Source organism: Henriciella sp. (assembly GCF_029937755.1).
In the GTDB taxonomy this organism is placed as follows: Bacteria; Pseudomonadota; Alphaproteobacteria; order Caulobacterales; family Hyphomonadaceae; genus Henriciella.
In genome coordinates, this window is the sequence record NZ_JAPYPG010000009.1 from 57,280 (window position 1) to 114,950 (window position 57,671).

Annotated in this window: 46 protein-coding genes (1 of these 46 running past the window's edge); 17 read left to right on the plus strand and 29 right to left on the minus strand. The window is 57.4% G+C overall.

Translation table 11 applies throughout. From position 1 onward, the window contains the following. The 13 genes from Q1K29_RS16145 to Q1K29_RS16205 all read right to left on the minus strand — a co-directional run. On the minus strand, positions 1-18 hold the beginning of the coding sequence (locus tag Q1K29_RS16145) for an SHOCT domain-containing protein (protein WP_084397002.1). It extends 189 nt beyond the left edge of the window; 18 of the gene's 207 nt are visible here — the first part of the coding sequence; it begins with the start codon at positions 16-18; its stop codon lies beyond the left edge, outside the window. Positions 19-45: 27 nt separating this feature from the next. Continuing rightward, a complete protein-coding gene (locus Q1K29_RS16150) occupies positions 46-450 on the minus strand; it encodes a copper resistance protein B (protein WP_084397004.1) in 405 nt (134 codons plus the stop codon). 92 nt (positions 451-542) lie between these two features. Next, positions 543-1,637 (minus strand): DUF2231 domain-containing protein, encoded by a 1,095-nt coding sequence (locus Q1K29_RS16155; protein ID WP_300396123.1) that lies wholly within the window; start codon positions 1,635-1,637, stop codon positions 543-545. A gap of 9 nt (positions 1,638-1,646) precedes the next feature. Continuing rightward, positions 1,647-2,450, minus strand: a complete 804-nt coding sequence (locus Q1K29_RS16160; protein ID WP_034813580.1) for a copper resistance protein B — start codon at positions 2,448-2,450, stop codon at positions 1,647-1,649. Continuing rightward, positions 2,447-4,288, minus strand: coding sequence for a copper resistance system multicopper oxidase (locus Q1K29_RS16165; RefSeq protein ID WP_034827486.1), 1,842 nt, complete (start codon positions 4,286-4,288; stop codon positions 2,447-2,449). The genes Q1K29_RS16160 and Q1K29_RS16165 overlap by 4 nt, the downstream gene beginning before the upstream one ends. Before the next feature lie 58 nt (positions 4,289-4,346). Next, positions 4,347-4,733 carry a hypothetical protein gene (locus tag Q1K29_RS16170; RefSeq protein ID WP_034813575.1) on the minus strand — a complete coding sequence of 129 codons (387 nt, stop codon included), beginning with the start codon at positions 4,731-4,733 and terminating at the stop codon, positions 4,347-4,349. 407 nt (positions 4,734-5,140) lie between these two features. Further along, positions 5,141-5,956, minus strand: a complete 816-nt coding sequence (locus Q1K29_RS16175; protein ID WP_366524225.1) for a crotonase/enoyl-CoA hydratase family protein — start codon at positions 5,954-5,956, stop codon at positions 5,141-5,143. A 105-nt stretch (positions 5,957-6,061) separates the two neighbouring features. Next, positions 6,062-7,093, minus strand: a complete 1,032-nt coding sequence (locus tag Q1K29_RS16180) for a deoxyhypusine synthase (RefSeq protein WP_300396128.1) — start codon at positions 7,091-7,093, stop codon at positions 6,062-6,064. Positions 7,094-7,207: 114 nt separating this feature from the next. Further along, positions 7,208-8,395 (minus strand): type III PLP-dependent enzyme, encoded by a 1,188-nt coding sequence (locus tag Q1K29_RS16185; protein ID WP_300396130.1) that lies wholly within the window; start codon positions 8,393-8,395, stop codon positions 7,208-7,210. 105 nt (positions 8,396-8,500) lie between these two features. Further along, entirely contained in the window at positions 8,501-8,635 is a 135-nt protein-coding gene (locus Q1K29_RS16190; protein WP_300396132.1) for a hypothetical protein, read from the minus strand. Between the two features lie 136 nt (positions 8,636-8,771). After that, positions 8,772-9,938 (minus strand): cystathionine beta-lyase, encoded by a 1,167-nt coding sequence (gene metC, locus Q1K29_RS16195; protein WP_300396134.1) that lies wholly within the window; start codon positions 9,936-9,938, stop codon positions 8,772-8,774. Then, entirely contained in the window at positions 9,935-10,780 is an 846-nt protein-coding gene (locus tag Q1K29_RS16200) for a sulfurtransferase (protein ID WP_300396136.1), read from the minus strand. The genes metC and Q1K29_RS16200 overlap by 4 nt, the downstream gene beginning before the upstream one ends. Next, positions 10,780-11,784, minus strand: a complete 1,005-nt coding sequence (locus tag Q1K29_RS16205; RefSeq protein ID WP_300396138.1) for a cysteine synthase A — start codon at positions 11,782-11,784, stop codon at positions 10,780-10,782. The genes Q1K29_RS16200 and Q1K29_RS16205 overlap by 1 nt, the downstream gene beginning before the upstream one ends. A 128-nt stretch (positions 11,785-11,912) precedes the next feature. On the opposite strand from Q1K29_RS16205, the gene Q1K29_RS16210 reads away from it, so the two are divergent. After that, positions 11,913-12,443: a cupin domain-containing protein gene (locus Q1K29_RS16210; protein WP_300396140.1), complete on the plus strand. Its 531-nt coding sequence runs from the start codon at positions 11,913-11,915 to the stop codon at positions 12,441-12,443. Beyond that, the gene (locus Q1K29_RS16215; protein WP_300396142.1) at positions 12,440-13,150 is read left to right on the plus strand and encodes a DUF6134 family protein; all 711 of its coding nucleotides are present in this window, start codon (positions 12,440-12,442) and stop codon (positions 13,148-13,150) included. The genes Q1K29_RS16210 and Q1K29_RS16215 overlap by 4 nt, the downstream gene beginning before the upstream one ends. Here Q1K29_RS16215 and Q1K29_RS16220 read toward each other — a convergent pair whose 3' ends face one another. Genes Q1K29_RS16220 through Q1K29_RS16235 form a run of 4 tightly spaced genes read right to left on the minus strand, consistent with a single transcriptional unit; the run spans position 13,151 to position 17,977 of the window. Next, positions 13,151-14,380 carry a cyclopropane-fatty-acyl-phospholipid synthase family protein gene (locus Q1K29_RS16220; RefSeq protein ID WP_300396144.1) on the minus strand — a complete coding sequence of 410 codons (1,230 nt, stop codon included), beginning with the start codon at positions 14,378-14,380 and terminating at the stop codon, positions 13,151-13,153. Positions 14,381-14,391: 11 nt separating this feature from the next. Beyond that, complete coding sequence (locus Q1K29_RS16225; RefSeq protein ID WP_300396146.1) at positions 14,392-15,180, minus strand: DUF1365 domain-containing protein; 789 nt, start codon at positions 15,178-15,180, stop codon at positions 14,392-14,394. Beyond that, entirely contained in the window at positions 15,177-16,505 is a 1,329-nt protein-coding gene (locus Q1K29_RS16230; RefSeq protein ID WP_300396148.1) for an FAD-dependent oxidoreductase, read from the minus strand. Before Q1K29_RS16230 ends, Q1K29_RS16225 begins: the two co-directional genes overlap by 4 nt. Beyond that, positions 16,502-17,977 (minus strand): deoxyribodipyrimidine photo-lyase, encoded by a 1,476-nt coding sequence (locus Q1K29_RS16235; protein ID WP_366524226.1) that lies wholly within the window; start codon positions 17,975-17,977, stop codon positions 16,502-16,504. Before Q1K29_RS16235 ends, Q1K29_RS16230 begins: the two co-directional genes overlap by 4 nt. 141 nt (positions 17,978-18,118) lie before the next feature. On the opposite strand from Q1K29_RS16235, the gene rfaE2 reads away from it, so the two are divergent. Further along, the gene (gene rfaE2, locus Q1K29_RS16240) at positions 18,119-19,570 is read left to right on the plus strand and encodes a D-glycero-beta-D-manno-heptose 1-phosphate adenylyltransferase (protein ID WP_300396150.1); all 1,452 of its coding nucleotides are present in this window, start codon (positions 18,119-18,121) and stop codon (positions 19,568-19,570) included. On the opposite strand, the gene Q1K29_RS16245 is transcribed toward rfaE2, so the two are convergent. From Q1K29_RS16245 to Q1K29_RS16255, 3 genes are read right to left on the minus strand one after another with little or no spacing between them, the layout of a single operon-like run. Continuing rightward, positions 19,567-20,463, minus strand: a complete 897-nt coding sequence (locus Q1K29_RS16245) for a hypothetical protein (protein ID WP_300396152.1) — start codon at positions 20,461-20,463, stop codon at positions 19,567-19,569. The genes rfaE2 and Q1K29_RS16245 overlap by 4 nt on opposite strands. 2 nt (positions 20,464-20,465) lie before the next feature. Then, positions 20,466-20,777 carry a DUF6285 domain-containing protein gene (locus tag Q1K29_RS16250; protein WP_300396154.1) on the minus strand — a complete coding sequence of 104 codons (312 nt, stop codon included), beginning with the start codon at positions 20,775-20,777 and terminating at the stop codon, positions 20,466-20,468. A 58-nt stretch (positions 20,778-20,835) separates the two neighbouring features. After that, complete coding sequence (locus Q1K29_RS16255) at positions 20,836-21,846, minus strand: phosphotransferase family protein (RefSeq protein WP_300396156.1); 1,011 nt, start codon at positions 21,844-21,846, stop codon at positions 20,836-20,838. A gap of 80 nt (positions 21,847-21,926) precedes the next feature. Here Q1K29_RS16255 and Q1K29_RS16260 point away from each other — a divergent pair, with 80 nt between their 5' ends. Further along, the gene (locus Q1K29_RS16260; RefSeq protein ID WP_300396157.1) at positions 21,927-22,667 is read left to right on the plus strand and encodes a DUF502 domain-containing protein; all 741 of its coding nucleotides are present in this window, start codon (positions 21,927-21,929) and stop codon (positions 22,665-22,667) included. Here the strand turns inward: Q1K29_RS16260 and recG are convergent. Continuing rightward, positions 22,617-24,683, minus strand: coding sequence for an ATP-dependent DNA helicase RecG (gene recG / locus Q1K29_RS16265; RefSeq protein ID WP_300396158.1), 2,067 nt, complete (start codon positions 24,681-24,683; stop codon positions 22,617-22,619). The two genes, Q1K29_RS16260 and recG, sit on opposite strands and share 51 nt — an antisense overlap. 98 nt (positions 24,684-24,781) lie before the next feature. On the opposite strand from recG, the gene Q1K29_RS16270 reads away from it, so the two are divergent. From Q1K29_RS16270 to Q1K29_RS16285, 4 genes are all read left to right on the plus strand, one after another. Beyond that, a complete protein-coding gene (locus tag Q1K29_RS16270) occupies positions 24,782-25,054 on the plus strand; it encodes a succinate dehydrogenase assembly factor 2 (RefSeq protein WP_300396160.1) in 273 nt (90 codons plus the stop codon). 62 nt (positions 25,055-25,116) lie between these two features. After that, positions 25,117-28,569 (plus strand): transcription-repair coupling factor, encoded by a 3,453-nt coding sequence (gene mfd / locus Q1K29_RS16275; RefSeq protein ID WP_300396162.1) that lies wholly within the window; start codon positions 25,117-25,119, stop codon positions 28,567-28,569. Between the two features lie 114 nt (positions 28,570-28,683). Continuing rightward, entirely contained in the window at positions 28,684-29,781 is a 1,098-nt protein-coding gene (locus Q1K29_RS16280) for a CaiB/BaiF CoA-transferase family protein (protein ID WP_300396164.1), read from the plus strand. A 346-nt stretch (positions 29,782-30,127) separates the two neighbouring features. Next, complete coding sequence (locus Q1K29_RS16285) at positions 30,128-30,499, plus strand: helix-turn-helix transcriptional regulator (RefSeq protein ID WP_300396166.1); 372 nt, start codon at positions 30,128-30,130, stop codon at positions 30,497-30,499. On the opposite strand, the gene Q1K29_RS16290 is transcribed toward Q1K29_RS16285, so the two are convergent. Further along, positions 30,496-31,467 (minus strand): LysR family transcriptional regulator, encoded by a 972-nt coding sequence (locus Q1K29_RS16290; RefSeq protein ID WP_300396168.1) that lies wholly within the window; start codon positions 31,465-31,467, stop codon positions 30,496-30,498. The genes Q1K29_RS16285 and Q1K29_RS16290 overlap by 4 nt on opposite strands. Positions 31,468-31,597: 130 nt before the next feature. On the opposite strand from Q1K29_RS16290, the gene Q1K29_RS16295 reads away from it, so the two are divergent. Then, positions 31,598-32,167, plus strand: a complete 570-nt coding sequence (locus tag Q1K29_RS16295) for a hypothetical protein (protein WP_300396170.1) — start codon at positions 31,598-31,600, stop codon at positions 32,165-32,167. Further along, positions 32,167-32,814, plus strand: a complete 648-nt coding sequence (locus Q1K29_RS16300) for an N-acetyltransferase (RefSeq protein WP_300396172.1) — start codon at positions 32,167-32,169, stop codon at positions 32,812-32,814. Before Q1K29_RS16295 ends, Q1K29_RS16300 begins: the two co-directional genes overlap by 1 nt. Positions 32,815-33,283: 469 nt before the next feature. On the opposite strand, the gene Q1K29_RS16305 is transcribed toward Q1K29_RS16300, so the two are convergent. Further along, positions 33,284-33,490, minus strand: coding sequence for a hypothetical protein (locus tag Q1K29_RS16305; RefSeq protein WP_300396174.1), 207 nt, complete (start codon positions 33,488-33,490; stop codon positions 33,284-33,286). A gap of 776 nt (positions 33,491-34,266) precedes the next feature. Between Q1K29_RS16305 and Q1K29_RS16310 the strand changes: the two genes are divergently transcribed. Together Q1K29_RS16310 and Q1K29_RS16315 are read left to right on the plus strand one after the other, a co-directional pair. After that, positions 34,267-35,703, plus strand: coding sequence for a type IV secretory system conjugative DNA transfer family protein (locus Q1K29_RS16310; RefSeq protein ID WP_300396175.1), 1,437 nt, complete (start codon positions 34,267-34,269; stop codon positions 35,701-35,703). Positions 35,704-35,707: 4 nt separating this feature from the next. Continuing rightward, positions 35,708-39,850: a hypothetical protein gene (locus Q1K29_RS16315; RefSeq protein ID WP_300396177.1), complete on the plus strand. Its 4,143-nt coding sequence runs from the start codon at positions 35,708-35,710 to the stop codon at positions 39,848-39,850. A gap of 190 nt (positions 39,851-40,040) precedes the next feature. Here Q1K29_RS16315 and Q1K29_RS16320 read toward each other — a convergent pair whose 3' ends face one another. The 3 genes from Q1K29_RS16320 to Q1K29_RS16330 are packed head-to-tail and all read right to left on the minus strand — an operon-like array spanning position 40,041 to position 47,852. Beyond that, on the minus strand, positions 40,041-41,339 hold the full coding sequence (locus tag Q1K29_RS16320) for a hypothetical protein (RefSeq protein WP_300396179.1): 1,299 nt from the start codon (positions 41,337-41,339) through the stop codon (positions 40,041-40,043). Then, positions 41,336-44,575, minus strand: a complete 3,240-nt coding sequence (locus Q1K29_RS16325) for an AAA family ATPase (protein ID WP_300396181.1) — start codon at positions 44,573-44,575, stop codon at positions 41,336-41,338. Before Q1K29_RS16325 ends, Q1K29_RS16320 begins: the two co-directional genes overlap by 4 nt. A gap of 7 nt (positions 44,576-44,582) precedes the next feature. Next, entirely contained in the window at positions 44,583-47,852 is a 3,270-nt protein-coding gene (locus Q1K29_RS16330; protein ID WP_300396183.1) for a TM0106 family RecB-like putative nuclease, read from the minus strand. A gap of 262 nt (positions 47,853-48,114) precedes the next feature. Here Q1K29_RS16330 and Q1K29_RS16335 point away from each other — a divergent pair, with 262 nt between their 5' ends. Genes Q1K29_RS16335 through Q1K29_RS16345 form a run of 3 tightly spaced genes read left to right on the plus strand, consistent with a single transcriptional unit; the run spans position 48,115 to position 54,880 of the window. After that, complete coding sequence (locus Q1K29_RS16335) at positions 48,115-50,508, plus strand: class I SAM-dependent DNA methyltransferase (protein WP_300396186.1); 2,394 nt, start codon at positions 48,115-48,117, stop codon at positions 50,506-50,508. Then, positions 50,505-51,800, plus strand: coding sequence for a restriction endonuclease subunit S (locus Q1K29_RS16340; RefSeq protein WP_300396188.1), 1,296 nt, complete (start codon positions 50,505-50,507; stop codon positions 51,798-51,800). The genes Q1K29_RS16335 and Q1K29_RS16340 overlap by 4 nt, the downstream gene beginning before the upstream one ends. Before the next feature lie 8 nt (positions 51,801-51,808). Further along, positions 51,809-54,880 carry a DEAD/DEAH box helicase family protein gene (locus Q1K29_RS16345; protein ID WP_300396189.1) on the plus strand — a complete coding sequence of 1,024 codons (3,072 nt, stop codon included), beginning with the start codon at positions 51,809-51,811 and terminating at the stop codon, positions 54,878-54,880. Positions 54,881-54,977: 97 nt separating this feature from the next. Here the strand turns inward: Q1K29_RS16345 and Q1K29_RS16350 are convergent, their stop codons facing one another. The 3 genes from Q1K29_RS16350 to Q1K29_RS16360 are packed head-to-tail and all read right to left on the minus strand — an operon-like array spanning position 54,978 to position 56,649. Continuing rightward, complete coding sequence (locus tag Q1K29_RS16350) at positions 54,978-55,433, minus strand: isoprenylcysteine carboxylmethyltransferase family protein (protein WP_300396191.1); 456 nt, start codon at positions 55,431-55,433, stop codon at positions 54,978-54,980. Beyond that, positions 55,430-56,074, minus strand: a complete 645-nt coding sequence (locus Q1K29_RS16355; protein ID WP_300396193.1) for a cation diffusion facilitator family transporter — start codon at positions 56,072-56,074, stop codon at positions 55,430-55,432. The genes Q1K29_RS16350 and Q1K29_RS16355 overlap by 4 nt, the downstream gene beginning before the upstream one ends. After that, positions 56,071-56,649 (minus strand): isoprenylcysteine carboxylmethyltransferase family protein, encoded by a 579-nt coding sequence (locus Q1K29_RS16360; protein WP_300396195.1) that lies wholly within the window; start codon positions 56,647-56,649, stop codon positions 56,071-56,073. Before Q1K29_RS16360 ends, Q1K29_RS16355 begins: the two co-directional genes overlap by 4 nt. 88 nt (positions 56,650-56,737) lie before the next feature. Here Q1K29_RS16360 and Q1K29_RS16365 point away from each other — a divergent pair, with 88 nt between their 5' ends. Beyond that, a complete protein-coding gene (locus Q1K29_RS16365; protein ID WP_300396197.1) occupies positions 56,738-57,196 on the plus strand; it encodes a helix-turn-helix domain-containing protein in 459 nt (152 codons plus the stop codon). A gap of 99 nt (positions 57,197-57,295) precedes the next feature. After that, positions 57,296-57,628: a DUF2946 family protein gene (locus Q1K29_RS16370; RefSeq protein ID WP_300396199.1), complete on the plus strand. Its 333-nt coding sequence runs from the start codon at positions 57,296-57,298 to the stop codon at positions 57,626-57,628. Positions 57,629-57,671: the final 43 nt, after the last annotated feature.

The following is a 57,671-nucleotide window of genomic DNA, read 5'->3' on the forward strand; positions in this document are numbered from 1 at the left end:
GAAAATCATATGCCCCATATCGGCCAATTTAGATCTCCATCATGTTTAGAACCAGGTTCGCACACCGACGAGCAATGCCGTTTGATCTTTTTCGCCTCCAGACGCCTCAATGAAGTCTGCGGTATCGCCAATAGCGCTTTGCCATTCGACGCCAATATATGGCGCGAATTCGCGAACAATTTCGTAGCGAAGGCGCAGGCCGGCATCAACGCTGGTTAAACCAGAACTGAGTTGCAGGTCAGGCATATCCTGAGCAGAAAGGCTCGCTTCTAAGCGGGGTTGAAGGATCAGACGCTGGGTTAGCAGCAACTCATATTCGGCCTCGACCCGTGCCGTGACGTCGCCTTCGGTGCTCACAAAAGCAGCAGCGTCAGCTTCAAACCAATGTCCAGCCCGCACTTTATGGGCCAGTTTGAAGTAGGGTTTCTGGGGGAAGGACAGGACAGTCATGACCTAATACCCATATGGGGTATACTCAATATCATCGCCGCTTGCCGATTGCATTTCAACTTGGCCAGCACGCGGCAGTTTGGATTTCCTCCTTATCGCGGCGCACGAGAGGACGAGTGCGTGTGAATGACCTGCCAGGTGCCGGCGACCTTGCGGAACAGCACCGTTTGTTTCCCGATACGCTCCAGGCGTTCGCCATTGGAGCTGAACGTTCCACTGATCGCTGTGTCCGCGACAGCCCATGCAAAGTCACTTCCCTCGAATTGCACGTCTATATTCGAGAAGTCGAGTTCGAGATCCGGAATGGTATCTTTTTCGGGCTCGACATGATTTTCGACAAGGTCGAGCAGGCCAGTATTCTCGCCGCCTGACTCAAAGTACCGGGCGCCTGACCAGTCGAGAAAGTTCTGTCGGAACAGTTCGCCATCGCCGGTCTCCCAACCGGTTTCGATCGCGGCCATGATATCCAGGATCGCCTGTTCATCAGTCGAGACCGGTTTGGTGTCGTGATGGCCGTCGGAGTTGTCGTGTCCGGCGGGGACCGTGCCTGACATTTCTCGATCAGCTGCACCGTCGGTATGGTCGTGATCATGTCCATCGCCGCTCGCCGATGATCCATCCATCGTGTCGGATGGAGGCGCTCCGTGAGCGTCTTGATGATCGTCTGTTGAATTTACGGTGCCTTGGTCGCCATGACCGGCTCCGCCGCCATGATCATGATCGTGGCCTGGCCCGCTGGCTTCAGGAAGGGTCTGCACGCCAAGTCCGTACTTGTAGACAATTGTGCCTCCCCACCACGCTGTAACCGGCAAAAGACCTGCCACCGCCAGGGCACTGATCGCAAATACCGGGCCGGGCGACGAGGCCCTTCTCAGCCAGCGCCAACCGGCGAGGGCCAGTAATGCGAGGCCCGTGGGAACAGCCCAGTTGCGATGGGTTGTCATCGCTTCATGGGACGGCGCATCGTGAGCAACGCTGTAATAGGCCTGAAACCCGGCCGCGATGGTGGCCAGAACCGCCAAGGCAGCCAATGCCAGCATCCAGTCGGCGGCCGGTCGAAGGCTGTCGCGCCAGCGGCCTGCAGGTACGAGGAGGCCAGCCACATATGCCAAGGCTGCAGATGTGCCGAGGGCATAGGTAAAATGCACCAGCACGGGGTGAATATTGGGTTCTATGAAACCGCCCATTTTGTTCTCCTAATACCAGGTCCGCAGGCCCACGAGAAAGACGATATCGTCGCCTTCACCGCCTGCGGCTTTGATCATGTCGCGTGTCTCACCGAAGGCGCTTTGCCATTCGACGCCGACATAAGGCGCAAACTCCCTCCTGATTTCATAACGAAGCCGCAAGCCGGCATCGAGTGTGCTAAGTCCCGCGCCCGTTTCCCTTTCCGGTATGTCCTGCGCGGAAAGATTTGCTTCGATCCGAGGCTGCAAGATCAACCGCTGGGTCAGGAGCAACTCATATTCAGCCTCGATGCGGGCCGTTACATCGCCTTTTTCACTGAGAAAGGCGGAAGCGTCGACTTCGAACCAGTAGGGCGCCAGACCATTCAGTGCGACGACCCCATGCGCGAGACTATCCGGTTCGATGTCGTAGCGAACGCCCGCCTGAACATTCCAGAAAGGCGCAACCGCGCGGGAATAGAGCGCCTGGATCTCGGCATCATCCACGCCCTCTCCATTCAGAGAGGCGCGGCCCTCGCTCTTGAACCAGAGCTTGTTGATATCGCCCCCATACCAAGCCTGTCCGTTCCAGTACAAACTGTCGCCCTCGTCAGACATCTGAGCCTCGAGCTGGTTGAAGAGGATGTAGAAGCTCTTCTGGTCTCCGCCTTCCGCAAGAACGTCCCGGCGAGCGTCCGCCATTGCATCCTCGCCGTAGATGGCGTCGGCCTGATCCCAGGGCGGGGTTTGATTTGTGTCTTCCGCGAACGCGCTGCCGGTCGCGTAGAGCGCGAAGCCGAGGAGGAGAGGGGCTGCCAAATTCGGTTTCATCATGATTTTCCCTCCCCATGGTTCATGCCGTGATGGTCCATGGGCATATTCATCTGACCTGCCGGCATTTTTTCAGCTGGTGTCGTATCGTCTGCTGGCGGAATGACGCTGACGACCTGCATCATGCCAGCGTGCATGTGGTAAAGCAGATGGCAGTGGAACGCCCAGTCACCGACATGTTCTGCGGTGATGTCGACGCTGACCCTGTCTGCAGGCTTGACCGTTACTGTGTGCTTTCGAGGCATGTGATGACCACCGCCATTCACGAGATCGAAAAACATGCCGTGCAAATGGATCGGGTGTGGCATCATTGTATCGTTTACGAGCGTCAGGCGAACACGTTCACCCTCGTAGAACTTGATTGACTCGGTTACCTCGGAGAATTTTACACCGTCGAACGACCACATGTAGCGTTCCATGTTCGACGTCAGATGAATGACAATTTCGCGGCCAGGCGGGCGATGGTCCTCATTCATGTCGAGCGCGCGAAGCTGGTTATAGGTGAGCGTGCGGTGGGGGACATCATCAAGCCCGAGACCGGGTTCGCCCAAGCGGCTCATCGTCATGCCTGATACTTTTGCGACACCGGGGCCGCGCTCTATATCTGCTTCAATCTTGACGGGCTGGACCGCCGGACCATGAGGATCGGGCATCATCGACATGGCACCCATGTCGTGGCCTTTCATGTCGTCCCCGGCCGTCGCGGTGTCCGGACCATGATCCATTCTCCCCATGCCTGACATGCCCGCCATGTCTCCATGGGCCATTCCCATGTCCCGCATGGTCAGCATCGGCACAGCTCGAAGCGCAGGCGCATCGACCCGCATACCGGCACGCGGGCCGAGCGTGGCGACGGCCTGGCCGGAGCGGTCGATCGATTCGGCAACAAAGGCGTAGGCGCGCGCTTCGGTCGGCGCGATGATGACATCATACGTCTCGGCCACGCCCATCTGGAACTCGTCGGTCTCAACCGGCTGGACATTCAGACCGTCGGCCTGGACCACCGTCATCGGCAAGCCCGGGAGGCGGACATTGAAGAGGGTCATGGCGGAGGCGTTGATAATGCGCAGGCGAACCCGCTCGCCCGGCTGGAAGACCATATTGAAATTATCGGCCGTCGAATGGCCATTGATCAGGTAGGTGTAGGTTTCGCCGGTCACGTCTGCGAGATCGCGCGGGCTCATTCGCATCTGCCCCCACATGCCGCCAAGTCCGGTTGGGTTCGACAGGGTCGGGCGGTTGAAATTCAGGCTCTCGGCATTCTTCTTGAGCTTGTCGAAGATCCGGTGCGGATGCGTGAAACTCCAGTCGCTGAGGACGAGCACATATTCCCGGTCATAAGCCACTGGGTCTGTACCTGCCGGATCTATGACGATCGGACCGTAATGGCCGAGTTGTTCCTGCAGACCAGAATGGGAGTGATACCAGTAAGTGCCATTTTGCGGCACCTTGAACTGATATTTGAACGTTTCGCCCGGTTTGATGCCCGGGAAGCTGACGCCCGGCACGCCGTCCATATGGAAGGGGACAAGCAGTCCGTGCCAATGGATCGAAGTGTCTTCGGCAAGCCGGTTGGTGACGTTCATTGTAACGTCATCGCCCTCGCGCAACCGCAAGAGCGGACCGGGAAGTGTGCCATTGATTCCGGTTGCCATACCGACTTTGCCGTTGAGCCTGACCGGGAACTGCCCGATTTCGAGGTCGAAGCGCGTGCCCGAAAGTGAGGGCACACCAAGGTTTCCGTTGCTGGAAGATTTTGCCCAAGCGGGCAGGAGGCTGCTTGCCCCCAAGGTTGCGCCGGTGCCGAGCACCGTCTGCAACATACGTCGTCTGTTCAACATAATCGTCTCCATGAGGTGAATTTATGCAATCGGGCTGCTAATGCAGCGACGCACGAAATCAGCTCAGGGAACGCACCTTCAATGTGACTGGCGTTTGTTGCAGCAGGTAACTTCGGACCTCAGGCCAGGGCGTGCGGACATTGACGACGCGCTTCCATGCGTGTTGCCATGAGGGTGTAGCAAGCCCGATGGGCGTCGTATCGCCTAATACGTGCTGGACCGGGTTCGCCGTCTTGTCGGCTTGGGCGACCGTTGCTGTCTGAAGCTTGCAGTGATCAGTCTCATCATCGCAGGGCGCCTCAGGCCCATCGGCGGGCGCCTGGTGAGAATGAGCGGTGAACTCGGTTGCCATGCTATTCGTCGCCGACATATCGACGGGACACGCGCAGAGCACCTGCGACAGGCTGAAAAATACCGTCACGAGAGTTGCGACAACAAAGTTCATGACTACCACTTATACCCCATAGGGGTTTAAATCAAGAAAGAACCTCTGAGCACTCAAGGTTTGTCGTAACGGAGCAGGATCAACCCAGACCCGCGGGTCAGTCCCGAGCGAAAAGTTGCATGGCTACGCTCCAGCGCGAATTTGAACGGCCAGCAAATCATGTTAGCGATGTGAATGTCGTTGATAGGCAGCGTCGAACTTTGACAACACGAAAGGGCTGCACCACAGTTTGCACTACAAATTGCAAACAATCTGCACAACAAGCGAAGTTTTGAGTGCCATAGTGCGTTGAATTAATTTAATTTCAAGCACGATTACTGGGCGCGTCACTCGCGCCAGATCAGCCAGACGAAAAAAGCCGGAGCTCCAGGGCTCCGGCTTTCGTGTGTCTGGCACTATGGTTTCGGTCAGCAATCCTCAAAGACCGCCGGCCGTTTCTGCAGCTCAGCCATGACCGCCTCGATCTGATTCTTCGATCCGATGATCTTGTCCTGCAGGACTGATTCCTGCACCAGCGCATCCTCGTCACTCATCTGATGGAGAGTGTTGAAGATGTGCTTGTCCGCCTTGATGGCGTCGGGGTTCTTCGACGCGATCAGCCTGGCCATTTCCATGGCGCGCTCATAGGGGGTATCGCTCAGCTCAGTTGCGAAACCATACCCTAGGGCATCTGTGCCCGAGAAAATTCGGCCGGTATATGTCAGCTCCCGGAGAATATCGTCGCGACAGAGATTTCGCATGATTGCCGTTCCGGCCATGTCGGGCACCAGGCCCCACTTGATCTCCATGATCGACATCTTTGTGTCGGGATGAACAATGCGAATATCCGGGCCAAGCGCCAACTGGAACCCGCCACCGAGAGACACACCGTGCACGGCGGCAATCACAGGTACGGGAAGGCTGCGCCATCCCCAGACAGCCTGCTGCGCCCTGTTGGCAATCCCGTGTGTGCGCTCAGCGAGAACGCGTTTGCCGCCGCTGGCCGGATCTCCGGCGCTACCCTCGGCCATCTTGCCGAAATTGCCCATGTCGAGGCCTGCACAGAAGGCCCTGCCTTCACCGGAAAGGACAACACAACGAACGGAACTATCTTCTGAGAGCGCATCACTTGTCTCGATGAGAGCGCTGAACATGGCCTCGTCCAGTGCATTCATCTTGTCTGATCGCATCAGTTTGACGTCGGCCACGCCCTCCGATTTCGTAACCTTGATCCGCTCCGACATCTCGATCTCCTCTGATTTCTGCAGCGTCGACACATTGTCGAATGCAAAACGCCGGGACAATAGATGTCCCGGCGTCATCAGAGAGCAATTATACTTCAGCGCTATCTAGAGAAAGAGCTTCGCAAATTCACGTGGCTTGCGCTTCTTCCATTCGCCCTTGTGCCAGGAGGCAGAGGCCAGCAGAGGAATGACCGTGCTCGCTTCTGCGAAGACCATCTGCTCGTACACGGTCTGGACTTTGCCCCAGCTTGCCGCCTCCTTGAGAGTGGAGGATGAGCAGGCGCCATCGCGCGTATCGGCGACGGTGATCTGAACAGCGTATTTGTGCATCTCGACTTCCTTGCCGAGGATCTCAGCGCAGACCACGGTGTCCTGAACAAAGTTCTTTGGAACGCCGCCGCCCACCATGAGCAGGCCGGTTGAGCCGGCTTCGATCTTGACGTCGGTCAGTTCACGGAAGTCGGCAACACTGTCGATCGACATGTAGTTGCCGGGATTTTCGACTTGATGCTTTACGAGGCCAAAGCCGGCTGAACAGTCAGAAAAGGCCGGGACGAAGATCGGGACATTGTGATCATAGCAGGTCTCGACAAGAGATCCCTTCTTCTTGGCATTGTCCTTGAGCCACCGGCCCATTTCCCAGATGAACTCGCGTGAGGAATAGGGGCGGCGCTCCAGCGCATTGGCAAGCTCATAGATCGTGTGATCGCAGGCCTGGAGCTCTTCTTCGTCAATAAAGGTGTCGTAGATGCGATCGATATAGAGATCGCGCAGGATATTATCGTCGACCTGCTCTGGCGCCTGATAGTGCTTGTAACCAAGGGCCTCGAAGAAATCCATGTCGACAATGGAAGCGCCCGTCGCAACAATGCAGTCGACAAGGCCATATTTCACAAGGTCACGGTAAACATCCATGCAACCGCCTGCCGAGGTCGAACCTGCAAGCGTGAGGATGATCGAGCAATCCTGATCTTCGATGGCCATGTTGAAGATTTCAGTCGCCCGTGCGGCATCCCGTGAAGAAAACGACATCTTACCCATCGCCTCGATGATCGGCCGGGCGTCAAAGGATGTAATATCGACGTGCTCGACAGGACTGCTGAGAAGTTCTGCCTTGCGGTTTGTTGGTTCTGCCATTGAGGGGGACTCCAAAGTTCTTCGTCCGCTTTCTAACGGGCGTCTATTGCAGGGTCCAGCCAAAGCGCCGCACTCAACGTGCGACGCGCCGCGCTGGGGAATTTCGAATAAGGTTCACGCCATTACGGCGACTGTGGTTTCCGAGTGAAAGCCGTTGAAGCGGGAAGCAAGCGCCTGACCATATGCGCCGAGGTGGCACACTTCGACCCAGTCACCTTCTTCAATGTCTGCAGGAAGATCAAACGGACCTTCCATGACATCGAGACTGTCACAAGTCGGGCCGAAGAACCGGAACGCCTCGCTCTGTCCGTTAGGGCGAGGGGCCGAACGGTGAAGCTTGACGGGAAACTTCCAGGCGCACTGGGCCGCATCGAAGAGCGAACCGTAACTGCCGTCATTCAGGTAGAGGTCCTGACCCTTGCGGAGCTCCACGCGCGCGAGCGTCGAGCCGCCCTGCGCGCACAGGGCACGGCCGGGCTCTCCAAGGATCTGGATGCCATCGAAACCGTGCTCACGAAGCGCTTCACGGATAGAGGCGAAATAGTTGCCCATCGGCTTTGGCGTCATGCCGGGATATGCAACGGGGAACCCGCCACCGCAGTCAATCGAATCGACCGCAACATCAGCTTCGTCGATGATTGAACGGCTCCAGGCCAGAGCACGGTTGTACTCGGCGGTATTGAGGCACTGTGATCCGACATGGAAGGTCATGCCCAGCATGGAAACATGGGCGCGTGCTGCCTTGAGTAGCTCGACAGCCTCTTCACGACCGGCCCCAAACTTGCCCGAGAGTGGCATGATCGCGTCGCCTTTTGGAAGCGCAAGACGGACATGAAGATTGAGGTCATCAGCATAGCCGGTCTCGGCGAGCAGCTTGTGGAGCTCTTCCATGCAGTCAAAGGAGAAATCGCGAACACCATAGGCGTAAGCGTGCCGGATTGCTGCCCGGGATTTAACCGGGTGCATGAAATACATCCTGGCGGAAGGCGCGATCATGTTCACGAGTTCGACCTCGCGCGTAGAGGCAACGTCGAAATGCCGAATGCCGGCGGTCCAGAGCGTCTTGAGCACCGCCGGATGCGGGTTCGCTTTTACGGCATAAAGAACCTTTCCCGGAAAACCGTGAAGGAACGTCCGCGCAGCAGCTGCGATCTTCTTCGGATAGAGGACGTAAATGGCGTCGTCGCCTTCATAGGCACTCAACACCTCGTTCACGCTCGCAAAAGCCGGAAGGCCGGTGCGATTTGAGGCATCTGGAAGAATGGCGGGACGCGCCAGAGACGCGTAATCAGACTTGAACATGGTCGGAAAAATTCGGCTTTGTAACTGGTGTTGAAACCAGTGAACTCATTGACTGCTCAATCACCAACGGATTGAACGCGGCATGGTTCGGCGGGCTTGGGCCCGCTACGGCCTTATGAGTTCCGCAATAGCGGCCAGGTAATCCCCGAACTTCCGGTCATAATAATTGTAGAGCCCCGTGTCGGACGCGACGTCCTTACGGTTCAGCGATCTCGCGAGAGCGAAGTGTTGCGGTGTCATCCAAGTATCCTCGGCATGCATGACTGACCTTTCGGCCAGTGATGAAGTGAAGACAGTTGGGCTCACCCGTACTGACGCCCTTTCGGGACCGTCGTAGCTCGCTTGCTTGTCGAGCGCGGAGATAGGAAAAAAAGCGCTATAGATCAAGAATTTTTTTGCGGTCGAGTGCATCGAACCCGCGGTGAAGGTCCTCGATCAGATCGTCAGCGTCTTCCAGCCCGACATGCACCCTCATCAGCCGGCCTGTCCTCGACTGGGTCCAGTCCTCTGGCAAGCGCGTAAGCTGCTCGTCACATGGGATGATCAGACTCTCGTAGCCGCCCCAGGAAAAGCCCAGCTTGAAGAGTTCCAGGCCGTCAATGAAAGCATCAATTTCAGCATCCGTCTCCGCCTCGACCAAGAAGGCAAAGAGCCCGGAACTGCCGCTGAAATCGCGGCTCCAGAGTGCATGATCGGGATGAGATGGGAGCGCGGGATGAATAACTTGACTGACAGTTTCCTGTTGATCCAGCCAGGTGGCGATCTGAAGCGCGCTAGTTTCATGCTGCTTCAGCCGGGTGATGAGGGTTCGCGTACCTCTCAGCGCAGCATAAGCTTCTTCCGGGCCGAGAGAGATTCCCCAATCATCCGTAAGCTCAGCCACCTCCTTGGCGATGGCCTTGTCTTTAACCGTGATAGCGCCGCCAAAAGCATCGGCATGGCCGACAACGTATTTGGTCAGCGCCTGAACCGACAGATCAACGCCCATGGATAGGGGTTGGCAGAAGACGCCTGCTGACCAGGTATTATCCATGATTGTCCTGATATCCCGCGCCTTTGCCATGGCGACAATGGCTGGCGTATCGCTGATCTCGAAGGTCAGCGAGCCCGGTGATTCCAGAAAGATGGCTGCAACATCATCGCTCAGGCGAGCTTCAAGCGCCTGTATCTTCCGCGGATCGAAGCGTTCGCAACCGACGCCCATTCGGGCAAGGCGGCGCTCACAGAATCGGCGAGAGGGGCCGTAGATGGAATCGGAGATCAATACCTTGTCGCCGGCCTTCACCACAGACGCGACGGCGACCGCGCATGCGCTCAGGCCTGATGGGGTAAGGTGCGCGTCACTTGCGCCTTCAAGCTCGCAAAGAGCGACCTCAAGTTCGCGCTGAACCGAAAGCCCCATCCGTCCATAGCCAGGCTTGCGGGAATAAAGCGCCTTGCGATCTGGCAGAATCACCGTGGAGGCACGTTCGATAGGGGGGTTAACCGTCCGCCGGCCAGGGGACCCGGCCTTATTATGGATGAGGCGGGTATTGCGTTTCATGCCACGGTTGTTTCGACCGGATTGCTTTCATCGCCCGCCCATTCCGTCCATGATCCGTCGAATACGGCTGCGTCCCAGTTTCCGAGCTGCGCGAGCGCCAGTGCGATCACGGCCGCTGAAACACCGGATCCACAACTCGCGATGACTGGTGCAGAGCGATATTTTTCAAAGAGGGCAGCGAGTTCGGCTTCATCAACTAGTTTGCCGTCTGCCCCCACAAGGCTGCTGGATGGGATATTGGTGCTGCAGGGAATATGACCTGAGCGAAGCCCTTCGCGTGGTTCACTTTCAGTGCCGCCAAATCGTCCTGGTGGACGGGCGTCGAGGATAGGAACGCTCTGACTTTGTGCGGCCTGATGGACCTGTCGTGCTGATTTCACGAGGTGGGATTGCACACGAGGCGTAAAGTGTCTTCCCCCAGTCACGACAGGCGGCAGGTCTTCTAGGTTGCCACCTTCTTCCTCCCAGGCACGGAGTCCTCCATTGAGGACATAGACATCCTTGTGACCCATGACCCGGAACATCCACCACACGCGCGCGGACGCAATGAAATCATTCGCGTCGTAAACGACGATCCGGTTTCCATCCCCGACGCCCAGTTTACGAACGCGGGAAGAGAACTTCACGGAATCCGGAAGCATGTGTGGCAGGTCGGTATCTGTCGCGCAGATATCGTCAATGTCGAAATAGACCGCACCGGGAATGTGGGCTCGTTCATAAGCCTCTCGGCCCGCACCGGGACCTGCGACCCATGACGGGAACCAGCTGGCATCAATGATGCGGATATCAGGGGCGTTGATGTTGGACTTCAGCCAGGCCGCGGAAACGAGTGGAGATGTCACTATTCACCCTCCATCCATGGCGGAACCGGCAGGTCTTTCGACCGCAGGAATTCCGGATTGTAAAGTTTTGACTGATAGCGATTTCCGTAGTCGCAAAGTATGGTCACGATCGTATGCCCCGGCCCGAGATCCTTCGCGAGCCGAACGGCGCCTGCCACATTGATGCCTGCAGATCCGCCGAGACATAGGCCTTCATGCTGTATGAGGTCGTACAGGATGTGGAGCGCCTCGGTATCGCTGCACCTGTAAGCGTAATCGACTTCAAGTTCTTCTATGTTCTTGGTGATCCGACCCTGGCCAATGCCTTCTGTGATCGACGTGCCTTCGGCTTTCAGCTCGCCGTTCTTATAGTATTCGAACAAGGCTGCTCCACCCGGGTCGGCGATGCCGATCTTCACGGCCTTGCTCTTCTCCTTGAGCGCCTTTGCGACACCGGCCAGTGTCCCACCCGAGCCAACCGCACATATAAAGGCATCCACCTTTCCACCCGTCTGCTCCCAGATTTCCGGACCAGTGGTCTCATAGTGCGCATCGCGATTAGCGACGTTATCGAACTGGTTTGCCCAGATGGCGCCATTTGGTTCTGTCTGGGCCAATTCTTCAGCCAGGCGTCCCGAGTAGCGTGCGTAATGGTTGGGATTGGAGTAGGGGACCGCGTCCACCTCGATCAGCTTTGCCCCCAGCAGTTTGACGGCGTTCTTCTTTTCGCTGCTTTGCGTACGCGGCATCACGATAACGACACGATAGCCGAGCGCTGTCCCTACCATGGCAAGCCCTATGCCCGTATTGCCCGCTGTTCCTTCGACGATGGTACCCCCCGGCTTCAGCAGACCGGATTCTTCCGCATCACGTACGATGCCCAGAGCCGCCCGGTCTTTGACCGATTGCCCCGGGTTCAGGAATTCAGCCTTGCCGAGAATGGTACAACCGGTCTCCTCAGAGACGCGCTTGAGCTTGATAAGCGGGGTGTTCCCGATTGCCTCGAGAACGGAATTCAACACCATGTTTCATACTCCAGTCCAATCCATCGTGTAGCCGTGTGCTCTTGCAGTGACAACACTCGTTTCGGTGATCCAGATGGGGGGAACCAACGTAAATCAAACATGTGCAAAGCTTGGAAACCTTTTAGTCAATGAGATCGCCTGACACATACTCCGCGTTCATGCTGGATTATGCGGCTGGTAACTTGCCGCCCGCCATGGCGCTCGCTGCGAACATTCACCGCCTCATGTCGAGCCAGGGTGATGAAGCTGCCCTGCTATGGGAGAGCGTGCGCGAGGTGCTCCTGGACGCGAAGGGAGAAAGTATCCAGCTTTGCAAGCCTGAAGAACCTGTCGCAGATGCCCTCGACATCATTCACACCGACTTTTCCGAGGTCCGATGGCGGCGAGGTCTTTCAGGAGTGAAGTACGCCCCAACCAGCGCGCGGGTCGGCCAGATGATGCGGCTCGAGCCTGGTCAGAACGTCTATTCTCATGGCCACTCGGCACTGGAAGCAACTGTGGTGTTGGAGGGCGCCCTTGAAGATGGGCATGGCATCTACAAGCAGGGTGAGATCCTGCTTGCCGATTCAGGCTTCAAGCACCGTCCGGCCGCACACGGGAACGCGGCATGTACCTGCTACGTTGCTAGATCAAGAACGCCATTCTGGAGACTGACTTGAAACATTTCGTCTCAGCCTTTCTTGCGACAAGCTTGCTTGCGCCTCCGGTTTTTGCAGACACCGAAAGCACAAGCCGGACAGGTACATCTCCCGTCAGCCAGTCCGCGCCTGAAGCCTGGATGCCTGATGACGGTGATGTGATCCGTTTCAATGTCTACCGGAAAGGTAACAAGGAATTCGGCACGCATATCGTGCGCTTCGACGTGGCCTCTGACGGCAGTTTCAAGGCCACCTCAGACGTCGATCTCAAAGCCGGGCTTGGGCCGATCACCCTGTTTCGCTACAGCCTTGATGCGACCGAGACCTGGGAAGGTGGAAACCTGGTTGCGCTCGAAGGATCGACGAATGATGATGGTGACAAGGAAAGCGTTTCAGCGACAGCAGACACCGGTAGCCTGAAAGTCGACGGGACAGGGTACACTGGCTCTGCCCCCATCAGTATCATTCCTTCAAGTCACTGGAATATCCAGCAGGTCTTCAGCTCGGAGATTCTGTCGACAGAAAACGGTGAATTGCTCGAGACTGATGTAACAAATCTTGGCCACGACACCATCGAGGTGAATGGCGAACCCGTGAATACGACCCACTATCGCCTCAAGTCAGATCTGACCGTCGATCTTTGGTATGATGAACAGAATCGTTGGGTCCAGCTGAGTTTCGATGCGCGCGGCCAGAGAATCGAATATCGACTGGCCGAACTTTACTGATCAGGCTTTCGATACCTGGAACTGACCGACATTGATGCGACCGTTGCGGAAGCCGGCTTCGCAATAACTGAGATAAAACCGCCAGAGACGCCGGAATCGCTCGTCAAAGTTGAGGGTCTGGATGTGCTCCCAGGCGCTTTCGAAACTGTCAGCCCAGATCTTCAGTGTGCGCGCATAATCCTGCCCGAAATAATGGACGCCATCGTAACGCAGACCTGCCTCAGCAAAGGATGACTTCAGCGCCGTCTCGCTGGGAAGCATTCCACCCGGAAAGATATAGCGCTGAATGAAGTCTGCGCGTTTGCGGTAGCGCTTGAAGAGATCATCATCGATCGTGATGATCTGAAGGGCTGCCTTTGCACTGTCCTTGAGGCACTCCCTGATCTTGTCGAAATAACTTGGCCAATAGGCCTCGCCGACAGCTTCGAACATCTCGATCGATGCGATCCCGTCATACTGACCCTTGTGATCGCGATAATCCTCAAGCCGGATTTCCACGCGGTCGGACAGCCCGCCCTTGTGCATCCGCTTGAGAGCGTAATCCCTCTGTGCTTCGGAAATCGTCAGGCAAGTGACTTTCGACCCCCGGACCTTCGCGGCATATTCCGCAAACCCGCCCCAGCCGCAGCCAATTTCCAGAACCTCGCTGTCGGGGCCTGCGCCGATCTCATCTGCGATATGACTGTACTTGGCGGTCTGGGCCTGCTCCAGCGACAGGTTGGGACGATCGAACAGGGCAGACGAATAGGTCATCGTCTCATCGAGCCAGGACTCATAGAACTCGTTTCCGAGATCATAGTGCGCCATGATGTTCCGGCGGGCGCCAGCCTTGCTGTTGCGGTTGAAGAAATGGCGCACATTATTGGCAATCTTCACGAGTGAACCGCCCACCGCAAGCTTGCCGGCCGCCTCGAAATTTTCAGAGAAGAATTCCAGGACGGCCGTAAGGTCGGGTGTTGACCAGTCACCATCCATATAGCTTTCTGCAAAGCCAATATCGCCACCAGCTAATGCCTTTTTGGCGAAGTCAAAACTGTGGACTTCCACGACAGCGGCGGGACCGGGCTTTCCATGATCGAAAAGGATAGAGCAACCATCGGGAAGGTCGAACCGCAAGGATCCGTTCTCCGCCCTCAACAGCATGAAGCCTGCCAGGCGAAAACTTGCCGGGACATTCTTCAGGGCTCTAAGCGCCGAAACATTGGCGTGAATCGCAGATGTCGTGCTCATTTTCCTCGTCCTCAACTCTGCCGGCCGGTCGTGACAGCCAGCGTTGGCTCCTTGGCATCCTCGCTGGGGCGACGATGATAGCGCGCCCCTTTTGCCCAAAGTTTCAGGGCTTCCCAGTGAATCCCTAATGTAACACCAATCGTGGACAGAGGCAGCTTGAACGCAACGGAAAGCAAATTTGCATCGGTGGCGGACTGGCTGACTGTGGACAGGCTCGCCATGTGAACGGGCTTTCCGTCCTTGATCGTCGTTACGCCCAGTTGCAGGGCATCAGAATTGTATTGAAGCGAAAACTGATACTGGCCGGAGACATCAAAAAAAGGCGAAACATGAAAGCGCTTCGGAGCTTCATGCCGACTCCATTGGCCATCCAGCGCGGCCGCGTAGGTATGGCGTTCGCCGAAGGTATTGCGGACTTCGTAAAGGATGGCGGCAGGACGCTCGTCAGTATCCAGAAAGAGCCAGAGTGAGATGGGGGCGAACTTGTAAAAGATATGCCTCGGAAAGGTAATGAGCCGGAGCATTCCGCGCGGAACCTCCAGATTTGCGGCTTCAAGTTCGGCTTCAGCCCATCTGCGAAGACTGGTCCGTTCAAGCGCCCCATGGTCCTTCCGGTCGAACGTGAACAGGGCAGAGCGCTCCACGCCGAACAAACGGGTTTGTTGGGCGCATGCCTCAAGACGATCAATGTCCAGGTCAATCATGGCGACCCGGTAGCGGAAAGACGACGTAAAAGGCGTGAAGCGGCGATGGGTCGTGTGACCAAGATGGAGCCGCAGGGGAGGGGAGGCATTCGTCACTGCGTAGCCTGTATGCTGGCAGCCTTGAGGTGAGATGTGCGGCGGCCATCGATTTCTACGGTCTCCACGCCAATTGGGTCCCAGTCCACCTGTCCGCCGAGTGAAAGGGCCGGACGCAGTCCGCTCTTCAAACCATCCTCGTGGAATCCGCAGCCGAGCCAGGCCCCGGCGAACCAGAGGCCGTCACGGCCCTGGCGTCTTTCAAGCGATCGAACGGCGGCGTAGGCCGCTCCATCAAATTGAGGGTGATCGAAAACGACTTCTTCAAAGACCTTGTCGCTCGGTGGCGCCACGGAGGGATTGAGTGTCACGAAGAGCGGACACTCGCGAGGCAGCCCCTGCAGCCGGTTCATCCAGTAGGAGAGACAGATGTCCGTCTCTGACGAGCAATTTCCCATCACGTTCCAGCTCGCCCACGCGGCCTTGCGTTCAGGCATGTAGGACGTGTCCTTATGGAGATAGATCCTGTTTGGCCTGTAGCGAACCGATTTGAGGAGGAATTGCTCTTCGCCAAAGCTGTCATCAAGCAGTCTTCGCGCAGTGTCGGAGTGTGTGGCAATAATGACGTCATCGAAAATCTGACTGTGACTATCCGCAAAATCCAGGCGGACATGCCTGTCGAAACGACTGATGCGTTTGACCGCTGAGTCCAGTTTCAGACGAGACCCGAGGATGTTGGCGACCTTGCCAACATAGTTTTTCGAGCCGCCGCTTACGGTTCGCCATTTTGGGCGTTCGCGATGCATGAGACGGTGGTTTTCGAAGAACTGAAAGAAGCTTCGCGCCGGATAGTCCATGATTTCTGCGGGTGGTGTGGACCAGATCGCCCCTCCCATCGGAAGGATGTAGTTGTGGCAGAAATCCTCATCAAACCCGTGACGCTTCAACCAGATACCAAGGCTTTCCTCCAGGATCTCGTCATTGGCGAGTTCGGCGCGGGCAATGTCATTGAATTTCAGGATCGTTCGCCAGAAGCGATGGAAGCGCGGACGGAAAAGATTGCGCTTGTGAGCAAACATGCCCACTCGCGTCGATGCCCACTCGAAGCCGTCCGGGTTGGAAACTGCGAAGCTCATGTCGCTGGGCTGCGTCTTGACGCCCAGCGCGTCGAAAAATCCTGTCAGGTTTGGATAATTCAGCCCGTTATAGACGATGAACCCCATATCGACATCGATCGGCGTACCGTCATAGTCGATGGAAACAGTGTGGGAGTGGCCGCCGGCACGCTCGCGAGCTTCGAAGACTGTGATCTCCGCTGTGTCCTTGAGGGCATAAGCCGCGCCAAGGCCGCTGATACCTGACCCGATGATAGCGATCTTCTTCATGCCGCGTCCTGTTTGGTCTTGAGTTTTTCCCAGGCCTCAAGCGCACGTGCACGGCCTTCGGAATGATCGATCATCGGGTGAGGATAGGTCTTGCCCAGTTTGATATTCGCCTTTTCCAGAACTTCCTTTGAAGCCGTCCATGGCGAATGCAGCACCTTGTCCGGAAGGTCTGCCAGTTCCGGACACCACCGGCGGACGTAGGCCCCGCTCTCGTCAAATTTCTCACCCTGTGTAATCGGATTGAATACGCGGAAATAAGGAGATGCATCCGCGCCCGAACCGGCTGTCCATTGCCAGCCCGCTGCGTTCGATGCCGGGTCAGCATCCACAAGCGTATCCCAGAACCAGTCTTCCCCATCGCGCCAGTGAACCATCAGGTGTTTGGTCAGGAAGGAGGCCACGATCATGCGTACGCGATTGTGCATCCAGCCAGTCTCCCAGAGCTGGCGCATGCCGGCATCGACGATCGGATATCCGGTCAGGCCCTTTTGCCAGGTTTCCAGCGCTGATGTGTCCTTCTTCCAGGGCATGGCGTCGAACTTTCTATCGTAGTTCTCCCAGCCCATCTCGGGGTTATAGTACAGGAGGACGTAGGAAAATTCGCGCCAGGCGATTTCGGACAGAAAAGACCACGCACTGGCATCCTGCTTGAAACCATGGTCGAGCTTTGACTTCACAGCCCGCCAGATCTGCGCCGGACTGATTTCACCATTATGAAGATGCGGCGACAGGCCTGAAGTGCCATCACGATCTGGCCGGTTCCGCATGTTATCGTAAGCTCGCAGACCTTCATCGAGAAAACTTTCCAGGCGTTCCTTCGCGCCCGCTTCGCCAGGCGTCCACATCCTGTCGAAACCGGTTGACCAGTCCGGTTTGCTCGGATGCAGTCCCCAGTCCTCGATCCGCTCACCCTCTACACCTTGCCCTTGTAGGGACGTTGGTCGGGCGCAGGGGGCAGGAGCTTCATAGACTGAACGAACGGCACGCCAATATGGGGTGAAGACCTTGTAGTATCCCCCTGATTGCGTCTTGATTTCCCAGGGCTCGGTCAGAAGCGAAGTATTGAAGCTTTCTGCTTCGACGTCGCTCTCCTTGAGATCTGACTTGATGCGCGAATCGATCTCGCGCTCGGCTTTCCCATAGCGCCGTCCCCAATAGACGGCGCCGGCGTCTGTTTCTTTGACAAGCGCCGGAATGATCGTCTCGGGATCACCGCGCCGGCACACCAGTTTCCCGCCAAGCTCCGAAATGTCCGATCGCAAGGCTTTCAGGGACTTATCCAGCCACCAGAACGAAGCTCCGCCGCGTTTGCGCAGGCTTTGTGTCTCTTCAAGAATATAGACGCAGATGACCCCACCGCTCCGCTTGTCTGCTGCGGCAATAGCTGGATGGTCATCAAGCCTCAGATCATTCCTCAGCCAGACAAGTGTCGGTTTCGTATTTCCGTTTGCCAGAATGGTCTCCCGCGCAATAGCCTTTCCTCAAACTACGCGCCCAGCGCCTGAACGGATCAATTTCAGCAACAGGATTTGCAGTGCTGGCTCCTGAAGCCGGAATTGACTAAGGATCCGGGTTTCGTAGCAAGAACGTCTTTTCAGTCAGGGGAAGTTGGCATGAAGCAGCATCTGGGAGAGCTGATCAGCCGTGCTGAAGGACAGCGCGTCCTCTGTGTGGGGGACGTCATGCTGGACCGTTTCGTTTACGGCACAGTGGAGCGCATCTCGCCGGAATCGCCTGTTCCAGTGCTGCGCCAATCGCATACGGTTGAGATGCCGGGCGGTGCGGCCAATGTGGCGCGCAACATGGCGGCCATGGGCCTCGATGTGATCATGATCGGCTGCGTCGGCGAAGATGCGGATGGCGCAAGTCTTGATGCTTTGCTCGCAAACCACAAACGTATCGAGACCAGGTTGGCGCGCAATTCAGCCGTCCCGACAGTGGTGAAGACACGGTTCGTTGCCTCCAATCAGCAATTGCTACGCGTGGATAGCGAGACGAGCTCACCAACACTGGGTATCGCCGAAGCGGTGCTGTGTAGTGCAATCGAGAAAGCCGCCTCCGAATGCCGGGCGATCATCGTATCGGACTATGCCAAGGGCACAGTTTCGCGGGCTACCTTTGCAGCATGTCTCAAAGCAGCAAAAACCAATGAAATCCCTTTGCTCGTCGATCCCAAGCATATTGATCTTTCGATCTATGCAGGAGCAGATATCGTCAAGCCGAATGCGGCGGAATTGTCGGCAGCCACAGGCTTGAAGGCTGGAACGGACGAAGAAGTCTCCACCGCACTTGAGGCGGCCACAGCGTTTCTTCCCGGCAGCCGCATTGTCGTCACGCGCGCCGGCAAGGGTATGTCATGGATACAGAAAGGGCAGGTTACACATCAGCGCGGGGAGGCGAAGCAGGTTTTCGACGTTTCGGGTGCCGGCGATACCAGTATGGCCGCGATTGCACTTGGTATCGTCACCGGCGCGCCGATCAGTGACGCCGTCTCACTGGCCGTTACAGCCTCGGGGCTCGCCGTCGCCAAGACCGGCACAGCCACGGTCGATGCCGAGGAAATCCGTTCAGCGCTCGACTCTTCATTTCATCATCTCAGGGCCCCGGTGCTCTCTCATGAAGCCACGCTCCTGCAGGTCCGCCGCTGGAAGGATGCGGGTCTGAAAGTCGGATTTACAAATGGCTGCTTCGACATCCTTCATCCCGGTCACCTTAAACTACTGGAAGAAGCACGATCTCGCTGCGACCGGTTGGTCGTTGCAATCAATACAGACGCCTCCGTACGCCGCCTCAAAGGTGAGTCCCGTCCTGTGAACACCGAGAACGACAGGGCACGCATGCTCTCCGGAATCGCGGCAGTCGATGCTGTGGTTCTGTTTGAGGAGGAAACGCCGGAGCAGCTCATTGATATGTTGCTACCAGACCTGCTGGTCAAAGGCGGCGACTACACAATTGAAACGATCGTCGGCGCACAAACTGTTCAGGCCAACGGGGGTGAGGTCCACATTGTGCACCTTGTCGAAGGACAGTCGACGACGGCTATCCTGCAGAGAACCAAGACCTAGTCTCCACGTTCGCCGGAGATGTCCTGTTCCCCGTTCGGGCGATGGATGGGCGCGACATCGACCACTTCATCAGCAGCCCATGTATCGAAGGGTTCAGCTGGTTTCTCGGCGTTGAGATCGAGCCAGTTGGTCAAGGTCTGAAGGCGTGTTTCGATAGTTTCAATGAGCTCAGGTTCCGCGACATAGGATTGAGCCTGTCTTGGAAGGCTGGGCGTCAGCCAGCCCAGGGCGCCAGACTGACCTGTCATTGTTGTCTGGATGGCGCACGCTTCGAAGGCCGGACTGCAATTGCCCATGAATTCCTCCCATCGTTCCGTGTCTTTTCCGTCAGGCAAAAGGACACCGCCAAAGCGCTGACGGAACTCTTCGGTGTCGGGAAGCTGCTGGAGAGCCGCATAGAGAAGCGGTTCGGTATCCGGCGTCGCGAGAATAACGACGCCGCGCAGCTGGTTTTCGGCTGATAGGTACCGTTTCATTGCCACTGTCAGATCGGCCTGCGCCAGTTTTATTTCTTCGTCACGCATGCGCCCCCTGGAGGCTGGCGATGGGGAACGATAGGCAGGCGTATAGATCGTCAGGTTGGAGGCACCGAGCTGCAGGGACTCTGACAAGGCCTCATATTCTTCATGCAATTTTTCATGATTGGCTGGCAAGGAACCCTTGCGGGCCGGGGATGATACCGGAGGCGGGATGACGAAGAGATCGACACCCCAGGGTTCAGCCCATCCACCTTGCGGCTGCTCTGCCGGCCGCTCCAGCCAGACTTCATCATAATAATAATCGGGGGCTTCCGGCTCTGTCGTTGCCTCACCCAGCATGAAGGCGAAGGCCCAGTCCTTCAGTGCAAACCAGCCTACAACGAGAATGGCGGCTGCAATCAGGATACGGCGCATCGTTACTCCTCAAGGGCTTTGGTCAGGGCAGAGTAGTTTGGCTGATCGACTTTAAGCTGGTCAATTGCGGTCTTTTTTAGATGATCCATCAGTTCAGCCGACTGAATTGTCAGTTCACCCGACCTGATCTTCTGGCGCAGCTTGGCATTGAGCTCATCAAGCGACAGAGAGGGGTCAGCGTCAAGCAGGGCCACCAGGCGCGCATGTTCGCGCGTATCGTTTGACTCCCTGGCGTCCAGGTCACGCAGGATGGTTCCCAAAACGTTTGACGCCACGCGTGCATGAAAGCCGGACCGGCCAGACAGTTCAGGCATCGCGGTCTTATCCACGAAGTTTTTTACCGCTCGAACGAGCTCAGAGACACTTGGCTGGTTATGCACGGGGCTGGTCCTCCAGCAGGTTTATCAGGTCCATTTCGGTTTCCGAGACGCGGCGCCCGATAGCCGCGCGCTCAACCCCGGAGTCCGCGCCAGACCGGAAGGACTCGTACATCGTCATGCACATGACGCCCCATTTCATGCTGCCGAGCATTTCCCACCAGTCGATGTCAGATGGTGTAAACTGCTGGCCACCCTGTTTGGCATAGGCGTCGAGAAGAGGTTCAACGTCCCCGAACCCGCCGAGACGCTTTTCGGCATGTCCGAAACGCCAGGAATTTGTGCACATCCAGGCGATGTCCTCTCGCGGGTCCCCAATGTGGCACAGCTCCCAATCAAGGACCGCCGCGAGGCCAGACTCGTCAACCATGATGTTTCCGAGCCGGAAGTCCCCATGCACCAGAACAGGGGCAACAGGATCGGGGGCGTTTTCCCTCAGCCAAACCATGGCAAGGTCGAATATTGGCCGGTAGGCCCCGGTCGATTTGTAGATATCCTCGTAATAGGTCAGTTGGTCGAGACCACTGCTAAGCTTGAGCGGCGGATCCCCCGCCTGAACGTCAATCGAATGGATACCCGCAAGGGCTTTCCCGCATTGCTCCGGCAAGACCTGCCGTGCTTTCGAGAACTTTTCATCCCGCAGGATGCGCCGCGCAATTGTCTCGCCCTCGACCCGGTTCATGAAAAAGCCGTCGCCCAATCCGTTGTCGTCCTCAAGAACCCGGACAACTTTCGGAACCGGAACGCCAGCCGCTTCAGCCGCCTGGATAAGCTTGGCTTCGTTCGCGAGACCGATTGCTGCCGAATCAGGAGATTTCTCGACGCCCTCCGGCGCCCGGCGCAGAATCAGGGTTTCGGGCGCATTGCCCTTGGAAAGCCGAAGCAGCCAGGTTTCCTGGCTGGCTCCACCCGATAGCCGGTCCACAGCATCCACAAGCAGTTCGTTGCCGTACACATTACGCAATACAGCCTGTAGACTGAGCCTGAATTCTTGCGAGTCACTCATCTTCGCCACATTTAACGGAAAGAAGAGCTTCTCCAAGCCATACTCCAACGTAAACCCGGTCGACTTTCAGGAGCGCCTTGATGGCAAAAAGGACCAAATCGGAAAACGGGATCATGAATCCGAAGCCCAGAAGGCCCAGTCTCTGGGCCTGGCTGAGAGGGCGATTCCTGGCCGGCATGGTAATCGCCGCCCCCGTCGCCGTAACGTTCTATGTCCTTCAGTTCCTGATCAATTTCATCGACAACAGGGTGAAGCCCCTGCTGCCGCCGATTATCCAGCCTGAAACCTACACCAACTATGCAATTCCTGGCTTCGGCGTTCTTGTGATGATCGTCGCGCTGACGCTTCTCGGTGCGATTACAACGAATCTCATCGGCCGCTCGATCATCAGCGCAGCGGACCGAATCCTCTCGCGCCTGCCGATCGTCCGAAACGTCTATGCCGCGTTCAAGCAACTGACCGAGGTCATCGCGAACAACCAGCAGGCCTCCTATGACCGCGTGGTTATGATCGAGTATCCCAAGCGCGGCTCCTGGTGCCTCGGCTTTGTTTCAGCTGGGGCAAAAGGCGAGATACGGTCGCGTCTTGGCGAAGGGTTTATTGGCGTATTTGTACCGACAACGCCCAATCCGACATCCGGCTTCCTGATGTATGTGAAGGAAGAAGAGTGCATCGAGATGGACATGAGCATTGAGGAGGGGGCCAAGATGATCCTGTCGGCCGGTCTTGTCGTGCCGGACTATGGTGAGGACGAGGCCCCAGAACAGCGCTCACTTCCCCTCCCGGACGAGGGGGCTGAGAAGCTCTCGAAGCAGGCTTAGGGCCTGTCCGCGTTCGCCTGTGAGGCCGGGGTCCCTTTCAATCGCATAGCGCGCGTCTGTCCGGGCAACCGGGATCAGGTCAGCGTGTTCGGCAAGATCAAGGACGCGGTAATCGACTGCTCCCGACTGGCGGACGCCCAGAAGGTCTCCGGGGCCGCGCAGGCGGAAATCCGCTTCCGCGATCTCGAAACCGTCTTCAGTGCGCCGCAGCGTCTCCAGTCGCTCCCTGGCGAGATCGCCGATAGGGGGGCGGTAGAGCAGCAGGCAGTATGATTTCCTTGTTCCACGGCCGACACGACCGCGCAGCTGGTGTAACTGGGCGAGGCCGAACCCTTCAGCCCGTTCGATGACCATGATCGTGGCATCCGGAACATCCACGCCAACCTCGATCACGGTTGTGGCAACGAGTATCCTTGTCTTGCCGGTCCGGAAGGCTTCGAGCGCCTCATCTTTCTCTTCGCCACGCAGGCGGCCATGGACGAGACCCACCGGCGCTTTGAGCCAATCTTGCAGCATCGCCGCACGCTGGACTGCCGAGGCATCGTCGTCATCAGCATCGACGCGGGGACACACCCAGAAGACCCGTTCGTCTCGTGCCATGGCCCGCCCGACCGCATCGACGACCTCGTCCAGCCGTGTATCGGCAATAACCCGGGTCTCGATGGGCTGGCGGCCCGGAGGCTTCTCATCGAGGATGGAGATGTCGAGATCGCCGTGCACGGCCTGCGCAAGTGTCCGCGGAATAGGCGTTGCGCTCATGACCAGCATATGCGGGGCGGCCGCCTTGCTCGCCAGCCGCATCCTGTCCATGACGCCGAAACGATGCTGTTCGTCGACGACGATCAGGCCAAGTTTGTTGAATCGCACACCCTCCTGGAAAAGCGCCTGTGTGCCGGCAACGATCTGGATTGATCCGTCAGCCAGACCCATAAGTGTTCCTTCGCGAGCCGGACCACGGTCGCGACCGGTCAGCGCGGCGACCTCATAGCCCAGGGGGCCCAGCAGCGCCGCTATGTTTTCATATTGCTGACGGGCGAGCACTTCGGTCGGCGCCATGAACGCAGCCTGATAGCCGGCGCTGACCGCCTTCACCGCCGCGAGCGTTGCCACAAGGGTTTTACCCGAGCCAACATCGCCCTGAAGCATCCGTCGCATCGGGTGGGCCTCAGCCAGATCTCCGGAAACGTCCTTAACGGCCCGGATCTGCGCTGACGTCATCTTGTAGGGCAGGGAGGCAGCGACTTTATTCAGTGCCTCACTGCTCGAGACCAGAGCTGGTGCATCCTTTTGCGCCCTGGCAAGCCTGGCGAAGGCGAAGACCGTTTCCCGCGCCAGAGCCTCATCATAGGCCAGGCGTTCCTTACACAGAGCGAACGCGTCTTCATCAAAACTCTGCGGTGCGTGCAGGCCCTGTAGCGCAGCCTTGAAGGTGGGCCACTTTCGGTCGGTGAGCAGATCATTTCCCAACCATTCCGGGAGGTCGTTTGGCACATGTTCCAGGGCGGCTAGCGCTGCATTGTGGACGCGCTTGTTGGTCAGGCCTGCGGTCAGCCGATAGATCGGTTCGACAGCCGGCGGACGTTCTGATTTTACCGGATCGAGAATATAGTCAGGATGCGACATCTGCCGCTCGCCCTGATAATCCGTAACCAGACCGGAAACGATCCGCTCCTTGCCGATGGGAAACTGGCCCTGAAGCCATCGAGGATCCGCGCGAAAAAAGGTCAGCGTCAGGAAACCTGTGCTGTCGAACAGCTGGATCCGATGTGGCGCCCGGTCGGTATAGGGGGCCTTGTAGGCGTGCACCTCACCCTGAACCGTGGCCACTTCGCCGGGGACCAATTCTTCAAATGAGGCTTTCACGCGCCGGTCGAGCCATCTGTCCGGCAAATGAAGCAGCAGATCCCAGACATGCTCACCGTCGACCAGCCGCTCGAAGACCGGCTTCAGTTTCGGCCCGATGCCTGTGAGGCTGTCAATTGGCTCGAAAAGGGAGAAGAGTCGCTCGTCGCGCATGGCGGTCGCGACAATACCGAAAGCACGGCTGCGGGCAATTGAAGATGAAGGCTGGGAAGCACCGCCCGCGTGCCCTATGTGAACGTGTCAGGAAGGCAATGGACAGAAAAGATATGGATGCGAGACGCCGCAAACTGATTTTCCGCGCCTCACGGCGCGGGTTCAAGGAAATGGACCTCATCATGGGCCAGTTCGCCGATCAGCATGTCAGCGAAATGGTGGAGGGTGAGCTTGAGGAATTCGAACGGCTGCTCGCAACACCGGACTGGGAAGTCTATGCGTGGCTTGTTGGCACAAAACCTGTTCCGCCAAATTATGCAGGCCCTGTTCTGGACCGGCTACTGAGCTTCGAGTACGAGCCAAGGACCTGATCACCGACTCGCTTCTGCAGCGCGTCTGACTTGTCCTGACCCACTCCGATCCGCTCTCCGCCATGCTGAATAGTGACATTCTGAAGACCCTGTCTGCCCCGACCATCGTGTCCGGCGCACCGTTCGGCTATGATCTCCTCGCCCTGCAGGAAGCGATCGAGGCAAGCGGTAAGCTTGCCCTCTATGTCGCCCGGGACGACAAGACTGCATCAACAGCGCTCAAGGTGGCGCAATTCAATCGTCCGGGCATGGACGTCGTCCATCTGCCCGGCTGGGATATCCTTCCCTATGATCGAATGAGCCCTAGTCCGGCAGTGGCCTCGCAACGCTGCGCCGCACTTGCCCGCATTGCGCAAGCCGCCGGGAATGGAAAGCCGCTCCTGATCGTCACGACAGGATCCTCGCTTATCCAGCGCGTGCCGCCCCGTGAAACCATGCGCACGGCAAGCTTCTCGATGGTGGTCGGCGAGCGAGTCGATGAAAAAGCGCTGACGGACTATCTCAACATTAATGGCTATTCCCGCACGAGCACGGTGCGCGAACATGGCGATTACTCCATCCGTGGCGGTATCATCGACATTTTTCCGCCGACAAGCCCTGAGCCTGTCCGTCTCGATCTGTTCGGCGACACGCTGGACCAGCTCAAGGCTTTTGACGCCGAAAGCCAAGTCTCGACCCGCCCGCTCAACTCGGCGACGCTGGCGCCGGTGTCCGAAATCCTTTTCTCCGAAGAGACGCTGAGCCTCTTTCGGGAGAAGTATCTAGCGACCATAGGTGCCCCCTCAGGCGACACGATGTACGAGGCGGCGCGCGCCCAGATCCGCCGGCAGGGCCTCGAGAACTGGCTACCGCTCTTCTACACGCACCTCGAAACATTGTTCGACTATGTCGGGGAAGATGCCCTTGTCGGGTTTGGCTATCTGGCAGGCGAGGCAAGTTCGGAGCGCCGCTCGCAGGCGGAGGACTATCATACGGCTCGCCTTGAAGCCGCAACCGATGACCGGCCAGCGCGTGTTCTGGAGCCTGATGCCCTCTACATGAACCCTTCAGAACTCGAGAACACGCTTAACCACCGTGGCGTGTCGCGTTTTCAGCCAACGCCAGTCGAAGGCGCAATCGATCTCGGGGCAAGACCAGGTCGCGACTTCGCTCCGGAGCGTGCGCGCCCTGATGTCAATGTATTTGAGGAAGCTGCAAGGCATGCCCGCCAATTAAGGGACAAGGGCAAGACCGTAATATTCGGCGCGTGGACAGCAGGGTCTGCGGACCGGCTGACCAATGTGCTGGACGACCATGGATTGGGGGACCTTCCCAGGTCTTATTCCCTGGAGGCCGCGCAGTCGGCCGGTTTGTCTGTCTGTGAGCTGCCGCTCGAACAGGGTATCGAAACCGATGACTTCACAATCGTCGCCGAGCCCGACATTCTCGGCGACCGCCTTGCTGCGCCACGGCGCAAGCGGAAAGCCGCCAATTTCATTGCTGAAGCCTCCTCGCTGAATACCGGCGACCTGGTTGTTCACGTCGATCACGGTGTTGGGCGCTATGAAGGGCTAAAGACGCTCGAACTCACTGGCGCGCCCCATGATTGCCTGGAGCTGACCTATTCAGGCGGCGACCGCATATACCTGCCCGTCGAGAATATCGACCTGATCAGCCGTTATGGCAGCGAAGATGCTGAAGGCGCGATGGACAAGCTTGGCGGTGTCGGCTGGCAGACACGCAAGGCCAAGGCGAAGAAACGCATTCTCGAAATGGCCGCCGAGCTTCTCGATATTGCGGCTGCGCGCGAGCTGAAACGCGCCGATCCGACAACGACAGGGCAGGGGCTCTATGAGGAGTTTGCGGCCCGTTTCCCCTATGAAGAGACCGATGACCAGCTGAACGCCATTGAGGATACGCTGGAAGATCTCGCGAGCGGCAAGCCGATGGACCGTCTAGTTTGCGGGGATGTCGGTTTCGGCAAGACCGAAGTCGCGCTTCGCGCCGCTTTTGTGGCGGCCATGAGCGGCATGCAGGTCGCCGTTATCGCACCAACGACGCTATTGTCGCGACAGCATTTCAATTCCTTTGCTGAACGGTTTGCAAACTGGCCAGTCAAGGTGAAACACCTCTCGCGCATGGTGAGCCAGGGCGATGCGGCGAAGACCCGCGAAGGGCTGACCTCTGGCGACGTTGATATCGTGGTCGGCACCCATGCGCTCCTCTCCAAATCCATCGAGTTCAAGCGCCTTGGCCTCCTGATTGTCGATGAGGAGCAACGCTTTGGCGTAAAGCACAAGGAGCGGCTGAAAGAGCTGAAGGCCGATGTGCACGTGTTGACACTCTCGGCGACGCCGATCCCACGCACGCTGCAGATGGCACTGACCGGCATCCGCGACCTCTCCATTATCGCCACGCCACCCGTCGATCGACTTTCCGTGCGGACCTATGTCACGGAATTCGATACAGTCACACTTCGCGAGGCATTGCTGCGCGAGAAGTATCGCGGTGGTCAGGCTTTCTTTGTGGCGCCGCGAATTTCCGATCTGGACGAACTCGAAGCTTTCATGCGCGATAATGTGCCGGAGGTGAGCTTCATTGTGGCTCATGGCCAGATGCCGGCAACCGAACTCGAAGATATCATGAGCGCGTTCTATGAGGGGCAATATGATGTCCTGCTTTCGACAACCATTGTCGAAAGCGGCCTCGATATTCCGCGCGCCAACACATTACTCGTCCACCGGGCTGACCGGTTCGGCCTTGCCCAGCTGTATCAGCTACGTGGTCGCGTTGGTCGCTCAAAGCTGCGCGCTTATGCCTATCTGACAACCCCGCGCGACCAGGTCATGACGCCGGGGGCAGAACGCCGGCTTCGTATCCTGCAATCCCTCGACAGCCTCGGTGCAGGCTTCCAGCTGGCCAGCCATGACCTCGACATGCGCGGCTCCGGCAATCTTCTTGGCGACCAGCAGTCCGGGCATGTCCGCGAAGTCGGTGTGGAGCTTTACCAGTCCATGCTGGAGGACGCCGTGAACGCCCTGAAGACCGGACGGGGCGAGGGAGATGAAGAGGTCGCTGACGACTGGTCACCGCAGATCAATCTCGGTGTCGCCGTGCTCATTCCGGAAGACTATGTGACCGATCTCAGTGTCCGTCTCGGGCTATACCGAAGACTGGCCGATATCGACACTGAAGAGGGCCGGGAGGGCTTTGCAGCAGAGCTGATCGATCGGTTCGGACCGCTGCCTGACGAGACGAAACAGCTACTTGAAATCACCGCCATCAAGGCAGCCTGCAAGACGCTCGGGATTTCCAAACTCGATGCTGGGCCAAAGGGGATCGTGATCGCGTTCCGGGAAGATACGCCCGTGGACCCGGGGCAACTCATGGCGCTTGTTCGCTCGCGGCCGACACTCTATCGCCTGCGGCCAGACTCCAAGCTGATCATATCCCAGTCCCCCGACGACAAGGAAAAGCGGATCAAGCTTGTCAGGACAGTGCTCAACGAATTGTCCGGTCTCTCTGTGACCGCCTGACGCAATCCGGGCGACGTTGGGGAATGGCTTGGCAGCGCCTTTGCCATGCCTATGGTCCCGCTGAAAGGCCCGGTCAGGGCGACAACCATCAGAGCAGATCAGGGAGAGACGAAGATGGCCAGCGGACCTCTAGACGGAATCAGGATTGTTGAATTGCAGGGGATCGGTCCTGGACCGTTCTGCGGGATGCTTTTGTCCGATCTGGGGGCAGATGTCATCCGTATCGACCGGGCAGGGGGCGGTGGACGTGCAGCAACGCCCGCCAATGTCGAATCACGAGGCCGTCGGTCGATCGCCCTGGATCTGAAAAATCCGGATGACGTGGAAACAGCGCTGAAGCTGATCGAGAAGGCTGATGGCCTGATCGAAGGCTTTCGCCCCGGTGTAATGGAGCGTCTCGGGCTTGGCCCCGATACCTGCCTCGATCGCAACCCAAAGCTCGCCTATGGGCGGATGACAGGCTGGGGCCAGACAGGCACCCTGTCTCATGCGGCCGGTCACGACCTCAACTATATCGCTCTTACCGGCGCGCTCGGGGCGATGGGACGCAAGGGAGAGGCCCCTTATCCGCCGCTCAATCTGATTGGCGATTATGGGGGCGGCGCCCTCTATCTCGCCTTCGGCTTGCTGGCGGCGGTCCTGAGCGCACGGAATACGGGTGAAGGTCAGGTGATCGACGTGGCCATGACAGATGGCGCCGCCTCTCTGTCATCCATGTTCTATGGCATGCGGGCCATGGGCGTCTGGAGCGACGAACGTGAAGACAACCTCCTCGATGGTGGCGCTCACTTCTATGATTGCTATGAGACCAGCGACGGCAAGTATGTCTCGCTGGGGTCGATCGAGCCGCAATTCTACGCATTGTTGCTGGAGAAGGCTGAGCTGACGGATCCGGACTTTCAAAGTCAGATGGACCGCAAGAAGTGGCCAGACCTCAAGCAGAAGATCGCAGCCGTCATGAAAACGAAAACGCGCGATGAATGGTGTGAGATCATGGAAGGCACAGACGTTTGCTTTGCGCCTGTGCTCAGTATGGCGGAAGCTCCGGAGCACCCACATAATGTCGCGCGTGAGACCTTCGTGAACTATGAAGGGGTGACCCAACCAGCCCCGGCACCCCGTTTTTCCAAGACGCCAGGAAAAATCCAGCGTCCCCCGGCAAGTCCCGGGACACATACCGACGAAATACTGAAGGATTGGGACGTTTCCTGACGCTGTCGCAAGGCGCCAATACTGAAATCTGTCACAGAAGTAACATGAATGACGGGCAACAACCTGTCATTTATCCTGTTCAGGTGAAGTCTGATAGGGTCGCTGAGTCAGCCTTGGACGAGCGTGTACTACGTTGGGTTTAAGCGTTGACGTCCTTCTTGCTAGACCTCGGCCGCCCAATGGGCGGCCGCTTTTTTATCAACTGCCTGTCACGCAACGGGATAGGGGTGGCTGTAAAAAGAGTATGTAAAAATATGTAACGCACTCCCATATTGCTCTTACGCGATCTGAGGTCGAAAGTGATTTCATCGCATGCACTCATATTTGAGTTGAATTGAGGGGTAATATGGTGACTGTTCTTTCCGCTTCGCCCAGAAAGGTAAGCGACGCAGATAGGGGTATTGGGCAACTCGTACGCCAGGCGCGTCGACGGGTTGGTATGACCCTGGATGATCTGGCCAAGAAGCTGGGCCTCTCATACCAGCAGGTTCACAAATACGAGAACGGTACCAACCGGATTAGCGCAGGTACGCTTGCGGCTATTGCCAATATTCTTTCAGTGCCCGTCGATCACCTCTTTCCAGAAGATGCGCTTGCAGACAGGAATGGTGAAAACTCTGAACTCGACCGTATGCGCGGCGAGGTTAGCCGGCTTGTTCGCACAATTGACGATCCCAAGAAACTGGAAGCAATCGTAACGATCCTGAAAACCGTCTAGCCGGTCTTCTGCTTCTTCTGCGAGGCCTTCTCGTCCACGCCGCGCTTGCTGGGGTGGACGAACGTCTCCATGAACCACGGATAATTGTCCTGGCTGAACTGCTTGCGCACCCAGTCGATGACAATCCGTCCGCGTGAGAGGCGCTGAAGGCGCTGGGTGTAGACCAGCCAGAAACGGATGGGGGCGATTTCCTGAAGCGCGAGCGGCACCAGCCGCGAATCTATGTCGGCCACATAGGACGGCATGAGCGCGATTCCGCCGCCTTCGGCACACACTTCGCGCAACACTGTGCCCGAATTGGTCGTGACAGAATAGGTCAGCGCTTTTTTCAGATCGTAGGCGCGCGATGTCCATTCATCGATCTGGTTTTCATAGGCTGAATGAAGCAGGCAAGTGTGCCCCTGAAGGTCGAACAGGCTGCTAGGTTCGCCGTGACGTTCCAGATAGTCCGGTGAAGCAAAGAACATGTAGTGCAGCACGCCGAGCCGGATCGACAGGAGATCCCGGTGGCGCGGCTCGTCGAAACTGATGGTCATGTCCGCATCACCCGAGAGAAGGTTGACCTCATCATCAGTGATGTTCAGTTCCAGTTCGATACCCCGATTGGTCTCGAGAAAGTCCGGAATTGACCGTGTCAGCCAGTGAGAGGCTATCCCGTCACTGGCCGCCATGCGGATGCGACCGGTGCCCTCAATGTCGAGTGCGCAGACATCGTTCCAGATCGAATTAGCTTTGTCGGTGATTGCCAGAACATGCGCTTCCACGAGGCGACCGGCTTCCGTCAGTTCAACGCCTCTGTGAGTGCGGACAAGAAGCTCGCAATTGAGCTTGCGTTCGAGATCGTCAATTTTCCGGCTGACCGTGGGTGTCGATTCACCAAGACGTTTGGCTGCTGATGTCAGGCTTCTGAGTTCAGCAACGACACTGAAAACACGCAGCTTGTCCCAGTCGAGATGCTCGACACTCATTTCACAAACTCCCCAGACGGTTCAGCGACAGTCGAACTCTTTTGGTGCCCGGTGGAGGCAGAAAAGTAAAACGATCTATTGACAACTTACGCGCGAATTTACAGTTTTCTCCCGCCAGGGGAGAGCTCCAATGACGATTCATCAGCAAGTTGTATACGATACGAATTTACCATACTGCACGGTTTCACCAAGAGACATGGCGGCCGCCATGGGTGCACACGGCCTGCGTAGATGCGATCCTGTACAGATCGAGACAGCGCTTGCGCTGGGAGAATCGCTGATCCACAGCCAGCTGGCGCCAGCACAAGTTGTATACACACTCGACGCAATTTCACAGATGACGGTCTGGGTGACGGGGGACCCCGTAGAAGGTCTTTATCTCATTGTCCCGCTGACTCATGAGGGCAGGGTGGCGGTCGAATCCGGAGACTTCAATCCAGGTGATCCGGCCCTTCGTCATGTGGCCCCGGCGCGGACGCCCATCTTTGGCCTGTATGTGGGCTGCTATGCTGGCGCAACGAAAGAAGCCCGTCGCGCGGTCATGAGCGCATCTGCCCAGGTTCGCGTGTCATTGTATGGGCCGGTGCCGTGCTTTGCGCGCGGTGCAACGGAAGACGGCGCGCGCTCGATGCAGGCACTGGGGTTTCGCCGCCTGCAGGGTGGCTTGCCAGACCTTTTTGTCTTTGACCCCATCGTCTGATGAAACCGTCTGCGCTTGCCTATCCGGAGATTGGCGCGAAGGTGCTTCGAGCGATCCCTGCGCAGCATCACTTCGAACGGACAGACGTCCGCGTTGCGCGAACACTGGATGACCTCCAGCAGGTATTTGCCATTCGTGCGGCTGTATTTCTCGCCGAACAAGATTGTCCCTTTCATGAAGAGTATGATGGCAACGACCTTGCCAGTCTGCATCTTTTCGCGTCGGTCGCAGGAGATCCCCTGGCGACCTTGCGGCTGCGCTGGTTTGCCGGGTTTGGTAAGGTTGAGCGCGTTTGCATCCTGTCACGCGCCCGTGGCCGCAAGCTGGATCGCATCCTCCTGGCGCATGCCTTCGAGATCGCGGCGAGAAAGGGCTACCGTCTGATGATGGGCCAGATCCAGGCCCGTCTCTGGCCGCTCTGGTCCCGCGTGCTTAACTGTAACCTTCGGGAGGGCCGGCCGGGCTTTTCCTTCTCTGGCTATGATTATCTCGAAATACTCATCCCGGTTCCTGCTCACGCTGAAGCTTTGACTCCGCAGAGCGCCCCTTATGTCCTGATCCGCCCCGAGGGAAGCTGGGACGCTGCCGGGATCCTCGAGCAGACGACGTTACAAGCGCAACAACAGGAAGGTGACCAGGCCGCGTGAAGGTGGAGGTCAATTTTGCGTGCCGCCCCTTGGGCCAGGGGCAAGGGATAAAGAGAGAATAAGCTGCTGGCGGGTGACACCCACCTAATATCAAATCATCTATGGGCCGCATAAAGGTTTGACGATAAAACTATGATTTCAAACCGATTAATAAATCAAATTAAACTAGAGAAGCGCCCGCAGTTTTTGAGTTTCAGTGTCTAATTGGCCGACCAGAGGCGACGCAGATCAAAAATAGAGAACGGTCTTCTCTCGGCCCGCACTTCGCGATTCCGCCAATTAGCGGCTCAGGCGATCGAGGAGTGTCGCTTTGAGTACAATGGCAAGAACTCGTTCAATAACTTAATCACGTCATCGGCGTCGTCGGCTCGGTAAATGCGGTCGTTCTCGATATCAGCGTATCTGACACGTTCATCCAGCCGCTCGTCTGCCAAGCGGCCACTCCAGCCTTCGCAGCTCAAAGCAACGATCAGACGTTTGTGCATCCAGGCGAAAGCGAGTTCGGACAGGCGCCGGAGGCGCCGGGCGTGCGGTTGTTGGTGAGCACCTCAACTGCGATCTGATGATGTCCGGCCCAGGCCTCGATGCGGGGAGCTAGCGCATTCGTAGCGGCCCGGCCATCATCTACGATGAGAACCAGATCGGGCCTGCGGGTCTGGGCCGCGAGTGATGGCAAGCACCTGTCCATAAGCAACTGTTCGCGCTGACACGTGGCGATGATAACGGCCACGCGAGGCGGCGTCGTCGAAGAGGTCTTCATTTAACACTTGGGTCTGCGGAGCAGCATGGCGTGACAGAAGTGAGGATCAAAACTGATCCAGAGCTTCCCAACCGATACCGTCCTGTTGACGCTAAGGGTGAGCTCACACGCTCCGGTGACAAATGTAAAGGTTTGCGCCGGCTATCGCTGTTGCAAGCGAAATGCGGACAGTCTGACATCAACCGCGTTTTCTCGGTCGACACATCTTCGGGTAAACATATTAAAGCCCTTGAGCTCGATCTGCGAGACAACTTGGGCCACGTTGCTAAACACACTCCCTTGCAACAGCCGAATGAACCGAGGTTCCAGAGAGTGTCGAACTGTCAAAAACGACTTTCGACACGGGCGTCGTTTCATCGTGATTGCGCCCCAGAGCAACACTAAAATAGCCTATGGAGGTGCCAAGGACGGATCCAGTTCCGGGCTGACGCTAATTGATGAACACTAATTGGGGGTTCAGCTCTAAAGCACTCGATGCGGGTATTGACCGTTCGCTGCACCGTTGCCTAAACTTCCGGTTCTGCAAGTTTTCTGACGTTGTAGCCGGTCCGGGATCTCATTTCGCTCAATGCCTGGTCTGAACACATGCCCCCTGAGTTTCCACATATCGGGACGTGTCAAGGTGCACGGGGGACGTTTCTGCGCGCGGCGAGAGATAACGTGGACCGGCCCGCAGTTGGAAAGCGGGGAATATGTCTGATCTGAAATTGCCGGATAGTGTCCCAGAAGATGGGCTCTTGGTCGGATACAGCCTCGAACATGAGCGCCACAGACCCGTTGTCGGCTTTGCCTTCGGGAATGAGGATGAAAATGCGACCACAGGCTTCCTCGAACCCATCGTTTATAAGGGCGGTGGCCATCTGATGACCATTGCACCGACCGGTGCAGGCAAGGGAGTGAGCGCAATCATTCCGACGCTTTTGCGTCATCCAGGGTCCGTGATTGTCATCGACCCAAAGGGCGAGAACTATGCAGTGACTGCACGCTGCCGCCAAGAGATGGGCCAGCGGGTTGTCCTGCTCGATCCCTTCCGCATCACTGATACCGATAAGACCGATACGTTCAATCCACTGGACCTCATCGATCCGTCGTCGCGTGGTGCCGTCGACGAGGCCGCTATCCTAGCCGAAATGATCGCGCCGCCAGCCAACAGGCAGGATCCATTCTGGGAGAATCGCGCCCGTCAGCTCATCACGGGCCTGCTCCTTCATGTGGCGAGTGCCCGCCCGCCTCTTCTGAAGACGCTGTCGGAAGTGCGCTACCTGCTGAACCAGAAGGCCGAGGACATCGATTTTACGGCGAAGGAGATGCGCCGGTCAAAGCTAGACGAGGTCAGGATGATGGCCAGCATCTTAGACACGGCGGAAAGCCGGGTGCGGGCCTCCATCCTGTCCACAGCCCAGCAGCAGATGGAATTCATACGAGGTGGTCTTGTGGGAGCGGCTATGTCCCGAAGCAGCTTTCCTGTTGATGACGTCACACGCGGCGAGGATCTGTCAATCTATCTGGTCATTCCCCCAGATAAGCTTGATAGTCACCGGCAGGTTCTGCGGCTCTGGGTCGGGGCGCTCATGGTCCTGTTGCTACGCCGTCGACACCCACCGCGGCTCAATACACTGTTCATGCTGGACGAAGCCGCCCAGCTCGGCCCATTGCGCCAATTGCGCCAGGCGATCACGCTCCTGCGCGGCTATGGTCTGCAGACTTGGAGCTTCTGGCAGGATCTGAGCCAGCTATCGCAGCTCTATCCCGATGCCTGGGAGACGATGCTGAACAATTGCCGCGTGATCCAGGCTTTTGGCTTCACCAATCTATACATGACGCGGACGCTTGCGGACCGAATTGGTTATCCCGACAGCCGGGAGCTGCTCGGGCTCGACGCCGACGAATTGCTGCTCATGATTGCAGGAGATGAACCCGCCATCGCGCAGCGCCCCAACTATCTGAGTGATCCGTGTCTTGAGGGGCTGGCAGATCCCAATCCCTTCCATACGCGCGAGGTCGATGCCGAAATTACTGCAGTGCGGCCACGTCGGCGCGTTCGAAGGATGCCATCCGCTGCGGCAAACGGAACTGGCGCGGATAAAGCCGCGCTTGCGGCAGACGGGGCTGGCGATAAGGAGAGGTAAGGGAATGGTGCAGTGGAGGGCAGGCGGGTACGCTGACTGGATGGCGAAACATGTCCGCGTCGACAGGCGGTCCTACCGCGAACGGATTTCGCAATTCTTGAATGACGATAAAACGGACGGACCCAATATCCTCCATTTGTTCGGCCATGGCGGGTCCGGCAAGACGGTGCTCACCGAGATTATCGACGCTAAGCCGGGTGACCGGAAAGATAGATCATGGCTTAATCTCGCTCTCGGCTTTGACGCTTCAAAGAGAGCGGACGCCGGAGACGCAGATTTCGAGACATTCATCGGTAAGGAGATCCAGGCGCAGTTCCGCTGGGCGGCTTGCCTCCACAAGCTTCGCCTTCAAGTCAATCGGGTTGACCGACCGGGCAAGCCTGAGCGCAGCAAGGCGATGCCGGCCTTTGCGGATTTTTACGATCATTGTGTGAGCAGTGATGATACAGACCAGCGCCGCGCCCGCCGGCTGGGGCTGCCTGCCATCCTCATTATCCTCGTAGCACTACTGTTCGGCACGCTCTCGGTGTTGCCGGACCTTCTCGAAGATGCGGCTGGGTTGAGTCTGTCACGCAATGTGCGGATCGCCTTTCTCGTGGCCACAATCCTGCTCCCACTGCTTTCACTTCCGCAGGTCAAAGGCTGGTTCTGGCAGATTTTCATAGGACGCGCGCGCTATCGTAGGCTCGGCATGCGTCCGACAGACTTCCACGATGCCAGCATGGATCAGATGGCGGCGGGCCATCCGCTAATCTCTGATGAACAGCTCACAGAAGTCTTTCTCTCTGACCTGAACCGCTGGCTTTCCAAGAAACGGCGTTACAAGGGTGTCCTTTTCCTGTTCGATCTCCATCAATTCACCGATGCCCCGAAGGCGCGGCAGGCTCTTTGGAAGGGCCTCCGACTACTCGCTAGCGGCAAGACGCCTGGCGCCAAGTCCGGGCTTAGGGATAGAACCCGTATTTTTGTCGCGTCAAAGTTCCGGCCTCAGGAAGAAACTGGCGGGCACGGCGCCGCAAAGAACGGACGGGGTCTCCGTAGCCTTAGCGTGACGAATTTGGAGCCAGCAGAAGCGCTGCAACTTGTAACAACAGCCATATCGGGGCTCGCCGGGGCACCGGACCATGGCAAATTTCCTGAGGATAGCCTTCTTGGGGAAGTCGCCCGGCAGGCCAGGCCGGGGAAGGCGGAAAACAAATCTGGTTTGCCTGGCCACGAGCGGGTCCCAGCGTATGCCATTTCCGACCGACGAGACGCAGGGACGCGGCTTGCGCGCGACGTCATGGCCATGATTGCGTTCGGCACAGCTCCAGATGCGCCCATCAACCCGCAATCAGGAGCTATCGAGGTCCGCGACCGGCTTGCCGCATTCCTTGCCGATCCAGTCGCCTACACGCTTCCGCAAAGCGACGCTCTTAACCGTGTCCGCAGCCTGCTGGACGGGCGACGTCGAAAATTCCTCGAAGACGCATTCGAAAGCCGGCAAGCCTATCAAACAGCCTGCTTGCTTGCGGCTTTCGAGCAAGGCTTGTCGACCAGCGAATGGGATCTAGCAGGAGAGGCACTGCTTCCATTTGAGGCAGCCTTAGAGAGGCGGAGCCTATTTGAGAGCGTAACCGGCCCATGGGATGAGGAAGTCCGGCTGATAGTTCGGCCGGACATACGGGCGCTGATTTCTGCCGGCAACGAGCACTATCTCGTCGGCAATACCTGGGATATCCTCGCCCGGGAATTCGGCGCGTGCTGCAATGCACTGGGCTTGGACAGGGGGGCGCTGACCGTCCGACCCGGTCCCGAAGTGCTGAACACTGCGCGTGTGGCACTATCCTGCCTGCGGGCGGCCGCTTGCCAGGAAGCCTGGCATCAACGACATGAATTTCCCGAAATCCACGAGCGTGCGCCGGCGCTTCTGGACTGGGTGCGAACGGCGCGGCCGAGCATGGAAGTGGGACATGAGCGACTAGACTGGCAGGTCTTTGAACAGGCAGTCGGGGTTTGCCTACAGCTTGCGGCGCCAACCCATGCGGCGCGGGGATACGGCCTGCTTGGTCATGCCAGGATGCGCGCGGCGGTTCTCGACATGCTCGAGACCTATTTCTCCTTGGCGGTCGAGACGGACGAAACAGGCGCTATCGGCTTTCCGACTGTGCCAGAGAGGATCCGGTCTATTGCGAAGGCCGCAGCAGGGCGCCTTGAGGGATTCGGGGAGCTGGCCGGGCTCGAAGGGGAGCCGGCGCAAAAGCTCGACAACGTGCTCAATCTCCTGCGCTTGCTAAATGAAGGCGGATCGCGTGACGATCAGCTCCTGGCGGAAATGCGGGCTGCCTATGCGCAGCGAAAGCTACGCACACCCCAACAAATGATCGACGATTTCGACCGGTTTCGGACGATCGCTATTGATGATCTAAGCGCTGATGCGACAGTGGACTATGCAAATACCTTGCGAAAAATAGCAAGTTCGCTTGCCTCGCGCGAAGCAAATTCCACCGATCCGCATGACGAAGCGAAACGGCTCGCCATATTCAACCGATTCATCGGCAGCACTCTTAGCCGCCTCGACGATATCAAGGCACGGACGGTCGATGCAGCTTACCTCTGGAAACTGACCTGGTTCCAGCTGCGGGCCTGTCTCTACTGGACCAGCGACCTGCTGAGAACCGGCCCGCAAAACTTTATGCCGATTCCGAGCACGTTGCCGGATCACCTGCAGAAACTAGGCCGGGACCTCGCCAGCATCGATGGCATGCCGGACCTGTCTGATCTGCTGGAAATGCGTGCGGGCGCTACCCGCCTGGAGCGAGAAAGCCGACTTACCGCTCTTTCGGCAGACCTGCTCGACCGTTCTCGCCAAGTTTACAAAAAGGGCCTGGAGTCGAGACTCTCGCAAGCGAGACAGCTGGTGGGCGGACTGAATGGGAAGACAACCGATCCGCGCCCCGCCTTCACTGCATTGGCGTCTCTGCAGGCGCAGACGTTCGTCAGCGAAGACGACGCTATATTCCGGTCCGATCCGGACCTCCGCAGATTGCGCGCCGACGCCCGGCGTCTCTATGCGGAAGCAGTCATCGATAATTGGCGAAACCACCCAATGGCGGGCGACGCTGAAAAGGACGTCTCTCTCGAAGAGGCGATTGAGCGGTTTGCCGCCGGCGACGAAGCCGGCGCTAATCGTGAGGCGGGCTATACCGACCCCGGCTATGTCCAAAGGCTGCTCGCAATTCTTGCCGGGCTTAACCCCGGCTGGGAAAGCGCAAGGCCAGGCAGTATTGTAATTGCCCGCTTGGAATCCTTGGGCGGCGAAGAAGGGTCGGGAACGCACGCTCGCACCCGTTTATCGGTTCCGAATTCTGATCTCGACATTTCTATCGCTGATGCGCTTCTGCCACCGGACCTCTATCTTGATGTACGTCTCCGCAATGGTGAGGCCCATCCTGGCAAGAGGCGGACTCAGCTTTATGAGAGTTGGATTGGAAAGCTTTTTCCCGTGATCTTGCTGGCCAACCGTGAAAGCACAATCTGGCCGGTCACGGCCCGAGGCGTCCAATATGCCAGTACTATCTTGCAGCTGTTCTGCCCCATCGCCGAAAGCTGGGAGGTGCTTCAGGCGCATCAGAGGGAGGGAGCCAACGCCCGACCCTTGGCCTGGACTGGCGCTTCGAATTCCTGGCTGACAGTCCGGACAGAGCAGGCCTGGATTGACGCTGTTCTCGCCAACGGTGGAGCCTTCTCGCGTCAACTACCAATGTTGACGTGCGTGACAAGACACACCTATTTTCCGGGTGCCGGTGACACGCTTCTGCCTGAGAGCGACTCGCGCGAAGAGGAAATTCGTCGATTCTTGAGGGCCGCCTATCGCGATCTGAGTTATTCTCGCGACGATGGCGGCCAACTAGTCTTCCATCACCGCAATTACGCGAGCGACCGGCCCAACCGGCATGGGCCGGATCCCTTCAGCCATCAAAAAAACAGGACCTTTATTTCGATGTTTCGCAAAATCTTTGACGAGGAAGCTTCGATCTATGGATGGACAGACCCCCAGCGCCAGGATGGGGCTGCTTCAGCCTTCACAGAGACGGAGCCGCCCGCAGCGCCACAAGGCTTTGCCGCGGAAATGGATGACGATACGGCAGAGTATGAGGTGGAGTGAGGCGGCTGCATGAACATTTGATCATGGATTTGGTCGCAGAGCTTCATTGTGCCACGCCGATTGCCCGGGACCGCGACGTTGCTCTTCAGATTGACACCTCTAGTCGATGGCCTCTGTGCACCAAGATTAGTAGTTCGCCCACTCGAAAGGATCAGGCTCTCGAAATGAGTGAGGGAGCCAAAGGTCTCAATTAAATTGGCTTGAAAAGAACTACGTCGTTTAATCGCTGGGTTATGCGTTTCCCGTGCGAAACATCCAAACTAGAAATCTCAAGATAGGCTTCGTCTTCACCGATCCGATGCCTCCCATGGCGTCCATCATCATTTCCAAGCCCAGAGTGGTGCGGATAAAGAAGGACCTGCCGGCTGCATCCGTAGAGCTTAGCATACGCCATCATCTGATAGACATCAGCTTGGCTCACACCGCGTTTAGGGTCGTCGGCCCGGGCAACCACTCTCTTCCACTTCGTGTCAATCACCGACACAACTTCCTGCCCACGTCGGATAAGGATGTCAGGACGCGTTTGGAACAGCTTTCGGCCCGTTTCCTGTTCAGTCAGGCAATATAGCCGGCCGCCTTGAAGCGCAGCACGCAATCCCGTTCCGACAAGGGCGCGCTGAATCAGTCGCCCAACATACTCCTCAAATAAGACGTTCATATCGAACAAGAGCGAGAAGCCGGGACTGGATCCGCTTGTGGAGGTCTGAAACCGGTCGGACAGCAGAAACCTGGCGAGGCTCAAGAGCTCTGCCCAACGCTGGTTTGTTCTATCGATCGAAACTTGGTCCCAACGTAGCGCCGATGCAGGCACGTCCGAGATCTCCGCGTACGCAAAAGCAAGTTCCTGAAGCCGACGGCGATTGGATTGGCTTTGAGCAATCCGTGCGAGCTTAGTAACGGCCGCTTTCATGATCTGATTGAGAGCTATGTCCGGTGAGAGCTCGTCAAATCGGCAGGCGAGCCGGCTGGGATTAACGGCGTGGCGCGTAAATTGATGAGTGATATCAAGCGACCCGCGCAAAGCGCGAAGGTCATCCTCACAGCCAACATATCTGCGCGGCATCCCCAGGCGAACGGCGTCAGTCAGCTTTACAGAAAACACACGGATAAGGATTTCAAGCAGCGTTTCACGCTGCCAGTCGAGTTCCGTGATCGTGCCAACATCGATCCGCATGTCTAGCGCGACGGCGAGCATGTGAACCAGCCGGCGCCGTATGGCAGCGTCCTTTTGGTCGACGGGTTCTGGGACGTCGATCTTTGGCAGGATCTCGAGTGCGCACCCATCTGCGGCCAAAACACCGACAACACTGCGTGCACGAAGCGCATTACGGCCATGCTCCAGAACGCCGTTCTCACCGCGTCCGGCCAAAGCAGAGCGCGCAGCAACCGCCGCTATTCGATCGGCAGCGAACTCTGGGATGGTCGTCGTGTCTTGAGGATTAGATCCGTAGGGTAGGCGCCCCCATTCGAGAAGGGTGCGCTGGATCATGTGGCCGCGAATTCGGAGAAATCGAAACTTGGCTTCACCGACCAACGAAGACGAGCATTGCTCTCGAACTCATGGTCTTCAAGTCCTTCGAGCGAAAGCCTTTGGCCATCCAGGAAGCGGCCAGTAAAATTCCCTTCCTCTGGAGCACGGCGCCCCTCAAGGACAACCGCGATCTTTGACCAGTCATCGTAGAAATACTCTGCGAGCAGGGGGATTATGGCGTCCCGCATTTTGGCTTCGATATCGGCTTTGCTCTTGCAGTTGATGAAATAGGCGTGCCCAATCTGATGCTCACGATCAAAAAGATACTCGATCCGTTCATTGATCCTAGTGAGTAGTTTCTGAAGATTGACCCCATCCACGTTCGCCGACAGCAGTGTCGGATCCGGCATCAACTCCTTGAACGCGAATCTCCGACGCAGCGCCGTGTCGAGAAGTGCGATCGACCGGTCGGCTGTATTCATAGTGCCGATTATATGAAGGTTAGCAGGGACCCCGAATGGCTTTCCGGAGTAGGGCAGTTGAAGGCGGATTTCATTCTCGCAGCCAAGGCGCTTGTCGGGCTCAAGAAGCGTAATCAGCTCACCGAACACTTTCGAAATATTGGCACGGTTGATCTCGTCGATGATTAGCACATGGTCGCGAGCGTTCTCGGAGGTCGCCGTAACGTCTTTTCCAAGAACGACATTTTCGAGGACGTCCCAATCAATGGCCTTTGGATCAAGGCGATAGACGGACTGCTGCCTGAATGGCTTAGCGTAGATCCGCGAGCGATCGATGCGTGCGTCTTCGTCGCCGCCCCAGAGCCAATTGACTTGCCGTCTGTGTGGATGAAATTCTGCCTCGCTGTCGTAATAATAGTCGCCGACAACTTCGCCAACGGCTCGGACTAGGTCGCGGCCGTCTGAAATGACGACGTAGTCGCCAATCTGCATTGCGCTGCGAAAAGCATATGTAAGCTCTGTGTTACCTTCCTTGCCGGACGCGCTCGCATCTTTCCTCTCGCGCCATTCGGCGAGGATTTCATGAAAATCGTCGAAGCGTTCGTCCGACCAATCGATGTCACCGCCCCAGCCGGTATGAATCAGCTCATTTTCTAATCCGAATAGGATCCTGTCTTCCTGAGATGTACGTCGTCCCAGAGCGACCTTGAATATCGCCTTATTGCGATCAAGTCGCGCTTCAGCATCTGATCCACCGGTGTCTTTCCGTGCCCGTTCGCTGATGCGCTTGAATATGCCGTTATGGACCTTCAGGCTAAAACCGCCTGAGCGCTCGGTGTGTTCGCCGCCTTCCGCCTGTTCGTCATCACCTGTCGTTGGCCGTAGCCCTTCAACAAAGTCCTCATAGGAAAAAGACTGGTGAAACGTAACGAATTCGACGCGCTCACTAGAAACGAGATTCCTATAGACATCCATCAGATTGGACCGGTTGCCGGCGAGCTTCTGTGCTTCGTCGTCTCCCAGGCACAGCCTAACGGCTTCCAAAGCCGTTCTGTAAGTCTTGCCAGTCCCGGGTGGCCCATAGAGAATCAAATTGGTCGTGTCGCGTGACATCTTGCTCGCTCCAGCCTGCTTGGAGAGCCGGCTATCATTTTTCGTAAGGTCGAAAGTAAATGTTGTCGTTGTGCTAGCATTCGGCCCTTCCTGCAGAGGAGGTGGAACGTTTGCGTACTCTTGAAATCTACGACCTTTGAGAGCCTGGCAGACATTCGGCCAAGCCTGGTTCAAATTGAGTTCATTGCTCAGCGTGCCAGCACGAATTGAGACAGTTGGCTCGGCCCGTTCTCTTGCGGGTTCGATGTAATAATTGCGAGCACAGGCGCGTATTCGGTCGGCATCAATCAGCAAGTATCGCTTTTTGGGAACGGGAACTGGCTGATCATCACGATCGACGATGATGTAGCCCGAATTATGCAGCAGTGCCGCGGCGCAGTCTTTTCGAGACCAGCCTCCACTAAGTTGATCGGGTTGCATTGCGATCGCAACTATGGGCTTGGAAGAGAAGATCGTTGTTGATCTGGGCCGGGTCGAGCGGACCCAATAGTCGTGCGCCGTCGAGAACTGCGGATAGGCGTCTTTAAACCCCTCTGGGCCGAGGCTTTCATACTCGTCCATTGCGGCCTCGACAGCTTCGCGGCTGATGGGCGGGGTTGTAATTGAATTGTACTCAGAACTCTCGTAGCCGTGCACAACCCAGAGAGCGCTTTGCACGTCGATCATATCGCGCGGCGCGAGGTCACGTTCTTCAAACGCTCTTCTCACAGCAATCATGAAGCGTCGTTCGTCACGGTAAGTGTCGGCGATAGAGGCGTGAGCGGGAAACTTGCTGCCAACAGCTTCGCGCCAGAGTTCGTCACGTAAACTGCTTCGAATATAAATACCGTGTTCGGGATCGAGGTGCATCAACAGGAACTCTGCGATCTGCCGCGGGGCGTCCTGTTGCGCCTCTCCTGTCGCATCTCCCCATGCCCGTACAAAGGCCGCAACGGCTTCAGGGTGCTGCTCTGGATTGCCGGATGTCGCTTGCAAGAGTGCCTTCAGCGCAGGCCACAATCGCGCTCGATCCGCATCGCCTTTAGGAGACATTGGCCAATAGGTCCGCCACTGCAGCAAATTGCTTTCCGATAGCGCCCGGTGCACGGCATTTTCGATGTCTTGATCGGACGCCGCCTGCTTGAGTTCTTCCCCAAGCTTGCTGGCTGTCTCTAGCTTGTAGTCGCGTTCGCTCTCATCGAACTCGTAAAGCGGGCGATCAAAGCGATCGAAATCTGGGAAGAAATGGCGAAGGCGCTCGATCCAACGTGTTACGGCTTCAGGTTTAAGCACGAGATCATCGGGCCGCTTGAAGATCGCCGTCAAAAGTCTTTCAAAGTCTGAAATGTTATCGACGCGAACAGCGATGCAATCTTGCCCTGGAAAGGACCACGCGCGATTTAGGCCTGAATGACGCCCGCCGTCCTGAAGCCCGTTTTGGTATGGTCGTAGATCGGAGGTGAGGCCTGCTTGGTGTATCTTTTCTTGCCATTGCGGCGACAGATAGAATGTATTGGCGCTGCTCTCGATGCTCCAGACAAGATGGTCTCCTACGCCGAAGACGAACGACACCATCTTTTTCGTTGCGCCCTCACCAGGCGTAAGGCCGGACCGCTTGATCGATTGCAAGAGCCTCGTCCGTAGAGGCACCGGATTTTCACGTTCGTTCTGATTGACGCGTTCTTCAATCTCGTCCCACATACCCAACTCAAACTTCCTTCAACGCACAAAGTGTGTTCACGAGCTTCATCTGCTCCACGGTCGTGCATTTTGCTTCGCAAAGGCGGGGACTAGCAAAGACTAGCGAGAGCGCCTTCGCCCGAGAAACGGCGACGTTGATGCGATTCAATGAGAACAGAAACTCCATACCGCGCGGCGTCTCCTCAGCTGAAGACGCCGTCATGGACACCAGGCAGATCGGAGCTTCCTGGCCCTGGAACTTGTCAACCGTGCCAACACGAATGGCGTCGGGTAGGGCGGCGCGAAGTGCGTTCACCTGAGCGTTGTATGGCGCAACGACGATGATGTCCTCAGCGCGAACCGCTCTAGTTACTCCATTCTTGTCTGTGAACGTCCCAGCCATCAGAGCGGCGGCCGCAGTGCACAGAGCCGCAACTTCTTCGTTCGCAACCTGGGCGTTGCCCTCATGCTCGACCGGGACAAGAAAGGCGCCGGATTCAGGGTAGGGCGTGGCTGAAACACGCTGCGTAGCTGTATCCGGGTGGCTCTGAAGGCGATCCTCGTAAACCTGTTGAGAGATGAACTTGCAGACGTCTGGATGCATCCTTCGCGTCGTCGGCAGGAAGATCCCTCGATCCTCCGGCACGGTGGCGTGATCGCCCAGCATCCACTGAAGACAGGAGAGGTTGGCCGGAGAAGGGTGGGCGCCCTGGATGACCTGGGGAAGCTGTTGCGGGTCGCCAACCAGCACGATATTGCGGGCGGCACGCCCCATGGCGGCCATGTTTGCGAGGCCGACCTGGCCGGCTTCATCGACGAATAGCCAGTCAAAGGCCTGCAGATTCTCGGAGCGCGAGAAGAAGAAAGCCGTGCCGCCGACGATGTCACCGCCACCCTCTGCTTCCTTGTTCGATTTGGTTCGATGCACCAGGCTGTCCTCGTCATAGCCATCCTCGTCGCTCGACACCTTATGGATCAGCGAGACATTGCGCGGCAGAGGCGCCTCCTTCATGGCCTCCACGCAGCCTGTCAGAACATTGCGGATCGCTTCGTGACTGTTTGAGGTGACACCCACCCGGTAGCCGGCTTTGACGAGCGACAGGATAGCGCGCGCTGAAACATAGGTCTTTCCGGTACCGGGCGGTCCCTGGATTGCCAGCAGCGTGTCATCCATCTGATGGACGGCCTCGATCGTGCCAGCAACTGGATCATCAGCCAGCAGGATTTTGGTCCGGCCGTCTTTCATCCGCGGCGCACGTGACGCGAGGAGATCATCGACAGCGCGGTAAGCGCGTGGTCCGCATTGGTCATCGATCACGTCTGCGAGAGCATCGGCGATCACGCCGGTGTTCAATGGCCAGTCGGGATGCAATGTGAGCCTATCAGCAAGTACACGAGCGCGCTTCTCGCCGACCTTGAGCGTGATCGTGCCCTCAGGCTCCATTTCCTCCACCGACACGGAGACCGGTGGACCTTCGATATCGGGCACGGTTGCACGCTTGCCGGCACGGAGCTTCGTTTCCTGGGGCGGGAAGGTATAGCTTCGGGCTACCGAGCGCTTGACCGGCACGCCAGGCCCACTGGCGGCCAGGCCGGCAAGGGCATCGAGGTCATCAATCAGCTCGTCCTCGTCCTTGCCTGCGCTATCGAACACAGCCCATTGCGCGGGCTTGGCTTCCCGGTTGTGAAAGAGACCGAGATTGAAGAGCATGTCCTGGCGGTCCGCGGACAAGTCCGACGCAGCGACCTTATCCCTTAGCGCGGTGACGGCTGCGTCTTCCTCCTCTTCCTTTTCGCCGGCATCGACGTCTAAACTGGGCCAAGGACGATCCGGGCGAATGCCGATCAGCCAGTCACGCAACTTCTCGGTCGAGACGCAGTCGACGAGGTTATACTCCTCGATCTCGTCGAGAATGGACTGCTCACCGGTCTCTCGCCACCTTTCGTAAGCGACGACGGATCCACCGGCTGTTGTTACCTCGCCAGTGCGGTCGATCCCGTAGAAAGCCTCCATCGATTTGATCGAGTAGTTGGGCTCCGATGCGATGAGACCTCCGCGAACCACAGCGAAAAGATCCACGAAGCGGTGTTCGCGAAGCAGGCGATCAAGAAACGCCTCTCCGATGCCATACTTGATGGTCAGGCGACGAAGCGCCGTAATCTCATAGGGCGCATAGTGATAGATGCGGGCACCGGGAAACTGATCGAGCCGCTTACGGAAAAACGCCAAAAGGTCCGCCAGCGCTTGTGCTTCGGCGTCGTGATCATGGGCCCAAAATGCCTTGAACTGGTCGTCGAACCAGAGGCCGTGAAGATATTCGAGACCGTCCTCGTAATGTGGATCGCCCTCGATGTCGTAGAAGAGGTCGCCTGGCTGAGGTTCCGGTAGCAGATCAAAGCCCTTGCCCTGTTCAAATGGGCGCAACCGATAATCGGGATAGCCGCTCTTGCGGGCTTGCTGAAGCTGCGCCTGCACGGTCAGCTTGTCGAGGGTCGCTTCCGCCATTCCGCGAACAGGTGTTGTCAGTTCGGAGAGTTCGGCCAGTGTCCGGATGCCGGCCGCCTCGAGTTTCTTGACCTGGCCACGCGTGATGTTGGCGACATTGAACAGGCTGTCTTCTTCTGTCCAAGTGCTTTCGCAATGATCGGCCCATCGGCAGAGGGCGCAATCCGAACATGGAATAGGGCGGGTCGGTTCTGGTGAGGCAACGAAGTCTTCCAGGCGCTGTCGAGCCGCTCGGGCGTTTTGCGCGTAGTCAGCGACACGCAGCGATACACGCGAGCCGTCGCCGAGTGCGAGATGCGCCTCTTCCGGCATCGTCCCCTGCACTTCGGCCAGCATGTCGGAGTAGAGCACAAGCTGAAGGACATGTTTTGGATCGGGGCGCCGCTTCAGCTTGGTGTCGGTGACCTCATAGCTGAATTCGCCAAGCAAGGAGGGACGATCGACCCGTTCGAGGAAATCCGACCAGCCGCCCCATTGGCCGGATAGGAAGGCGCCCTGGAAGATGATGTCAGGACCGGCGGCAAGGTGATCTCGGGTAGCTTGTGCAACAGCGGCGAGTGATTTGCGATCGACCTCAATGACGGTTTTTCCAGAGGCCTTGAGCTGATCGAGATAGTTGGCTTCGTGTGCGTTACCCTGTTTCTGGAGGAGTTCGGCGTCTTCGGTGTCGACGCGAGGATCCGGGCCCGCGCCCTTAAGGTAGGCGAGGTCCAGCGTCGTGGCGTGCCGACACCCGACGAAGCGCATCAGGTCGGATGCGGATAGGAGGATGTAGTCTTGTTGCTGTTTCAATATGATCGTCCACGAATGCTCACCAAGACAATCGTCGTTCTACCGGAGTTTCAATAGGCAGATGAGGCGAGTGCACAGATTGCGCCTGTTCTCGGTCGGACAAATCACTGCCCGGAAAAGTCGCTTGAAACAGGCGAGGACGACCGCAGAACGACGCTGCGCCACTTGTACAGGCCGACCAATCATATTCTTCTTAGTTGTATAAAGTTCAGCTTAAAGCTGAGGGCGTAGAAGGCACATCTTGGTGTCTGGAGGGCGAAATATGGAAAATTCCGCGCACAACAAACTCGTTTCCTTCATTTGGAGCATTGCGGACGACTGCCTGAGGGATGTGTATGTGCGCGGTAAATACCGCGATGTGATCCTTCCTATGGTCGTACTACGCCGGCTCGACTCCCTTCTGGAGTCGTCGAAGCAGGCTGTTCTGGATGAGGTCGAGTTCCAGAAGAAGGAGATGGAGTTTGGCGAACTGGATGCGAGCGGGCTGAAAACGGCGTCCGGCTACGTGTTCTACAATACGAGCAAATGGACGCTCTCCAAGCTCTATAGCACGGCAACCAACAATCAGCAGATCCTGGTTCAAAACTTCGAAGAGTATCTCGACGGGTTCAGCCCGAACGTCCGCGAGATTATCGAAAAGTTCGAGCTTCGATCAAAGATCCGCCACATGGCGGCAAAAGATGTCCTGCTCGACGTCCTCGAAAAATTCGTATCGCCCTACATCAATCTGACGCCGCACGGGGCCGAGGCGCCCGATGGCACGCGCCTTCCTGCCCTGTCGAACCTCGGCATGGGCTATGTTTTCGAGGAACTGATCCGTAAGTTCAACGAAGAGAATAATGAGGAAGCTGGTGAGCACTTCACGCCGCGCGAGGTGATCCACCTCATGACACACCTGGTCTTCGATCCAATCAAGGACCAGCTGCCCCCGGTCATGACGATCTATGACCCGGCTTGTGGCTCGGGCGGAATGCTCACCGAGGCGCAGAACTATATCAAAGACGAAGAGGGCGCGATCCGGGCCTCGGGAGATGTCTATCTGTACGGCAAAGAGATCAACGACGAGACCTACGCCATCTGTAAGTCCGACATGATGATCAAGGGGAACAACCCTAAGAACATTCGACCAGGATCAACGCTGTCCACGGATGAGTTTGCGTCGGAACGATTCGACTTCATGCTGTCCAATCCGCCGTACGGCAAAAGCTGGAACAGCGAAGTCAAATACATCAAGGACGGCAAGACCGTCATCGATCCGCGCTTCCAGGTCGAGCTCACCGACTATTGGGGAAACAAGGAGACCGTAGACGCTACGCCGCGGACCTCAGACGGTCAGCTACTCTTCCTGATGGAGATGGTGAGCAAAATGAAATCAGCGACCGATGCCTCGCTCGGCTCGCGCATCGCCTCCGTCCACAACGGCTCAAGCCTGTTCACCGGGGACGCCGGCAGCGGGGAATCCAATATCCGCCGCTTCATCATCGAGAATGACATGCTGGACACCATCATCCAGCTGCCGAACAATTTGTTCTACAACACGGGCATCACGACCTACATCTGGACCGTGTCCAACGCCAAGCCCGAGGCGCGGCGCGGGCGCGTCCAACTTATCGATGCCAATCTGCTGTTCCGTAAGCTGCGCAAGAACCTTGGTGACAAGAACTGCGAGTTCTCGGACGAGCACATCCAGCAGATCACCGACGCCTTCCTCGCCTTCGCCCCAATCGAGCGCGAGATGGATGCCAACAACGATCCCACCGGCATCGCCGTGCAGGTCTTCGACAACGCCGACTTCGGCTACCACAAGGTCACCATCGAACGCCCCGACCGCCGCCGCGCAGCTTTCAGCGCCGAACGCCTTGCGCCCCTGCGCTTTGACAGGTCGCTGCGCGAGCCCATGGAGTGGCTCTATGGCGAACACGGCGATCAGGTCTATCAGCCGGGCTTCCTCAAGGAACAGACCAAGGCAATCACCGCATGGTGCGAGGAAGCGGGCATCACCCTGAACGCCAAGGCAAAGACCAAGCTGCTCGACACCAAGTATTGGACCCGGCTGCGGGACCTGCTGGCCACGGCGACCCAGATCATGGGCGATGTGGGCACGGAGGAGACCGATGATTTCAACGCCTTCCGCAAGACGGTGAACGCCGCAATCAAGGCGCGCAAGATCAAGCTGGGCGTGACCGAGAAGAACGCCATCCTGAACGCCGTCAGCTGGTACGACGAGACCGCCCAGAAGGTCATCGCCAAGACCCACAAGCTGACCGGCGCGGAGGTCGAGGAGCTGACCACGCATCTGGGCTGTGCGGCAGGCGATCTGGCCGATTTCGGCTGGTACGTCCAAGCGGACGGCAGCTACCTGACCTACGAGAGCACCTCTGACCTGCGCGATGCGGAAAGCGTGCCGCTGAAGGATGACATCCACCGCTACTTCCTGGCGGAGGTGAAGCCGCATGTGGACGAGGCCTGGATCAACCTCGACTCTGTGAAGATCGGCTACGAGATCAGCTTCAACAAGTATTTCTACCGCCACAAGCCGCTGCGCAGCCTTGAAGAGGTCACGCAGGATATCCTGGCGCTGGAAAAAAAGGCCGACGGGCTGATCGCCGACATCCTTGGCGTCGAGGTCGCGACCAAGCTAGAGCCGGCGGAATGAACATCGCGGCATATCCGAAGTACGACGAGTATAGCGACAGTGGCGTCCAGTGGGTTGGTCATTTCCCCGCCAACTGGGAGTTGGCTCGCCTTGGCGGGCTTTTTGAAGAGCGGCGTCAGAAAGTGTCGGACACAGACTTTGAACCACTCTCAGTCACGAAGAACGGTATCTTTCCGCAGTTGGCAACCGCTGCGAAAACCAACGATGGGGACAATCGTAAACTGGTCAGAGCGGGCGATTTCGTCATCAACAGCCGATCCGACCGGAAAGGGTCCAGCGGTGTTTCCCCGCTGGATGGTTCAGTTTCACTGATCAACATCGTGCTTGAGCCAAAGCGCATTCTGCCTGAGTTCTGCCACCATCTGTTGAAGTCCTATGCTTTCGTCGAGGAGTATTACCGAGTGGGGCGCGGCATCGTCGCAGACCTTTGGACGACGCGATACGACGAGATGCGAACGATTCTGGTCGCGCTGCCTTCGCCCAAGGAACAACGCGCCATCGCGGCGTTTCTGGATGGGAAATGCGCGACGATTGACGAGGCGGTGCGGATCAAGGAGGCGCAGATCAGGCTGCTGGCCGAGCGCAGGCAGATCCTGGTCCAACAGGCTGTCACCCGCGGCCTGAACCCCGCCGCGCCCATGAAGGACAGCGGCATCGACTGGATCGGCCAGATCCCCGCGCATTGGGAGGTCCTGAAGCTGCGCAACATGGGAAGCTTTCAGAACGGTATCAGTGAGGCGGCTGATTACTTCGGCTCCGGACACCCATTCATCACCTACGGGGACGTCTTCAATAACGAGATACTGCCTGAGAATGCATCGGGTCTTGCGAAGTCGGATAGCCGCGCTCAGGCACTGTATTCGGTGAAAGCTGGGGACATCTTCTTCACAAGGACATCGGAGGTCGCATCGGAGATCGGTATCGCATCGGCTGCGACTTCCGATATTCCCAAGGCAACTTTTTCCGGTTTTCTCATTCGCTTTCGACCGAAGGTTGGCAGCATCGTTCCCGAATTTGCCCGTTTCCTGTTCCGGTCTGATTACGTTCGGGTGTTCTTTGCCCACGAAGTAAACATCGTAACCCGGGCCTCCCTCGGCCAAGAGCTTTTGAAAAACCTACCCGTCTTTGCGCCTCCACCAGATGAACAGGTCCGGATTGCAACCTGGTTGGAAGGCAAGACCCAAGATTTGGATGGCGCAATCGACTTCAAGAAATCCCAGATCACCGCATTGCGGGAATACAAGACGAGCTTGATCAACGCGGCGGTGACTGGAAAGATCAAACTGGTTTAGGGGCGAAAATGGTCAGCGAAACGAATGAACGCGCCCTGGAAGCGGCGATTGAACGCAAGCTCGCGGGCCTCACGAGTGAAGAGCTTAAACTATCACCCTCTGCCGCGCCTCAAGGGCTTCATCATGGCTACCGGATTGGAAAGCCGCAGAACTTCAACAAGGCGTTTGCGATCGATGAAGAGATGTTCTGGGGGTTTCTGGAAGCCACCCAAGCTGACGAGCTGGACAAGCTGAAACGATCAGGGCCTGACTGGCAGAGAAAAGTGCTGGAGCGCTTTGATAGGCTCGCCAGAAAGAATGGCCTGCTGCATCTCCTGAAGAAGGGGCTTAGCGTCGACGACGCTCACCTCTATTTGATGTATCCGGCACCGCTCGCGAGCAGCTCTGAAGCGGTTCGAGAGAATTTCGAGTCCAACATCTTTAGCTGCACGCGCCAGCTGACTTATTCCGAAATCAATCCTCTCGAAGAGATCGATATTGTTCTGTTCCTGAATGGAATGCCGATTGTCACGCTGGAGCTGAAGAATGCCTGGACGGGGCAGACCGCGCGCTATCACGGCCAAAAGCAGTATCGCCAGGACCGGGACACCAGCCAGACCCTTTTCCATTTTGCGCGCTGCCTGGTGCACATGGCCGTCGACACAGACGATGCGTTCATGACGACTAAGCTGGCGGGTCAGAGCACCTTCTTTCTGCCCTTCAATCGAGGGCATGATGGCGGCAAGGGCAATCCGCCCAACCCGTATGGCCACAAGACTGCCTATCTCTGGGAAGAGGTCTTTTCGCGCAAGAGCCTTGCCAACATCATTCAGCACTTTATGCGGCTCGATGGCTCGTCCAGGGACCCACTCGCCAAGCGGACGCTGTTCTTCCCGCGCTATCACCAGCTTGATGTTGTGCGTAAGCTGATCGGGCATGCCTCGAGCAAAGGCGTTGGGCACACTTATCTCATCCAGCATTCGGCCGGCTCAGGAAAGTCAAACTCCATCACATGGGCCGCCTATCAGCTGATTGAGGCCTACCCGGAGCGCGCAGATCTGCCGGGCGCGAGAGCGAAGGATATTCCACTTTTCGACAGTGTTATCGTGGTCACCGATCGCCGCCTCCTTGATCAGCAGCTTCGTCAAAACATCAAGGAGTTTTCCGAGGTTAAGAATATCGTCGCGCCAGCGCATTCCTCAGCCGAGCTGAGAGCAGCTCTTGAGCAAGGCAAGAAGATCATCATCACGACCATCCAGAAGTTCCCTTTCATCGTGGATGGCATTGACGATCTGAGTGACAAGCGCTTCGCCGTCATCATTGACGAGGCGCACAGCTCACAAAGCGGCACCGCCCATAGCAAGATGAACATGGCGATGGGCCGCGACGCTGATGATCCCGATGCTGATGATATTCAGGACAAGATCATTGCGGCGATGCGGGCGCGAAAGATGCGCGGAAACGCCTCCTACTTCGCCTTCACTGCGACCCCCAAGAATACGACGCTCGAGAAGTTTGGTGAGCAGAGGCCGGACGGCACGTTTCACCCCTTTCATCTCTATACGATGAAACAGGCCATCGAGGAGCATTTCATTCTCGACGTGCTCGCCAATTACACGACATATCGAAGCTATTACGAGATCCAGAAGTCCATCGAAGACAATCCGGAATTCGACAGTCGAAAGGCGCAAAAGAAGCTTAAAGCCTTCGTCGAGCGCAGCCCGAGCACGATCGCCGTGAAGGCTGAAATCATGCTCGATCATTTCATGACCAATGTCGTGAACGCAAAGAAGCTGCACGGCAAAGCGCGCGGCATGATCGTGACGCAAAACATCGAAGCCGCCATTCGATACTACAGGGTTATCAGGAAGCTTCTGAGCGAGAAGGGGAAGCCGTTTGACGCGCTGATCGCTTTCTCAGGAGAGAAGCTGGTTGATGGTGTTGCTTACACGGAAGCTGGCCTGAACGGGATCTCAGACGACAAGACGAAGCAATTTTTCGATGGCGTCGATGAAGAAGGAAAGCCGATCATCCATAATGGCCAATCGATTGAAAACACCTATCGCTTACTGGTCGTTGCCAACAAATATCTGACCGGCTTTGATCAGCCGAAGCTGTCTGCCATGTATGTGGACAAGAAGCTGCAGGGCGTTCTCTGCGTCCAGGCCCTTTCGAGACTGAACCGGGCGGCGCCGAAGCTTGGGAAAAAGACCGAGGACCTTTTCGTTCTCGACTTCTTCAACACTGTTGATGATATCAAAGCTGCTTTTGACGATTTCTACACAGCGACCTCTCTCTCAGAAGCAACTGACGTTAATGTGCTGCATGAGCTGAAAGACCACCTCGACGATGAGGGCGTGTATGAGTGGTCCGAAGTTCAGACGTTTAACGAGCGCTATTTCTCAAATGCAGACGCTCAGGATCTTAGCCCACTCATCGACACTGCCGCCCACCGTTTCAATGATGAGCTCGATCTAGAAGACGACGAGAAGGCGGACTTCAAAATCAAGGCAAAGCAATTTGTCAAAATCTATGGACAGATGGCCTCGATCCTTCCGTTCGAAGTTCTGGTCTGGGAGAAGCTCTTCTGGTTTCTAAAATTTCTCATCCCCAAGCTCGTCGTTAGGGATCCCGATGCCGATCAACTGGATGAGCTCCTGGAGTCTGTAGATCTGTCGTCCTACGGCTTGGAGCGCACAAGGCTCAGCCATTCGATCAGCCTTGACCCCTCGGTCACCGAAATGGATCCGCAGAATGCGAACCCTCGGAGCACGCATTCTGGCGGCGACGAACGAGATCTGCTGGAAACCATCGTCGCTACGTTCAATGAACGATGGTTCGAGGGGTGGGCCGCAACGCCCGAAGAGCAACGCGTGAAGTTTCTGGATCTTGCGCAGAGAATCCAGGCGCACCCGGACTTTGAGACGAAGTACAAGCAGAACCCCGATGCCCACAATCGCAAGCTTGCCTTCGATAAAATTTTTGAAGACGTGCTGATGCAAAAACGCCGAACCGAACTCGAGCTCTACCGGCTGCTCACAAAAGATCCGGCCTTCAAGTCTGCTTTGCGATCGAGTTTGAAGGAATTGGTCGACACTTGATGCTCGCCGAAATCAAATTTCCCATATGGGCCGATTATGCGAGGAGGGGAGGGCGGGTTTATCCCGGAAGGAGACATTGCTTACCTGCAAAATGCTACTAAAGCCATCGCCGGGTCCTCGCGCAGTACTGTTCGTAATCAGCGCCGAACTTTGCGCGCAGTGCGACCTCTTCGGGTTTGATCTGCAGATACGTGAGGGCGGCGACGAACAGGCCCGGAAAGATGAGTGCCGCCGCATTCCCGAGTGCCACGGCACCTGCGGCAAGGAGCATTGCGAAGCCGAGATACATGGGGTTGCGGGAAAGACGGAATATCCCGCCAGTCACGAGCTGCGCTGCGGTATCAGGGTGAACCGGATTTACGGTTGTCGTCGCTGTCCTGAACGCGCCAAGGGCGGCGAGAAGTATCAGGCTGGCGATGATGGCAAGCATGACAGCGAGCAATACCCCGACCGGTCCAATGTCGTAGGCGAGACTTGGGAGGAGCCAGGCGACAAGCCACGCAGCGATCAGGAAGCCAGCAAGCTGCAGCACCGGAGGAATCCGCAAGGTCAACGGCCTGCTTCCCTTGATGCCTGTGTGCCCTTTGCGCCAGCCCTCAACTCGTCGATGGCTTGTAAGGTTATCGACCAGGAAGAACGCAGGAAAAGGCTGGCGAGAATGCCTGCGACAACGATATCGGGCCACGCCGAGCCTGTCACCGCAACAAGCGCTGCGGCCAGGATCACACCAACATTGCCGATCGCATCATTTCGCGAGCAGAGCCAGACCGAGCGCACATTGCTGTCTCCGTCGCGCCAGCGCAAAAGTATCATGACGCTGAGCATGTTGGCCATGAAGGCGAGGCCACCGATAAGGCTCATCGTTACAGTCTCCGGCGTGCCCTCTGAAAATATGCGCGCGCCGGTCGTGCCGAGAATGAAGATGGCGATCAAAGCCAGCGTTCCGGCCTTGAACAGCGCCGCCTTCGCGCGTACCGAAGCGCTCATTCCTATGACGGCCAGGCTGATGGCGTAGGTTGCCGCATCGCCGCCAAAATCGAGCGCGTCGGCTTTGAGCGCCTGCGATCTCGCAAGGTAGCCTGCAGATATCTCGACGATGAACATGATGGCGTTGATGGCTGTCACCGCCAGCAGCGCGCGCCGGTAGGCTGTCGACGTTCCATCGAAGGTTTTCTGATTGCAGCAATCGCTCATGACCCTGTCTCCCTTGGCACGCCAATGAAACGCGGCGTCCGCTTGCAATAGGCGTCGTACTGAGCGCCATAAGTTTCTCGTAGCCATGGCTCCTCGGCAAAAGGTGCGGCGGCCAGTGCCGCGATTCCTGCGAATATGACAGGAAGGGCAGACGCGGATGCGCTCAGCACCGCCCAACCTGCCAGCATCAGCATGTCGGCAACATATTGCGGGTGACGGGAGTAGCGATAAAGACCGGTCGTCATGAGCTTGCCCGTGTCTCCGGATGTCTGATCAAACCCAAAGCGGAAAGCCGCGGGCCAGACCAGCACGTTTCCTAAGAGCACGGCCAAAAGTCCCGGGCCAAACCGAAGCCAGTCCGGAAGCCCCAGGCTGCCCCAGCCTGTTACGCCGAGCCACAGCGCTGGTCCAAAGACTGCCAGTGTAGCAATCCACGTGACGATGGCCGTGAGGCGGGAATAGTACTGCGGTGGCCAAATTCTGTGAGAGGGAAAGAGCGCCGACCAGAGGAGGATGATCACAAATCCGCTTCCCGCGACGACCCCGACCAGTTGAATGATTTGATTGAACGCCATGGTGTTTCAAGAAATTCGTAACTTGTGCTTCGCCTTCAGATCCTACAGTCTACAGTAACTGTAGACACAAGAGGTATTTGTTGTGGGCATGATGACGATCGGAAAACTGGCGAGTGCCACAGGTGTGAAGGTCACAACCATTCGCTACTACGAATGCATTGATCTACTCCCGGAGCCTGACAGGAGCAAAAGCGGCCAAAGACTCTATGATCAGAATGCTGTTGAGCGTCTCGCCTTTATTCGGCATGCCCGCGATCTGGGATTTTCGGTGAAGACGGTCAGGGAACTGATTTCGCTACAGGTGGAGCCCGATCGGGATTGTGCAGTGGTGGACCAAATCGCCCGCCGTCAACTCGGCGAAGTACGGCGGCGACTGACACAGCTCGAAGCTCTTGAAGCTGAATTGAAGCGTATGGTGTCAGCGTGTGAAGGTGGCCGGATTGGGACGTGTTCTGTCCTGGCATCGCTCAGCGACCATGAGACTTGTCTGGCAGACGATCATGCGGGCGCAGAGGTTCTTGCCAGTTCTCCATCACTAAAGGCTTGACCCTCTAGCGGCTGTAGATTCCAGAATTAGCTGGAAAGCGTTAGTGAGATTTCAATCCAGGTCTGCTATCGAGGCATCATGCAGGGAACGCATCTCATCATGCATCTGCGCGCATTGCTCGTCATTGTCATTGCGGCAGCCTTTCTGATTGCGCCGGTAAGCGCCTCAGCCGAATTGGCCCACGCCGCGGACAAGGAAGCAGCGATCTGTGCTGATGCTCAGGGGAACGCAGAAGATCCTGCGGAAACGCCAGACCATGAAGGGCACGCCCACACTTCGCATCACTGCGGAACGTGCCATGTCCACATCATGGGGGGCGGTTTCTTGCCTGCTTCATTGGATATTGCGACATCCCACAAGCGCCATGCGTTTGTAAACGCGGTGCCGATGGGGCTTGCCCCGGACGGCCTCTACCGTCCTCCCCGCGCCTAGATCAACGACAGTCTTAGCTGGGGTGCGGCTTTGCCTGCACCAT

What these genes read in the sequence shown, in the direction of transcription:
- Q1K29_RS16340 (WP_300396188.1), top strand. Translation starts at nt 50,505, where the DNA reads ATGAACATCGCGGCATATCCGAAGTACGACGAGTATAGCGACAGTGGC.
- Q1K29_RS16160 (WP_034813580.1), bottom strand. Translation starts at nt 2,450, where the DNA reads ATGATGAAACCGAATTTGGCAGCCCCTCTCCTCCTCGGCTTCGCGCTC.
- Q1K29_RS16210 (WP_300396140.1), top strand. Translation starts at nt 11,913, where the DNA reads ATGAGATCGCCTGACACATACTCCGCGTTCATGCTGGATTATGCGGCT.
- Q1K29_RS16180 (WP_300396128.1), bottom strand. Translation starts at nt 7,093, where the DNA reads ATGGCAGAACCAACAAACCGCAAGGCAGAACTTCTCAGCAGTCCTGTC.
- Q1K29_RS16175 (WP_366524225.1), bottom strand. Translation starts at nt 5,956, where the DNA reads ATGTCGGAGCGGATCAAGGTTACGAAATCGGAGGGCGTGGCCGACGTC.
- Q1K29_RS16260 (WP_300396157.1), top strand. Translation starts at nt 21,927, where the DNA reads ATGGCAAAAAGGACCAAATCGGAAAACGGGATCATGAATCCGAAGCCC.
- metC (WP_300396134.1), bottom strand. Translation starts at nt 9,938, where the DNA reads ATGAAACGCAATACCCGCCTCATCCATAATAAGGCCGGGTCCCCTGGC.
- Q1K29_RS16295 (WP_300396170.1), top strand. Translation starts at nt 31,598, where the DNA reads ATGACGATTCATCAGCAAGTTGTATACGATACGAATTTACCATACTGC.
- Q1K29_RS16325 (WP_300396181.1), bottom strand. Translation starts at nt 44,575, where the DNA reads ATGTGGGACGAGATTGAAGAACGCGTCAATCAGAACGAACGTGAAAAT.
- Q1K29_RS16355 (WP_300396193.1), bottom strand. Translation starts at nt 56,074, where the DNA reads ATGAGCGATTGCTGCAATCAGAAAACCTTCGATGGAACGTCGACAGCC.
- Q1K29_RS16155 (WP_300396123.1), bottom strand. Translation starts at nt 1,637, where the DNA reads ATGGGCGGTTTCATAGAACCCAATATTCACCCCGTGCTGGTGCATTTT.
- Q1K29_RS16335 (WP_300396186.1), top strand. Translation starts at nt 48,115, where the DNA reads ATGGAAAATTCCGCGCACAACAAACTCGTTTCCTTCATTTGGAGCATT.
- Q1K29_RS16220 (WP_300396144.1), bottom strand. Translation starts at nt 14,380, where the DNA reads ATGAGCACGACATCTGCGATTCACGCCAATGTTTCGGCGCTTAGAGCC.
- Q1K29_RS16365 (WP_300396197.1), top strand. Translation starts at nt 56,738, where the DNA reads ATGATGACGATCGGAAAACTGGCGAGTGCCACAGGTGTGAAGGTCACA.
- Q1K29_RS16250 (WP_300396154.1), bottom strand. Translation starts at nt 20,777, where the DNA reads ATGCCTGAACTGTCTGGCCGGTCCGGCTTTCATGCACGCGTGGCGTCA.
- Q1K29_RS16360 (WP_300396195.1), bottom strand. Translation starts at nt 56,649, where the DNA reads ATGGCGTTCAATCAAATCATTCAACTGGTCGGGGTCGTCGCGGGAAGC.
- Q1K29_RS16370 (WP_300396199.1), top strand. Translation starts at nt 57,296, where the DNA reads ATGCATCTGCGCGCATTGCTCGTCATTGTCATTGCGGCAGCCTTTCTG.
- Q1K29_RS16345 (WP_300396189.1), top strand. Translation starts at nt 51,809, where the DNA reads ATGGTCAGCGAAACGAATGAACGCGCCCTGGAAGCGGCGATTGAACGC.
- mfd (WP_300396162.1), top strand. Translation starts at nt 25,117, where the DNA reads ATGCTGAATAGTGACATTCTGAAGACCCTGTCTGCCCCGACCATCGTG.
- Q1K29_RS16185 (WP_300396130.1), bottom strand. Translation starts at nt 8,395, where the DNA reads ATGTTCAAGTCTGATTACGCGTCTCTGGCGCGTCCCGCCATTCTTCCA.
- recG (WP_300396158.1), bottom strand. Translation starts at nt 24,683, where the DNA reads ATGCGCGACGAGCGACTCTTCTCCCTTTTCGAGCCAATTGACAGCCTC.
- Q1K29_RS16280 (WP_300396164.1), top strand. Translation starts at nt 28,684, where the DNA reads ATGGCCAGCGGACCTCTAGACGGAATCAGGATTGTTGAATTGCAGGGG.
- Q1K29_RS16170 (WP_034813575.1), bottom strand. Translation starts at nt 4,733, where the DNA reads ATGAACTTTGTTGTCGCAACTCTCGTGACGGTATTTTTCAGCCTGTCG.
- Q1K29_RS16190 (WP_300396132.1), bottom strand. Translation starts at nt 8,635, where the DNA reads ATGACACCGCAACACTTCGCTCTCGCGAGATCGCTGAACCGTAAGGAC.
- Q1K29_RS16310 (WP_300396175.1), top strand. Translation starts at nt 34,267, where the DNA reads ATGTCTGATCTGAAATTGCCGGATAGTGTCCCAGAAGATGGGCTCTTG.
- Q1K29_RS16285 (WP_300396166.1), top strand. Translation starts at nt 30,128, where the DNA reads ATGGTGACTGTTCTTTCCGCTTCGCCCAGAAAGGTAAGCGACGCAGAT.
- Q1K29_RS16320 (WP_300396179.1), bottom strand. Translation starts at nt 41,339, where the DNA reads ATGATCCAGCGCACCCTTCTCGAATGGGGGCGCCTACCCTACGGATCT.
- Q1K29_RS16165 (WP_034827486.1), bottom strand. Translation starts at nt 4,288, where the DNA reads ATGTTGAACAGACGACGTATGTTGCAGACGGTGCTCGGCACCGGCGCA.
- Q1K29_RS16315 (WP_300396177.1), top strand. Translation starts at nt 35,708, where the DNA reads ATGGTGCAGTGGAGGGCAGGCGGGTACGCTGACTGGATGGCGAAACAT.
- Q1K29_RS16245 (WP_300396152.1), bottom strand. Translation starts at nt 20,463, where the DNA reads ATGCGCCGTATCCTGATTGCAGCCGCCATTCTCGTTGTAGGCTGGTTT.
- Q1K29_RS16205 (WP_300396138.1), bottom strand. Translation starts at nt 11,784, where the DNA reads ATGGTGTTGAATTCCGTTCTCGAGGCAATCGGGAACACCCCGCTTATC.
- Q1K29_RS16230 (WP_300396148.1), bottom strand. Translation starts at nt 16,505, where the DNA reads ATGAAGAAGATCGCTATCATCGGGTCAGGTATCAGCGGCCTTGGCGCG.
- Q1K29_RS16255 (WP_300396156.1), bottom strand. Translation starts at nt 21,846, where the DNA reads ATGAGTGACTCGCAAGAATTCAGGCTCAGTCTACAGGCTGTATTGCGT.
- rfaE2 (WP_300396150.1), top strand. Translation starts at nt 18,119, where the DNA reads ATGAAGCAGCATCTGGGAGAGCTGATCAGCCGTGCTGAAGGACAGCGC.
- Q1K29_RS16270 (WP_300396160.1), top strand. Translation starts at nt 24,782, where the DNA reads ATGGACAGAAAAGATATGGATGCGAGACGCCGCAAACTGATTTTCCGC.
- Q1K29_RS16290 (WP_300396168.1), bottom strand. Translation starts at nt 31,467, where the DNA reads ATGAGTGTCGAGCATCTCGACTGGGACAAGCTGCGTGTTTTCAGTGTC.
- Q1K29_RS16150 (WP_084397004.1), bottom strand. Translation starts at nt 450, where the DNA reads ATGACTGTCCTGTCCTTCCCCCAGAAACCCTACTTCAAACTGGCCCAT.
- Q1K29_RS16300 (WP_300396172.1), top strand. Translation starts at nt 32,167, where the DNA reads ATGAAACCGTCTGCGCTTGCCTATCCGGAGATTGGCGCGAAGGTGCTT.